The following is a 57,143-nucleotide window of genomic DNA, read 5'->3' as shown; positions in this document are numbered from 1 at the left end:
GGGCGCGCGGCGCGGGCGAGGCGGCGATCAGGAGCGGCATAGACGTGCTGGAGCGTGGTGAGCTGTTCGGGATCTACCCCGAGGGCACCCGCTCGCCCGACGGGCGGCTCTACCGGGGCAAGCCCGGCGGCCTGGCGCGCGTGGCGCTGGCCACGGGTGCGCCGGTCATCCCCGTCGCCATGATCGACACCGAGAAGATCCAGCCGCCGGGGAAGGTCGTCCCGAAGCTGATGCGTCCGGGCATCCGGATCGGCAAGCCGCTGGACTTCGGCCGCTACCAGGGCATGGAGCACGACCGCTTCGTGCTGCGCGCGGTGACCGACGAGGTCATGTACGAGATCATGCAGCTCTCCGGCCAGGAGTACGTCGACATCTACGCCACCGCGGCCAAGCGGCAGATCGCGGAGGCGGCCAAGGCCGAGAAGGAGGCGGAGAAGGCGGCGAAGGCCGCCCTCGCCAAGGCCGACCAGGACCAGGCGGACAAGGACCGGGCGGACAAGGACCGGGCGGACAAGGACCAGGCCGACAAGAACCAGGCCGACAAGGACCGCTCCGAGTCCTAGACACGGGGCGGGTGGTGACACGGGGGCGGGGCAGTGGCGAGGCGTGAGCGCGTGCTGAGGATGTCGGTCGAGCAGCCGCTGTGGCGCGCGCTCATGGGATACCGGGTCCTCACCCTGCTGTACGCGGTCGGCCTGTTCGTCAGCGCCTACGACGAGTTCGCCCGCCCCTGGGTCGCCATCGGCTACTTCGCCGTACTGACCGTGTGGACCTTCGCCACCCTGCCCCGGGTCGCGAACGCCGCCGCCTGCGGCAGGCGGTTCCTCGCCGCGGACCTCACCATCGCGCTGGCCGGCATCCTGCTGACCCGGGTCGCGGACTCGGCCGCGCACATCGAGGCGGGCAGCCCGACACTGCCGTCGATCTGGACCGCCGGCTCGGTGCTGGCCTTCGCCATCAAGGGCGGCTGGCGCTGGGCCGCCTTCGCCTCGACCCTGGTCGCCGTCGCCAACCTGGTGCACCGCGGCTCCCCGACCCGGGACACCGTGCACGCGGTGATCCTGGTCTGGGTCGCCTCCATCGCCATCGGCTACGTCGTCGAGGTCGCCCGCGCCTCCGAGCGCACCCTCGCCCGCGCCCTGGAGATCGAGGCCGCGACCCGCGAACGCGAGCGGCTCGCCCGGGACATCCACGACAGCGTCCTCCAGGTGCTCGCCATGGTGCAGCGGCGCGGCGCCGTCATCGGCGGCGAGGCGGCCGAACTGGGCCGGCTGGCCGGGGAGCAGGAGGTGGCGCTGCGCACGCTGGTCTCCGGCGGCCTGACACCCGTCTCCCGCGCCTCGGAGGACGCGGCCGAGGGCGCGGTCGTCCGGGCCGTGGAGGAGCCGGACGGCGACGGGCCGCTGGACCTGCGCGCGCTGCTCGCCCCGTACGCCGCCTCCCGGGTCAGCCTCGCCGAGCCCGGCGCGCCGGTGGAACTCCCGCCGGCCGCCGCGCGGGAGCTGGCCGCGGCGGTGGGAGCGGCACTGGACAATGTCCGCAGGCACGCGGGCGAGCAGGCACGGGCGTGGATCCTGGTGGAGGACGAGCCGGACGAGGTCGTGGTGACCGTCCGGGACGACGGACCGGGTATCCCCGAGGGCCGGCTCGCGCAGGCCGAGGGGGAGGGGCGGCTCGGGGTCGCCCAGTCCATCCGGGGCCGGCTGCGGGACCTCGGGGGCAGCGCGGAGCTGATCTCGGTCCCCGGCCAGGGCACCGAAGTCGAACTGAAGGTACCGAAGCAGAGGTCCCGGGGGATCCGATGAGCGAGCAGCAGAGCACGCAGATCAAGGTCATGGTGGTCGACGACCACCCGATGTGGCGGGACGCCGTCGCCCGTGACCTCGCCGAGGCCGGGTTCGACGTGGTCGCCACGGCGGGCGACGGCGAGCAGGCGGTGCGCCGGGCCAAGGCCGCGGGGCCCGACGTCCTGGTCCTCGACCTCAACCTGCCCGCCAAGCCCGGCGTCCAGGTCTGCAAGGAACTCGTCGCCCACCACCCCGCGCTGCGCGTCCTGGTGCTGTCCGCGAGCGGGGAGCACGCCGACGTGCTGGAGGCGGTGAAGTCGGGCGCCACCGGCTATCTGCTGAAGTCGGCCTCCACGGAGGAACTGCTGGACGCGGTCCGCCGTACCGCCGTCGGCGACCCGGTGTTCACCCCGGGGCTGGCCGGTCTCGTCCTCGGTGAGTACCGCCGCCTCGCCTCCGAGCCCGCGCCCGCCGACCGGGACGCGGACCGGCCCGGCGCCCCCCAGCTCACCGACCGGGAGACCGAGGTGCTGCGCCTGGTCGCCAAGGGTCTGAGCTACAAGCAGATCGCCGAACGCCTCGTCATCTCCCACCGCACGGTGCAGAACCACGTCCAGAACACCCTCGGCAAGCTGCAACTGCACAACCGGGTGGAGCTCGTCCGTTACGCCATAGAGCGCGGACTGGACGACGCCTAGCGCACGCGGTAGCCCGAACGCCCCACGTTTTCACCGGAATGCCGCACCGACCCATCCCGAAGTGACCTGGATCACTATTAGCGTGGCCTCACCAGGAAACCGCGGCGAAGGGACAATTCCATGCGGGTCGGAGTACTGACCGGAGGCGGCGACTGCCCCGGTCTCAACGCCGTCATCCGGGCCATCGTCCGCAAGGGCGTCCAAGAGTACGGCTACGACTTCACCGGCTTCCGGGACGGCTGGCGCGGTCCGCTCGACGGCGACACCGTACGTCTCGACATCCCCGCCGTACGCGGCATCCTGCCCCGCGGCGGCACCATCCTCGGCTCCTCGCGCACCAACCCCCTCCAGCAGGAGGACGGTATCCGGCGGATCAAGGACAACCTGGCCAAGCAGGAGGTGGGCGCGCTCATCACGATCGGCGGCGAGGACACCCTCGGGGTCGCCGCCCGGCTGTCGGACGAGTACGGCGTGCCCTGCGTCGGCGTCCCCAAGACCATCGACAACGACCTCTCCGCCACCGACTACACCTTCGGCTTCGACACGGCCGTCGGTATCGCCACCGAGGCCATCGACCGGCTGCACACCACCGCCGAGTCCCACATGCGGGTCCTCGTGGTCGAGGTGATGGGCCGCCACGCCGGCTGGATCGCCCTCCACTCCGGTCTCGCGGGCGGCGCCAACGTCATCCTCATCCCCGAGCAGCGCTTCGACATCGAGAAGGTGTGCGCCTGGGTGACCTCCCGCTTCAAGGCCTCCTACGCGCCCATCGTGGTCGTCTCCGAGGGCGCCATGCCGAGGGACGGGGACATGGTCCTCAAGGACGAGTCGCTGGACGCCTTCGGGCACGTCCGGCTCTCCGGGGTCGGCGAGTGGCTCGCCAAGGAGATCGAGAAGCGCACCGGCAAGGAGGCCCGCACGACCGTCCTCGGGCACGTGCAGCGCGGCGGCACCCCGAGCGCCTTCGACCGCTGGCTCGCCACCCGCTTCGGCCTGCACGCCATCGAGGCGGTCCGGGACGGCGACTTCGGCAAGATGGTCGCCCTGCGCGGCACGGACATCGTCCGGGTCCCGATCGGGGAGGCGACGGCACGGCTGAAGACGGTTGACCCCGCCCTGTACGACGAGGTCGGCGTCTTCTTCGGCTGATCCGGCGGCGCCCCGCGTACGGCCGTAGTGTGGCCCGTAGCCGACCGGAACGGGAGCAGTCGTGGAGATTCTCGCCTTCGGGGTCCAGGCCGAGGAGAAGCCCCTGATCGAGCGGGCTTTCGCCGGCCATCACGACGTCCGCTGCCTGGACGTCTTCCTGAGCGAGGACACCGCGCCCATCGCGGCCGGCTACGAGGCCGTCTCCACCAGCGTCAACGCCGACCTCGGCGCCCGCGTCCTGGAGACCCTCGCGGCCGGCGGCACCCGCATGGTCGCCCAGCGGTCCACCGGGTTCAACAACATCGACCTCGCCGTCGCCGAACGGCTCGGCATGACCGTCGCCCGCGTGTCGTACTACTCGCCCTACTCCGTCGCCGAGTTCGCCTGGACCCTCGCCATGGCGGTCAACCGCCGGATCGTACGGGCCTCCACCCGCACCCGGGACTTCGACTTCCGGCTCGACGGCCTGATGGGCCGCGACATGCACGGCCGCACCGCGGGCGTCCTCGGCACCGGGAAGATCGGCGAGGCGTTCGCCCGGATCGCCCACGGCTTCGGCATGCGGCTGCTCGGCTGGGACGTCGCCGAGAACCCCGCCTGCATGGAACTCGGCATGAAGTACGTCTCCAAGGACCAGCTCCTCGCCGAGTCCGACCTGGTCAGCCTGCACGTCCCGCTGATGCCCGAGACGTACCGGCTGATCGACGCGGACGCCCTGAGGGAGATGCGGGACGACGCGATCCTGGTGAACTCCAGCCGCGGCGGCCTGATCGACACCGCGGCCCTGGTCACCGAGTTGCGCGCCGGCCGCTTCACCGGCGTCGGCCTCGACGTCTACGAGGCGGAGGCGGGCCTGTTCTTCCTCGACAAGTCGCTGGAGGCGGTCGAGGACGACACCCTGGCCCGCCTGGTCACCTTCCCGAACGTCCTGGTCACCTCCCACCAGGCGTACTACACCGAGGACGCCGTCGGCCAGATCGTCGACGCCACGGTGCGCAACGTCCGGGACTACGTGGCCGGCCGGCTCTCCGAGAACGTGCTGGTGCCCCGCAACTGAGCCATCAGCTCCCGGACGATCGCGGCGCCGTTCAGCGTCAGCACCGACTCGGGGTGGAACTGCACCCCGGCGAAGCCGGGCCCGCGCAGCGCGTGCACCTCGTGCGTGGCGCCGCGGCCGACCTCGACGCCGTGCGCGGCCAGCTCCCCGGCCGCCTCGTCGTCGCAGCGGGCCACGAAGCTGTTGTAGAAGCCGACGGTCTCCGGCCGCCCGAACAGGTCCACCGTCGTCTGCGCGCCCTGGTACGGCACCTCCTTGCGGACGATCTCCAGACCCAGCTCGGCCGCGATCAGCTCGTGCCCGAGGCAGACCCCGAGGACCCCGTGCCGGTGCTCCCGGATCACCGTCGCGGCCAGCTCCCGCAGGAACCGCATCTTCGCGTCGGCCCGGTCCCCGGGATCGCCCGGACCCGGGCCGAGGACGACCGGGCCCTCGTGGGCGAGGACCGCCTCCCGCAGCCCCGGCTCGTCGTAGCGCCGTACGGTCACCTCCAGGCCGCTCGCCCGCAGGACGTGCGCGAGCATCGCGGTGAAGGTGTCCTCCCCGTCGACCACCAGGGCGTGCCCGGACAGGTCTCCGGACCGCTCCTGCATCCGCAGCCAGAACGGGGCGAGCGAGGCCCGCCGCCCGTCCAGCGCGGCCCGCACCCGGGGATCGTCGGCCAGCCGCGGCCGCACGGCCCCGGCGTCGGCCCGGCCCTCGCGCACACCCAGCGCGGCCAGCACCCCCGCGGCCTTCGCATGGGTCTCGGCGACCTCGCCCGCCGGGTCCGAACCGCGTACGAGCGTCGCGCCGACCGGGACCCGCAGCCGTCCGTCGCGGGAGATGTCGGCGGTGCGGATCAGGATGGGGGAGTCCAGGGTCGGGGCGTCACCCGAGTCCCGGCCGAGCAGGGCCAGCGCGCCTCCGTAGTAGCCGCGCCCGCCGCTCTCGTACCGCTCGATGACCCGGCAGGCGTTCTGCACGGGCGAGCCGGTGACGGTGGCCGCGAACATGGTCTCCCGCAGCACCTCCCGCACATCCAGCGAGGACCGGCCGCGCAGTTCGTACTCGGTGTGCGCGAGGTGCGCCATCTCCTTCAGCCGGGGCCCCACCACGACCCCGCCCATGTCGCCGACGGTGCACATCATCTTCAGCTCCTCGTCGACGACCATCGACAGCTCCTCGATCTCCTTGCCGTCGGCGAGGAAGCCGAGCAGGTGCTCCGGGGTCGGCCCCTCGGCGGGGTAGCGGTAGGTGCCGCTGATCGGGTTCATGACGACCGTGCCGCCGGACATCCGGACGTGCACCTCGGGGCTGGCGCCGACCAGCGTGCGCTCCCCGGTGTCCACCACGAAGGTCCAGTACGCCCCCCGCTCGCCCACCAGCAGCCGCCGGAACAGGGCCAGGGCGTCGGCCCGGGAGAAGCCCGGGATCCGTCCCCCGTAGGTCCGCCGGATCACGAAGTTCGCGCCCTCGCCGCTGCCGATCTCCTCGCGCAGCACCCGCCCGACGGTCCGTGAGTACTCCTCGTCGGACACGTCGAAGGCGCCCTCCTCGACCCGCACCTGGTGCGCCGGGAGCTGCGCCAGGGCCTCGGCGAGCGGGAGGGTGAAGGACTCCTCGGGGACGAGCGCGGTCAGCGGGGTGCCGTCGTCGCGGACGTCGAAGCCGCGCTCGCGGATCTGCCGGAACGGGACGAGCGCCAGGGCCTCGTCGGGCAGGTCGGCGAGGCGGTCGTGGTCGGTGACCTGGCCGACCAGCACCTCGATCAGGTCGTGGTCGTGCCCCGGGGTGCGGCGGCGCAGCAGGGCGAACGGGCGGGGATCGTCGAGCAGGTCCAGCAGCTGCATGGGTCCGTCTTCCTTCTCACTGGAGAGGAACGGGCCCCGGACACACCGAAGGCCGCCCCTCGGGCGGCCTTCGCGAAGTTCTTCGTACGCGCAGTCAGCGGGCCGCCGGATGAGCGGTCCACCACCAGGTCTGGATCGAGTGCGCGAACATGCCAGGCACCCTACCCCAGACGCGGTGTCCGAGTAGTGCGTCGCGTGTCTCAATTGGTGGTCATGGGGCTGGACGCCCGACACGACCCCGTAATGTTGAGGGCGTGACCGTGAACGCTAAGACCAGCGCGAGCGCTGGCAACACCTGGCGAAACCTGCCCGCGGCGCAGCAGCCCGAGTACCCCGACACCGAGGCTCTGCGCGCAGTGATCGCGGACCTCGAGTCGTATCCGCCGCTCGTCTTCGCGGGCGAGTGCGACCAGCTGCGCGCCCGGATGGCGGCCGTCGCCAAGGGAGAGGCGTTCCTCCTCCAGGGCGGCGACTGCGCCGAGGCATTCGACGCGGTGTCCGCCGACCACATCCGCAACAAGCTCAAGACCCTCCTCCAGATGGGCGCCGTGCTGACGTACGCCGCCTCGGTGCCGGTCGTGAAGGTCGGCCGGATCGCCGGCCAGTACTCCAAGCCGCGCTCCAAGCCGACCGAGACCCGCGACGGTGTGACGCTCCCCACCTACCGGGGCGACTCCGTCAACGGCTTCGACTTCACCGAGGAGTCCCGCGTCCCGGACCCCGAGCGGCTGAAGCGGATGTACAACGCCTCCGCCTCCACGCTCAACCTGGTGCGCGCCTTCACCACCGGCGGCTACGCCGACCTGCGCCAGGTGCACGCCTGGAACCAGGACTTCGTGAAGTCCTCGCCCTCCGGCCAGCGCTACGAGCAGCTCGCCCGCGAGATCGACAACGCGCTGAACTTCATGCACGCCTGCGGGGCCGACCCGGAGGAGTTCAAGACGGTCGAGTTCTTCTCCTCGCACGAGGCGCTGCTGCTCGACTACGAGTCCGCGCTCACCCGCGTCGACTCCCGCACCGGCCAGCTCTACGACGTCTCCGGCCACATGGTGTGGATCGGTGAGCGCACCCGGCAGCTGGACCACGCGCACATCGAGTTCGCCTCGAAGATCCGCAACCCGATCGGCATCAAGCTCGGCCCGACCACGACGGCCGAGGAGGCGCTCCAGTACATCGAGCGCCTGGACCCCGACCGCGAGCCGGGCCGGCTGACCTTCATCGTCCGGATGGGCGCCGACAAGGTCCGCGACAAGCTGCCCGAGCTGATCGAGAAGGTCACCGCCTCCGGTGCCACCGTGGCCTGGGTGACCGACCCGATGCACGGCAACACCTTCGAGGCGGCCTCCGGCCACAAGACCCGGCGCTTCGACGACGTGCTCGACGAGGTCAAGGGCTTCTTCGAGGTCCACAAGTCGCTCGGCACCCACCCGGGCGGCATCCATGTCGAGCTGACCGGTGACGATGTCACCGAGTGCGTGGGCGGCGGCGACGAGATCTTCGTCGACGACCTGCACCAGCGCTACGAGACGGCCTGCGACCCCCGCCTGAACCGCAGCCAGTCTCTTGACCTGGCCTTCCTGGTCGCCGAGATGTACAGGGACCAGTAGCCGGTTCGGTTGTTACACAGGAGCACAGTGGGGCGCGGATCACATACGATCCGCGCCCCACTCCACTTTTACGGCTCCTGTGGGCCGGGTAAGGTTAGGTTAGCCTCACCGATCAATCGGGACGGGCACCACGAATTGATCCCGGCGGGAGGTGAACCGCGTGTACGTCTGCAGTTGCTTCGGCATCACCGAGCAGCAGGTGAAGAAGCATGCCGAGGGCGGTGCCTGCACCCCTCGCCAGATAGCCTCGGCCTGCAAGGCGGGCACCGACTGCGGTTCGTGCGTGCGGAGGATCCAGGCACTGCTGGGCCGGGGCGCGTGCCCCCGCCGCGAGCTGGCCGACCAGGGCCGCCCGGTCCTCACCGAGCTGGAGAAGCTCGACGAAGCCGCCTGAGCGTTAGCTCGGCTGCTCGATCTGCTGGGCCAGGTAGAGCGCCTCACCGAGGGACTCGATGAGCTCCAGCTGGGTGTCGAGGTAGTCGATGTGGTGCTCCTCGTCCTCCAGGATCTCCTCGAAGATGTTCGCGGACGTGATGTCGCCCTTGTTGCGCATCACCTCGATGCCGCGCTTGAGGCGGTCGATCGCCTCCACCTCGACCTGGCGGTCCGCCTGGAACATCTCGGTCACCGTCTGGCCGACCCGGACGTGGAAGAGCCGCTGGTAGTTGGGCAGACCGTCCAGCATCAGGATGCGCTCGGTGAGCTTGTCCGCGTGCTTCATCTCGTCGATGGATTCTTCACGCGTGTACTTGGCGAGCTTGGTCCAGCCCTTGTTGTCCTGGATGCGGTAGTGCAGCCAGTACTGGTTGATCGCCGTGAGCTCGCCGGTGAGCTGCTCGTTGAGGAATTCGATGACCTCGGGGTCGCCCTGCATCGCAGAGGCTCCTTCCAGGGGATACGGGAGAACTGGCGGGTTCGGCCGCATCCTTGCACCGGTCTCGAAGATCGTCCAGTAAGTCTCCACTTAGTAAGTTAGTGCATGCTTAGTCCAACTTGTTCCGATATGGGATGCGGCTGGTCAGGTGCACTGCCTCGGGTCTGTCAGGATGGAGGCATGGGTCAGCCGGTTCAGAGCGCATCAGGAGGAGCGGAACAGCCGGAGCTTCCGCCGGGGCAGCGACTCCAGCGCGGCTGGCCGGTCACCCATTACGGACCCGTTCCCAAGTTCCGCCCCGAGCGCTGGGAGTTCAGGGTCTTCGGCGCCACCGCCGACAGCGAGAAGCACTGCTGGAACCACGAGGAGTTCGCGGCCCTGCCGTACACCAGCGTGGTGGCCGATCTGCACTGCGTGACCAAGTTCAGCATGCTCGGCGCCGAGTGGGGCGGGATCCCCGCGCGGACCGTCCTGGAGCTGGCCCCGCCCGCCGAGTCCGTCACCCATGTGATGGTGTGGGCGGAGTACGGCTTCAGCTCCAACCTCCGGCTCGCCGACTTCGCCGCCGAGCGGACCATCTTCGCCACCCACAAGGACGGCGAGCTGCTCACCGCCGAACACGGCTTCCCGCTCCGCCTGGTCGTGCCCCACCTCTACGCCTGGAAGGGCCCCAAGTGGGTCCGGGGCGTGGAGTACATGACCGCCGACCGGCGCGGCTTCTGGGAGGAGCGCGGCTACCACAACATCGGTGACCCCTGGAAGGAACAGCGCTACTCCTACCAGGAGGAGCCGGGCGACGGCCCCGAACTCTGACCTTCCCTAGGGCGTGTTTCGAAAGTCCCGCCTGCCCTGCGACGCCTGGCACGCACGCTCGCCGCGTTGCCGAAACGCCCGAATAGCTCCGCTATTAGGGCGCTCCGGCGCCTTGCGTTCGCACGCACCAGACGCCGCAGGGCCCGCCCTTCGGGCGGACGACGGTACTTTCGAAACACGCCCTAGGCTCTGAGCTTCTTCAGCCGCTCCACGTCCGCGGCATGCCCCTCCTTGCCGCCGGGCGTCTCGATGATCAGCGGTACGCCCTCGGTGGCGGGGTGGTCCATCAGCGCCCGGAACGGATCCTCGCCGATGTGGCCGGCGCCGATGTTCTCGTGCCGGTCCTTGTGCGCGCCGACGACGTCCTTGGAGTCGTTGGCGTGGATCAGCTTCAGCCGGCCCTCGCCCACGGTCCCCACCAGCAGGTCCAGGGTCTGGCGCATGCCGTCCGGGCCGGTCAGGTCGTGTCCGGCGGCGAAGATGTGGCAGGTGTCCAGGCAGACGCCCAGCTTCGGGTGGGCGTCCAGCGCCTCGAAGTACGGTCCGAAGTCCCAGGTGCGCGAGCACAGCGAGGAACCCTGGCCCGCGGTGGACTCCAGCAGCAGGAACGGGTCGTCGTCATGGGTCAGCTCGTCCAGCAGCGGCAGCAGGTACTCCCGTACCTGCTTCAGCGCCACCGAGCGGTCCCGGCCGCCGGTCGCGCTGCCCGTGTGCACGACCACGCCCAGCGCCCCGATCTCCCGCCCGCGCCGCAGGGAGTGCCGCAGCGACTCCACCGACCGCTCGGCGGTCGCCTCGGTGTGCGAGCCGAAGTTGATCAGGTAGGGGGCGTGCACGTAGGCCGGTATCGACTCCTCCGCGCAGGCCGCGCGGAACTCCTCGTCCTGGCGCGGATTGCCGGCCGGGGTGGCCCAGCCGCGCGGATTGGCGACGAAGACCTGGACGGTCTCCGCCTTCAGCTCGCGGGCGTAGGAAAGGCCCACGGAGTTGAGCCCGCCGGCCACCGGGACATGGCCGCCGACGGGGTTGCGCAGCCGTCCGGCGGCCTCGGGCGCCTCGGTCACCGGATCTCGATGGTGATCGTCGAGCCCTTGGGAGCGGTGTCGCCGCCCGCCACGGACTGGTTCTTCACGGTGTCGCCGAACAGCCCGAGCAGTCCGCGGTCCTCGTCGACCTCGAAGCCCGCCGCCTCCAGCGCCGCCTTGGCGTCGTCGACCGAGTCCCCGACCACGTCCGGGACCTCGACCATCTCCGGGCCCTTGGACAGCGTCAGCGTCACCGTGTCACCGGCGACGACCTGGCTGTCGGCCTCCGGGGTCTGCTGGGCGACCGCGCCCTTGTCGACCTCGGAGGAGGTGACCTGCTCCTCGGCGACCCGCACCTTCAGACCCGCCTCGACCAGCTCGGCCCGCGCGTCCTGGAGGCTCTCGCCGGTGACGTCGGGGACGTCCACCGGGCGGCCCTTGCTGACCACCAGCGCGACGGCCGAACCGGAGCGGCGCTCGGTGCCGGCCTCGGGGGTCGTGGAGATCACCGAGCCGCGGGCGACGGAGTCGCTGAACTCCCGGGTCACCATGCCGGGCTCCAGACCCGCCTCGGACAGCTCGTCCTTCGCCTTGTCCAGGCGGTAGCCCTCCAGATCGGGCACGGTCACCACCTGGGGGCCCTTGGAGATCACCAGGTTCACCGCGTCGTTGTGCCGGATCCGGCTGCCGGCCTCGGGGTCGGTACTGATCACCCGGCCCCGCTCGACGGTGTCGCTGAAGGCGCGCTCCACCCCGCCGACCTCCAGGCCGGCCTGCCCCAGCCGGTCCTCGGCCTTCGCCTCCGTCTGCGTCAGCAGGGCGGGGACCCGGGTGAACTGCCCGGAGTTGATGTACCAGACGCCCGCGCCGACCCCGAGGACCAGCAGCACGGCGACCACCAGTGCCAGCGGCCCGCGCCGCCGGGGCCCCGCACCCACCCGGGGCGGGCGCGGCGGCGGGGGCGGGCTCGCCAGTCGGCTGGTGCGGTTGAAGGGGTCCTGCCCGGCGTCCTCGGCGTCCTCGTCCACCGGCAGCGGGCGCGGCACGGTCAGCGAGCGCGGGATCACGCTGGTGCGGTCGTCGGCGTTGTCGTGCTCGGCGGCCAGCGCCTGCGGGGGCAGCGCGTCCAGCTGCTCCTCGCTGAGCGCGGCCCGGGTCCGGCGGGCCTCGGCGAGCAGGGCGACCGCGTCGTACGGGCGGACCTCCGGGGTGCGCGCGGTGGCCGAGGCGACCAGCTCGTCCAGCTCGTAGGCCAGGCCCGGCACGGCGGCCGAGGGCGGCGGGACGTTTTCGTGCAGGTGCTTGTAGAGCACGATCGCGGGGGAGTCCCCGTCGTGCGGCTTCTCGCCGGTGAGCATCTCGTACAGGACGACACCGCAGGCGTACACGTCGACCCGGGCGTCGGCGATGCCGGGCTGGTCGATCTGCTCGGGCGCCAGGTAGGAGACGGTGCCGAGGACGGCTCCGGTGGTGCTGGTGACCGAGTCCACCGAGCGCACCAGCCCGAAGTCGGCGACCTTGACCCGGCCGTCGTCCCCTATGAGGACGTTCTCCGGCTTCATGTCCCGGTGCACGAACCCGGCCCGGTGCGCGGCGCCGAGCGCGGCGAGCACCGGTTCCAGGATGTCCAGGGCGGCCCGCGGCTGGAGCGCCCCGCGCTCGCGCAGCACGTCCCGCAGGGTGCAGCCGGCGATGTACTCCATCGCGAGATACACGTACGACCCGTCGGTGCCCTGGTCGAAGACCTGCACCACGTTCGGGTGGGCGAGGCGCGCGACGGACTTGGCCTCCCGGATGAACCGGTCGACGAACGTGGCGTCGGCCGCGAGTCCGGGGTGCATCACCTTCAGCGCGAGCACCCGGTCGAGCCGGGTGTCCACGGCGCGGTAGACCGTGGCCATCCCACCGACGGCGATCCGCGCCTCTACGCGGTAGCGGCCGTCGAGCACATGCCCGACCAGCGGGTCCTGAAGGGTCGTATCCACGCAGGCGAGTCTACGAGCCGGGACCGACAGGCCCGCCGCTCGGACCGGAACAGGGGCGGTACTGAAGCCGTCCTGTGACGCAACGCACGCCGTCGGTCAGAACGCGGGACGCTCCGGGTCCAGCACAGCCGTCCCGGCCACCGGGGAGGACGCCTCGGCGAAATGGCGGCGCGGGATGCGTCCCGCCCGGTACGCCAGCCGGCCCGCCTCCACCGCGTGCCGCATCGCGTCCGCCATCAGCACCGGCTGCTTCGCGCGCGTGACGGCCGAGGCGAGCATCACACCCGCGCACCCCAGCTCCATCGCGAGCGCCGCGTCCGAGGCCGTGCCGGCCCCCGCGTCCAGGATCACCGGCACGCGCGCGTGCTCCACGATCAGCTGGAAGTTGTGCGGGTTGCGGATGCCGAGCCCGGAACCGATCGGCGAGCCCAGCGGCATGATCGCCGCGCAGCCCACGTCCTCCAGCCTCCGCGCCAGCACCGGGTCGTCGTTGGTGTACGGGAGCACGGTGAAACCGTCGTCCACCAGGGTCTCCGCCGCGTCCAGCAGCTCGATCGGGTCCGGCAGCAGGGTCCGCTCGTCGGCGATGACCTCCAGCTTGACCAGGGAGGTGCCGAGCGCCTCGCGGGCCAGGCGGGCGGTGAGCACGGCCTCGCCGGCGGTGAAGCAGCCCGCCGTGTTCGGCAGGACGCGGATGCCGAGGCGCTCCAGCACCGACAGCACCGAGCCGTGCACCGAGGCGTCCACGCGGCGCATCGCGACCGTCGTCAGTTCGGTGCCGGACGCCGTCAGGGCCCGCTCCAGCACGTCCAGGCTCGGCGCTCCGCCGGTGCCCATGATCAGCCGGGACGAGAAGGCCGTACCGCCGAGGAGGAAGGGATCGTCGGCCATGGGTCAGCCTCCTTGGACGGCGGTGAGGACCTCGACGCGGTCCCCCTCGCTGAGGGACGTCGCGGGCCACTCGGCGCGCGGGACGACGGTCTCGTTGAGCGCGGCGGCCACCCCGGTGGGCGCCGCGGTGAGGGAGCGCACCAGCGTGTCGAGGGCCGTGCCCGGCTCGATCCGCCGCCGCTCCCCGTTGACGGAGATGTTCATACGGGCTGCTCCTGGAGTGCGAACCGGTTCGGGCTGAACGGACGGGCCTCGTCGGTGAGTTCACCGGTGGTCAGGGCGTGCGCGAGTGCGTCGCCGGTGACCGGGGTGAGCAGGACGCCGTTGCGGTAGTGCCCGGTGGCCAGGTGCAGGCCGTCCAGCGCCGTCGGGCCGAGCAGCGGCGCGTTGTCGGGGGTCCCGGGGCGCAGGCCCGCGCGGGTCTCCGTCAGGGGCAGCTCGGTGATGCCCGGCATCAGTTCGTGCGCGTCGCGCAGCAGCTCGTACACGCCGCCCGCGGTCACCGTGGTGTCCCAGCCGAGCTCCTCGCTGGTCGCGCCGACGACCAGTTCGCCGTTCTCGCGGGGCACCAGGTAGACCTGGCTGCCGCGCACCACCGCGCGCACGGTCCGGCTCAGGAACGGCGGGTTCCGCCGGGGCACGGTCAGCCGCAGCACCTGCCCCTTCACGGGCCGCACCGGGGGCATGACCTCCGGGGGGACGCCCGCCAGGCGCCCGCTGAGGCTGCCGGCGGCGAGGACCACCTGCCCCGCGGGAAGCGCCGTCCCGTCCTCGGTCGCGCAGCCCGCGGCCCGGCCGCCCGTGACGGTCAGAGCGGCCGCCCACGCCCGGTGGAAGACCACGCCCGCCCGTTCGCAGGCGGTCACCAGCGCCCGGGCGAGCCGGCGCGGGTCGATCTGGTGGTCGCCGTCCACCCGGAGCCCGCCGCGCACGCCCGGCGCGAGCATCGGCTCCAGACGCCGGCAGTCCCGTCCGGACAGCCACTCGGAGTCGAGCCCCGACTCGGTCTGCAGGGCGTGCAGTTCGCGCAGGTGCGCGCGGTCGTCGGCGTCCAGCGCGACGGCGAGCGTGCCGCACTGCCGGTAGCCGAGGTCCTGGCCGGTGAGGTCGGTCAGTTCGGCGGCGAACTCCGGGTAGCGGCGCGCGGAGGCGAGGTTCAGGCCCAGCAGGGTCTGCTCGCCGTAGTGCAGTTCGGTGACGGCGGCCAGCATGCCGGCCGCCACCCGGGCGGCGCCGCCGCCCGGCTCGGGGTCCACCACGGCCGTGGTGAACCCGCGTTGCGCGGCCCGCCACGCCGTGACCAGGCCGATGATTCCGCCCCCCAGGACGAGGACGTCTGTCGAACGCGTGGGCGACATGGGTGTCCAGCCCCTCCCTTCGCCGGCATGACCCGGATCAGGTTCGTACGGTCGGAGGCCGCCAGCCTCCCTCTCAGCCCGGTGCGTCCGGGCTCCCGCGTGTGCTTTACGTTGGCCACCCTAACCGCTGGTTCCGGTCCTCTGTAAGGGAGCCTCCCGCCATGTCCCGCTCGCTCGACGGCCTCGTCCTCGCCCCCGTCGCCGACCAGGCTCCGGGCCAGGTGGGCACCCGGACCCGGTTCGCCTACCACGAGAAGGGCGGCGAGATCTGGGCCGAGTACGCGGGTGGGGATGTCGTACGCGGGCATCTGGTGGGTACCCGGGAGGGTGACCGGCTGGACTTCCGGTACGTGCAGCTCAAGCGGGACGGCACGACGTCGTCGGGGCACTGCGTGTCGACGGTGGTGGAGCTGCCCGACGGGCGGGTGCGGCTGGAGGAGACCTGGGAGTGGGAGTCCCAGCCGGGGAGCGGGACCAGCGTTGTGGAGCAGGTCACGCGGCACGACGGCTGACTGACAAATTGTCAGTTGTCTATGGTGATCAGGTGAGCGAGCAGACGACGATGTCGCAGCGACGGGTGGTGGTGGTCGGCGCCGGCATGGCCGGGGTGCAGACCGCGGTCGCCCTGCGAGAGCAGGGTTTCACGGGCACGGTGACGCTGATCGGCGCCGAGCCGCACCAGCCCTACGACCGGCCGCCCCTGTCCAAGGCCGTGCTGCTCGGCAAGGCCGAGGGCTCCGCCTTCGACGTGGACTTCGAGGCCCTGGGCATCGAACTGCTCCTGGGCCGCGAGGTGCTGGGCCTGCGCCCGGCCGACCACGAGATCGACACCGAGCAGGGGCCGGTCGCCTACGACGTCCTGGTCGTCGCCACCGGTGCCGAACCGATTCGCCTGCCCGGGGCCGACGGTGTCCCGGGCGTGCATCTGCTGCGCACCCTGGACGACGCCGAGCGGCTGCGGCCGGTCCTCGCCCGGCAGCACGACATCGTGGTCGTCGGCGCGGGCTGGATCGGCGCCGAGTTCGCCACCGCCGCACGCGAGGCCGGCTGCTCGGTCACCGTCGTGGAGGCCGCGGACCGGCCGCTCGCGGGCGCCCTGCCCGCCGAGGTCGCCGCGCCCATGACCGCCTGGTACGCCGACAGCGGAGCCGAGCTGCGCACCGGTGCGCGGGTGGCGCACGTCGAGCCCGGCGAGGTCGTCCTCGACGACGGCACCCGGCTGCCCGCGGGCGCGGTGGTGGTCGGCATCGGCGCCCGACCCGCCACCGGCTGGCTGGCCGGCTCCGGCGTCGAGCTGGGCGAGCACGGCGAGGTGGTGGCCGACGACCGGCTGCGGACCTCGGTGGCGGACGTCTGGGCCGTCGGCGACTGCGCGTCCTTCCCCTCAGGCCGGTACGGCGAGCGCCTCCTGGTGCACCACTGGGACAACGCCCTCCAGGGCCCGCGCACGGTCGCCGCCGACATCATCGGCGAGGCCCCCGTGGCCTACGACCCGGTGCCCTACTTCTGGTCCGAGCAGTTCGGGCGGTTCGTCCAGTACGCCGGTCACCACGCCTCGGCCGACACCGCCGTGTGGCGGGGCGACCCCGTCGGCCCGGCCTGGACGGTCTGCTGGCTGCGCGAGGGCCGGCTGGTCGCCCTGCTGGCGGTGGGGCGGCCCCGGGACCTGGCCCAGGGGCGGCGGCTGATCGAGGCGGGCACCCGCATGGACCCCGGCCTGCTGGTGGACCCGGCGCGGCCCCTGAAGGCGGCCACCGCCTGAGCCCGTGACGGGCGGTCCGGACCGGCCCGGCTTCCTGATGTCAGTGCGGGATGGCAGGCTGGTAACCGTGACCGAGATTGACGCAAAGATCGATGCTCTCGTCCCCGCCTGGCTCACCCTCCCCGACATCGCCGAGCAGTTCGATGTCGAGGTGACGCGTGTGCGGCAGCTGGTCAAGGACGGCCAGCTCATCGCCGTACGCCGTGGTGAGAACCGCGCGCTGCACGTCCCCGCCGCCTTCATCGACGGGGACAAGGTCGTCAAGGGCCTCACCGGCACCCTGACGCTTCTGCGGGACGACGGCTTCACCGACGAAGAGATGCTGGAGTGGCTCTTCACCCCCGACGAGAGCCTGCCCGGCACCCCCGCGCAGGCCCTGAGCGAGAATCGCGGCACGGAGGTGAAGCGCCGCGCCCAGGCGCTCGCCGTCTGAACCGAACGGAACGACCCGGTGTACGGGCCCCGGGGGCCCGCGGCCCGTACACCACCTACACGGGGGGATCACGCATGTCCGACACCGCACGCGCCCGGCTCGCCGACGCCCGGCTCTACCTCTGCACGGACGCCCGCCGGGACCGGGGCGACCTCGCGGCCTTCCTGGACGAGGTCCTCGCGGGCGGTGTCGACATCGTGCAGCTGCGCGACAAGGGCATGGAGGCCGCCGAGGAGCTGGAGCACCTCGCCGTCCTGGCCGACGCCTGCGCGCGCCACGGCAAGCTGCTCGCGGTGAACGACCGCGCGGACGTCGCCCACGCCGCCGGCGCGGCGGTGCTCCACCTGGGCCAGGGCGACCTCCCGGTGCCGGCCGCGCGGGCGATCCTCGGCGACGACGTGCTCGTCGGGCGCTCCACCCACTCCGAGGCCGAGGCCGAGGCGGCGGCCGTGCAGGAGGGCGTCGACTACTTCTGCACCGGACCCTGCTGGCCCACGCCCACCAAGCCCGGCCGGCACGCCCCCGGCCTCGACCTGGTCCGGCACACCGCCGCGCTCGGCACCGACCGGCCCTGGTTCGCCATCGGCGGCATCGACCTGTCCCACCTGGACCAGGTGCTCGATGCCGGCGCCCGGCGCGTGGTGGTCGTGCGCGCGATCACCGAGGCGGACGACCCCGGTGCCGCCGCCGCGGAGTTCGCCAAGCGGCTGCGGGAGGCGTAGACCCACGGCCCGGCGCGGGGCCCGCCGAGGGGCCTCGGTGTCCGAGGGGTGGACGCCCGGGGCCCGTGCAGGGGTCCTGCTGTCCACGGATTGGACAACAAACCGACAATTCGGGGCAAATGTCAGCTGTCCGGTTGGGGGACCGACACGCCCTGGCTAACCTGCCCGTATGGCCCTCGGCACCGCATCCATCAGGTCGGACCACGCTCGTACCGTGCGCGAGATGCTCGCGACCGGGAAGACGACGTACTCCTTCGAGTTCTACGCCCCGAAGACCCCGAAGGGCGAGCGGAACCTGTGGAACGCGCTGCGCCGGGTGGAGGCCGTGGCGCCCGACTTCGTCTCCGTGACCTACGGCGCGGGCGGCACGACCCGGGCGGGCACGGTCAAGGCGACCGAGGCCATCGCCTCGGACAGCACGCTCACCCCGATCGCCCACCTCACGGCCGTCGACCACTCCGTCGCCGACCTGCGCAACATCATCGGCCAGTACGCCGACGCCGGGATCCGCAACATGCTCGCCCTGCGCGGTGACCCGCCCGGCGACCCCATGGGCGACTGGGTGCGGCACCCCCAGGGCCTCACCTACGCCGCCGAACTGGTCGAGCTGATCAAGTCGTCCGGTGACTTCTGCGTGGGCGTCGCGGCCTTCCCGGCGATGCACCCGCGCTCCGCGGACTGGGACGCGGACGTGCGGCACTTCGTCGACAAGTGCCGGGCCGGCGCGGACTACGCCATCACCCAGATGTTCTTCCAGCCCGAGGACTACCTGCGGCTGCGCGACCGGGTCGCGGCCGCCGGCTGCGAGACCCCGATCATCCCCGAGATCATGCCGATCGGCAGTGTGCGGACCCTGGAGCGGATCCCCTCGCTCACCAACGCGGCCTTCCCGGCGGCGCTGAAAGAGCGGATCCTCACAGCCAAAGACGATCCGGCCGCTGTACGCTCCATTGGCATCGAATTCGCCACGGAGTTCTGCGCGCGGTTGCTCGCCGAGGGAGTGCCCGGTCTGCACTTCATCACGCTCAACAACTCCACGGCGACACTGGAGATCTACGAGAACCTGGGCCTGCACCGGACTCCGCAGGCCTAGACCGGCCGCACGGCTGTACGCCACACTGCGTAACGGTCACTGGGAGAGGGGCGTACATGGGCTTGACGGTCCTCTATGTCGCGTTCGGCGTCGTCGCACTGTGGCTGCTGGGCGAGGTGTTGCTGCAGTACAAGGCCCGCCTGCGCTGGCGGCTGCTCGCCTTCGTCGGCTTCATGATCGTTGTGCTCGGGGTGCTGACCTCGTCCGTGATCGTCATAGGTCTCGGCGCGGCCGGCTTCGCGATCGGCCAGACCTACGTCACGATGTCGTTCCGCCGCGGGTTCTCCGCCGGCTGGGCGGTGAACGCTCCGGCGCTCGGCAAGCGCCGTGACGAGGAGGACCGCCAGGAGCCGACGCTGGAGGTCTCCGACCTCGAAGCGGGTGAGGGCGGTTACGCCGACGACGACCGTTACGAGCGCGCGGACGCCGGCTACGGCCGTGACGACTCCTACGACCGCGACGACGTCTTCACGCCCGCGCACCCCGGGCACACCGCGGACCCCTCGGCCGCCGAGACCACCGCGGTCTACGAGCCGCAGCCCATGCCCGAGGACACCGGCTCCTACGGCATCTACGGCACCACTCCCGACCCGTCCTACGCGGGAGCGGCCCAGCCCCAGGACCAGTACGCGGCGGCCGCCCAGGGCGCGGACCAGACCTACGGCTACGACGGCTACACCGGCTACGACCAGCAGCAGTACGGCTACGACACGACCGGCCAGCAGCAGTACGCCGCGTACTCCGACCCGTACATCGGCACCCAGACCTACGACGGCGGCTCCTACGACGCCGGCTACGGCCAGGGCTACGGTCAGCAGGGCTACGGCCAGGACCAGTACGCCGCCGGTGGGTACGGCGGCGAGACCCCGGCCGGCGGTGTGTGGGTCCCGCAGCAGCGCAGCACCGACGACGCCTACGGCGGCGAACTCCCGCCGGAGCAGCAGTACCCGTACCAGGGCGGCCAGGGCCAGCAGGGCGGCGGGTACGACGAACAGCAGTACCGCTTCTGAGCCGTCGCTCGGAGCACCCCCGGGGCCCTGTTCACTGAGAGCCCCGGAAGTCCGGTCCCTCCACGATCAGTCCGGCGACCAGCGCACCCGACATGCCGGCGTGCGCGAGCCCGCCCCCGGGGTGCGACCAGCCGCCGACCGTGAACAGGCCCGGCACGCGCGTGCTGTTGGCCGGGTACAGGAAGGTGCCCTCCGCGGCGGCCAGCGCGGGCGGCGGCACGGCCCCGCCCTCGGCGCCCGTCTCCGCCGCGGTGTGCACCGGCGTACGGACCTCGCGCCACAGCGTCCGCCCGCGCAGCTCCGGGACCGCCCGCTCGGCGGCCTCGGTCATCCGGTCGGCGAAGGCGTCGGCGGCCCCCGGGACGGTCCAGTCGCAGGTGACGCCCGCGGGCACCGTGGCCGTCAGGACCACCGACTCGTGCTCCTCGTCCGGCCGCAGGGCCGGATCGTCGGGGCGGTCCACCCGGACCGTCGGCCGCGCGGGCGGCTCGGCGGTCCCGAACGCGTCCAGTTCGCCGCGCCGGTCCGGGGTGTGCACGACCGTCCGGTGCGCGGCACCGGGCTCCCGGCCGCCGCGCAGCGCGAGACAGACCACGACCCGACCGCCGGCCAGGAACTCCGGCCGGGGCTCGACGTCCGCCTCGTCGTACAGCGCCCGGCCGTGCGTCAGCCCGGCCAGCCGCCAGGGTCCGGTGCCGACCACGAGGTCCGCCTCCGCCACCGTGCCGTCGGCGAGTTCCAGCCCGGCCGCCCGGCCGTCCTTCTCCAGCACCCCGGTCACCTCGGCGCCGAAGTGGAAATCGACCTTCCGGGCCAGGCAGCGCTCGTACACCGCGCGGGCCAGCTCCCGCATCCCGCCCCGGACGTACCAGGTGCCGAAGGCGTGCTCCATGTACGGCAGGACGGCCGCGCCCGCCGGGGCGGTTTCGGGGTCCAGGCCGTACCCGAGGGCGTGGCTCTCCAGCAGGGCGGCCAGCCGGGGGTCGCGCAGCTCCCAGGCGCCGACCTCGGCGAGGGTGCCGGCCCTGCGGGTGCGCAGCAGGCGCTTGTGGGGGACCGCCGGATAGGGCTCCCGCCCGGCCAGCACCTCCCAGTTGGGCCACAGCGGCTCCTCCAGGAGCGGTCTGCGGGCGCGGTCCCAGGCCTCGCGGGCCCGGACCAGGAAGTCGCCCCAGCGCGCACCCGCGCCCGCGCCGAGCGCCTCGTCCAGGGCGGCGACGACACCCGCGCGGGAGGCGTTCGGCAGCGCGGCCGCGGTGCCGTCCGCGAAGAGGTGCCGCGAGGAGGGGTCGACCTGGACCAGCTCGACACAGTCCTCCAGCGGCTCCCTGCCGGTCTTCACGAACAGGTCCCGCCAGACCGCGGGCAGGGTCAGCAGTCCGGGACCGGTGTCGAAGCGGAAGCCGTCCCGCTCCAGCCGGCGCACCGCGCCGCCGTAGGTCTCCGTACGCTCGTACACCGCCACCCGGTGGCCCGCGACGGCCAGCCGGGCGGCCGCCGCCAGTGCGCCCATCCCGGCGCCGATCACCGCAATCCGTGCCATGGCAGGGACTGTATCCGCCGCCACTGACAGTCACCGCGGCGGAGGCGGTCCCGGCGGCCCTTCGTCGACGTGGTGGGCGAGCCGGCGCTCCTCGCGCCGCTGGGCCCGGCGCCGCAGGAACCGCCGGATGCGCGAGGCGAGGAAGAACAGTATGGCGAGCCCGGCCAGCAGCAGGACGCCCGCGATCACCGCGGCTGCCTCGGGGTTGAACATCGCGAAGGTGACGATCCCGGCGACCCCGAGGTCCTCGGCCAGGCTCACCACCACGTTGCTGAAGGGCTCCGGCGAGGTGTTGACCGCCATCCGGGTCCCGGCCTTCACCGCGTGGCTCGCCAGGGCCGAACTCCCGCCGACCAGACCGGCGGTCACGTCCGACAGCGAACCGCTCTGCCCCGCGAGGAGCGCGCCCACCCAGGCTCCGGCGACCGGCCGGATCACGGTGTGCACGGAGTCCCAGGCCGAGTCGACGTACGGGATCTTGTCGGCGACGGCCTCGCACAGGAACAGCACGCCCGCCGCGATCAGCACCTCGGGGCGCTGCAGGGACTCGGGGACCTCGTCGCTCAGCCCGGTCGTGCCGAACACGCCGAGCAGCAGCACCACCGCGTACGCGTTGATGCCGCTGGCCCAGCCGCTGGTGAAGACGAGGGGGAGTACCGACACGGACGCGATCGTAACCAGTGGCGGGGCGGACCGGGTGGGCATCGGCACGCAGGACTGAGTACGCGTACCCAGGCGGTGAGATGAGTACGCGCGCGGATGGGGGCCGACCTGCGTGAACGAGAGAGTGGAGGCACGGAGAAGGGACCGGCTCCGGCACCGGCGACACGGGGCGCCGGAACGGAGCGGCCCCGGACCCGCTCCTTCCGCCGGCCCGGGCGTCGGCGGAGGCGAGGCACGGGGGAACGGCCGCACGGGAGACCGTACGGGGAACGGGGGAGCACGAAGGAAGCGCCGGTGCGTCGGCGGCCCGTTGGGGGACGGGCCGGGACGGACCGGCGCTCTCGTGCGCCGGGGCTCAGCCCCGCCCGCTCACCCGCCCCTGGAGCAGCCGGGACAGCGCCGCGTGCACATCGTCCAGGGACCGCTCGGGCTGGAACGACTGCCAGTCCAGGGCCGCCACCAGGACCATGCCGACCAGCGCGGCCGCCGTCAGCGGGATGTCGATCTCCTCGCTGAACTCGCCGTTCGCCACGCCGTCGCGCAGCACGTCCTCCACCACCGCCACGACGTCCTGCCGGACCACCATCAGCGTCGACTGCCAGGCGCGGTTGGTGCGCCACAGCTCGGCCACGTACAGCTGGGTGAAGGCCGGGTAGGCGGAGATGAAGCCGAGGCCCGCCCGGATCATCGCGTCCAGGGCGTCCACCTTGCTGCCGCCCTCGCGGTCGGTGCGCTCCGCCGCGTCCTTCAGGGAGGCGGTGAGCAGCCCCACGCCGTGTCGCAGCAACTCCTCGAAGAGGACGGACTTGCTCGCGAAGTTGTAGTAGACGGTGCCCTTCGCGACCCCGGCCCGCTCGGCGATCTCGTCCACCGTGGTGGCGGAGAAGCCCTGTTCGGCGATGAGCGTGACGGCGGCCTCGTAGAGCTTCTGCCGGGTGGCCTCACGGCGCGTGCTGCCGCCCGACGCGGCGCTGCTGCTTTCCATGGCCATGATTGTCCCGCGCCCGGTCACAGGGTCAGCTCCGGGTGCAGCCGGTCGAGCGTCCACACCTGCCGGCGGCGCGCCGACAGGGCGGTCAGGGCCAGGGCGCCCGCGGTGAAGGCGACGAGCACCGCGCACGCCTGCCAGACCGGTCCCAGGCCGCCCCCGGTGATGAGCCGGCGCAGCGCCTCCACGACGTAGCTCATCGGCAGGAAGGGGTGCAGCGCGTTGAAGAAGCCGGGGCTGGTCTGCACGGGGTAGGTGCCGCCCGCCGAGGTCAGCTGGAGCATCAGCAGCGCCAGGACGAGGATCCGCCCGGCCGCTCCGAAGCGCGCGTTCAGCCACTGCACGAGGGAGGCGAAGCACGCGGTCACCAGGAAGAGGAAGCCCACCGTCCCGGCCGCGCGGGCCATCTGGAGCCCGACCGCCCAGTGCAGCACCGACATCAGGGCCACCGTCTGGAGCACGCCGATCGCCACCACCGGCAGCCAGCCCGCCAGCGCGATCCGCCAGGCCGGCGCGCCCGCCGCGAGGGCCCGCCGGTTCATCGGCGCGATCAGCATGTACGCCACCATGGCGCCCACCCACAGCGACAGCGGGATGAAGTACGGGGCGAAGCCGGTGCCGTAGTTGGGCGCCTTGTGCAGGTCCTCGGCGACCATCCGCACCGGGTCGGACATCACCTCGGTGCGCTCGTCGCGGTCCCGGCGGTCGTAGTCGGGGATCCGCTCCGCGCCGTCGTGCAGTCCGTCCGAGAGTTCCCCGGAGCCGTCGACGAGCTTGTACAGGCCCGCCTTGAGGTCCTTGGCGCCCGTCTTCAGGTCGCCGACGCCCTCGTCCAGGTCGGTGGCGCCCGTGGAGGCGGTGCCGATCCCGGTGTTCAGCTTCCGAGCCCCGGCGGCGACCTTGCCGGCGCCCTCGTTCAGGTCGTTGATCCGGGTGACGGCGTCGTCGAGGTCCTCGGAGAGGTGGGGCGCCCGGTCGGCGAGGGCCTGGGCCTGCTTCTCCAGGGTGGCCAGGTCCTTGTCCAGCTTCCCCAGGTTGCCCGCCTGCCCGGTGACCAGGTCGCTGACGTCCGCCGCGACCCCGGCCACCACCGCGGCGGCGTCCTCGGCCGTCTTCAGCTCCGCGCAGGCGGCGTCCGGGACGACGGCCTCCTCGCAGCGCGCGCGGTACACGCGGTCGAGGTCGGCGGAGGCCTCGCGGGCGTCCTCGGCGGCGGTCGGCGCGCGCTTCTCCAGGGCGGCGAGGTTCTCGCGGATCGTGCCGGAGGCGTCGGCGACCAGCTGGGCGGTGTCCCCGATCGTCTTCTCGTTCTTCTCCAGGAACGGGCCGACCTTCCCGGCCACCTCGTTGACCTTGTCCGAGAGCTTCCCGGTACCCTCGGCGACCTTCTCGGACCCGTCCTGGAGGTCGCCCGCGCCCTTGTCGAGCTTCTTCAGGCCCTTGGCCAGCTTGCCGCTGCCCGCCTTGGCGTCCTTCAGCCCGTCGGCGAGGTCCCGCGAGCCCTTCTCCGCCTTGCCGATGCCGCTCTCCAGCTTGTCGGCGCCCTCGGCGGCGTCGACGGTCGCGCCGTGGATGTCGGAGAAGGAGATGAAGATCCGGTCCAGGAAGGACCGCGAGGCCTTCGTGGACGCTGCGTCGCGCACCTCGCTGAAGACGGTCCGGGAGATCTGCCCGACGATGTAGTTGTTGGCGTCGTTGGTGCGCACCCGGAGCGCGCCCGTCTCGGGGGAGTCCCCCGAACTGGAGGCGATCCGCGCGCTGAAGTCGGCCGGCATGGTCAGGGACAGGTAGTACCTGCCGTCCTCCACGCCCGCGCGTGCCTCCTCCGCGCTCACCTCGTGCCAGTCGAAGACCTCGCTCTCGCGCAGGCCCTTCACGATGTCGTCGCCCGCCGTGACGTCCTTGCCGTCCGCCCGCGCGCCCCGGTCGTCGTTGACGAGCGCCACGGGGATGCGGTCCAGCCGGCTGTAGGGGTCCCAGAACGACCACAGGTACAGGGCTCCGTACAGCAGCGGCAGCACGAGCAGCGCGACCATCGCGGCGCGCGGCAGCCTCCCCCGCCCGAAGCGCCGGATCTCAAGCGCGGCCAGCCTCGGCGAACGCATCGTCGGCCCCCTCCTTCACGTCGTCGGCGTCCTTCGGGTCGTCCTCGTCCCCGGCCGGCTCGTCGTCCGCGTCCTTCGGGTCGTCCGCGTCCTTCGGGTCGTCCTCGTCCTTCGGGTCGTCCGTGTTCTTCGGGTCGTCCGCGTCCGTGTCCCCGGCCGGCTCGTCGTCCCGGGCGGTGGTCGACACCACCCGCGCGCCCTCCGGCGCCTCGCTGCACACCGCGACCACGGTCGTTCCGGCCTCCGCGATCGAGGCCAGCAGGGCCCAGACCTCGGCCCGCTCGGGGTCGGAGAGCTTGAGGTCGGTGTCGTCGACGCCGAGCAGCCCCGGCTCGCCGATCAGGGCCAGCGCCACCGACAGCCGCAGCGCCTCCACCCGCTCCAGGTCGCGTACGGCGGTCCGGGCGCCCTTGGGCAGGGCGTCCCGGTCGAGTCCGGCGGCGGCCAGCGCCCGCTCGATCCGCTCCCGGGTCCCGGCCACCCGCTCCCCGCGCGGGCGCAGCAGGCCGCGCAGCGGGCCCCCGAAGCGCCGCTGGAGCAGGGCCCGCTCGTGCAGGTGCTCGCCGACGGTGAGGGACGGGTCGAGGTCCGTGACCCCGGGGACGTGGGCGAGGGCGCTGACCCGCCGTGCCGCCGCGAGCCGCTTGGGCAGCGCGGCCCCGCCGACCGTCGCCGAGCCCTCGGTCGGCCTCATCCGGCCGGTGAGCGCGAGCAGCAGACAGGTGCGCCCGGATCCGGACGGTCCCTCCACCGCGATCAGTGCGCCCGGTTCCGCCTCGAAGGAGACCCCGCGGAACGCCCATCCGCGGGGTCCTTCGAGGCCGAGCCCCCGGGCCGTGACGCCGACTCCGGCCACGGCTCCCCATCCCCCTATTTGAACTGACTGGTCAGTGCAAAAACTAACCCGAACTGTCGATCGAAGCAAAAGCCCAGGTCGGAACGGATTGTCAGTGCCATACCGCACGATGGGCACATACGGCACCCGTGCCGTCACACAGACGACAGGAGGTTCGTCATGGCCAGCTACCCCGCAGCCGCCGCCCGCCGGCGCCGCGCCACCGGCCCTGCCCCCTCACTGACCGGACCGGCGAGCGACGTGCACCCCGTGCTCCGCCGGGCCACGGCCCCGCCCGCCGCACTCGACCTGCTCGCCCAGGCCCGCGCCGGACTGGACGAGGCCGCCGTGCTGGAGACGTCGAACGAGCGCTACGCCACCGCCCACCTCGCCGCCCTGCGCACCGCGGCGGCCGTCCTGGCCGCGCGCGGCCGCCCCGAGCCCACCTCCCGGCGCCGGGCCCGGATCAGGAGCGCCTGGGAAGTGCTCCCCGAGATCGCGCCCGAGCTCGCCGAATGGAGCAGCCTGTTCGCCGCCGGGGCCCGCAGGAGGGCCCGCGCCGAGGCGGGCATCCAGGGCGCGGCCAGCCACCGCGACGCCGACGACCTCATACGCGACGTGGCGATGTTCCTCCGTCTGGTCGAGCGGATGCTGGTCCTCCAGCCGGTGCTGCCCCAGCCGCGCCAGGACGGCGACCGAGGGGGCGGGGGAGACGAGGCCGGCCCCGGGGAGCGGGACGGCCCCGGCCGGGACTTCCCCGACGCGGGCTGACACCACCGCGATGACCAGGTCCGGCGCCGGAGGCCATAGGGTGGGACCAGCCTGAAGCCGTCCCGTTCCGGTACTCCGGCCCGGACGGCGCCCGTTCGCTCCGCCCGTGCCAGAGGGCGGTGCCGCGCCGAGGAGTCAACAGCCGTGTCGGACCCGATGCGCCCGCGCGCCTCCCTCCGTACCGCCGTGGTGTGGGAGGTCCTCAAGGACTCCCTGGACCGCCGGGTCAAGAGCACGGGCCGGGAGGCGCTGGACGTGCTCGACGCCGGCGGCGGCAGCGGCAAGTTCGCCGTGCAGGTCGCCCGCCTCGGCCACCGCGTCACCGTCGTCGACCCGAGCCCCAACGCGCTGTTCGCGCTGGAGCGCCGGGCCGCCGAGGCCGAGGTCGCCGACCGCGTCCAGGGCGTCCAGGGCGACGCCCACGGCCTGTTCGACGTGGTGGAGCGCGGCGGCTACGACGCGGTGCTGTGCCACGGCGTCCTGGAGTACGTCGACGACCCGGCCGAGGGCGTCCGCAACGCCGTCGCCGCCCTGCGCCCCGAGGGCGTCCTCAGCCTGCTCGCCGCCGGCCTCGGCGGCGCCGTGCTGGCCCGTGCCCTCGCCGGCCACTTCAAGGAGGCCAAGCAGGCCCTGGAGGACCCGAACGGACGCTGGGGCGCCGGCGACCCCGTCCCGCACCGGTTCACCGCCGAGCAGCTCACCGCGCTCGTCGAGGGAGCGGGCCTGCGGGTCGGTGCCGTGCACGGCGTCCGGGTCTTCGCCGACCTCGTGCCCGGCGTCCTGGTGGACACCGAGCCCGGGGCCCTGGAGGCCCTCCTGAAGCTGGAGGAGGCGGCCGCCGAACTGCCCGCCTTCCACGCCGTGGCCACGCAGCTCCATGTGCTCGGTGAGACGCGGGGGACCTCCGGGGCCTGAGCCACCGGCCGGGGTGCGCCGCTGATCAGGTACTTGACTGCACATGGAGTACGCCACAGGCCCCCCGATCGAGCGCCCGGCGCCGTATGATCGAGGGAGACCGCCCGGCATGACGGGTCGGCCGCTGGGGAATGCAGACTTCAGCGGGCCGGGACGTCCATGGCGGATCCCGGTTGCCAATTGGCGTAGAGGGGCGGGTTTCACGGGGGCGATTCCCTGCCTATCCTGAAGGGACCCCCGGGTCGCCCCGGCGACTGCACGATGAGGAGGACTCCGTGCCGCTCTCGGAGCACGAGCAGCGCATGCTCGAGCAGATGGAGCGAGCGCTGTACGCCGAAGATCCCAAGTTCGCGACAGCGCTTGAGGGAAGCGGGCTGCGCACGTACACCCGTCGCCGGGTGTACCAGGCCGTGGCCGGCTTCCTCGTGGGTATCGCGCTCCTCATGGCTGGAATGGTCGCCAAGCAGGTCTGGCTCAGCGTGGTGGGATTCCTCGTCATGCTGGGCTGCGCGGTACTCGCCGTGACCGGTTGGCGCAAGGCCCCCAAGCCGGGCGAACAGCCCGCCGCGGGCGGTCAGCAGGCCGGTCGTCAGGCTCGTACGAAGCGCTCCATGATGGACCGGATCGAGCAGCGCTGGCAGCGGCGCCGCGACGAGCAGGGTCAGTAGCGCTACCGCCACAGCTCCACACGCATACGTGAGGGGGCGACCACCGTCAGGTGGCCGCCCCCTCACGCACGCCCTCGGCCGCCCGGGCGGCCACCGAGGGCCCCGCGTACGCCGGACACGGTACGCGTGGGGCCCGGGCGGAATCACCCGCCCGGGCTTTAGGGCCTGTTCCAGGTTTCCCGTCTGCCCCGCGACGCCCGGCACGGTTCCCCCACTCTCGGCTTCGCTTGAGCGGGAGGGGCCCCCACCGCCGCACGGCCGAATCATCCGAGTACATCCAGTACGAGGACGATCCGGCCGCACGCCGAGGCACCGCACCGGACGCCGCGGGACCCGCCCTTCGGGCGGACGACGGGAAACCTGGAACAGGCCCTAGTCGTCCACCCGGTCTCAGCCCTGCTGCCGGGACGGCTTGCGCACCGTCGGCCGGGCCGCGGAGAGCCGGGCACCGAGCCCGTTCCACCACGCCGAGGCCGCCCAGACCACACGAACGGTCGAACGCGGCAGGAACATCGCTCGAAGCCGGGTGCCCCGGCTGAGCGAGGCCCGCAGCCCCGCGACCACCTGACGGACGTCCTGGGCGAGCCCGGCCGCCGGGCGCGGCCTCGGCGCGTACAGCACCTGTTCCACGGCATCGGCCACCCGGTGCACCGCGGCCGCTGCCTCCGCGTCGAGATGGCCCAGCCGGACGATCCGGGCCGCCGCCTTGCGCGGGGTCTGCGAGTCGTCCGGCGCGATCCCGAAGTCCCACGCCGTGTCGGTCAGCTCCTGCCAGACCGCCAGGGTGTGCGGCACCGCGTCCTCCTCGCTCCGGCCGTGCGCCCCGAGCCGTACCGCGCGGGTGCGCAGCCGCCACAGCAGCGGAGCCAGCGGGACCAGCAGCGCCGCGAGCCCGGCCAGGGACCAGGCCAGCAGCGTGTACCACTTCGGGCCGTCGCCGTCCGTGGCCAGGGCCGCCTGCGGGGACTCGCTCGCGCACAGCTCCGGGTTGCCCGCCGCGCAGCTCTCGCTCTCCGAGGGTGCGGCGCTCGGCGCCGAGCTCTCCCGCTGGGTCGGCCGCGCCACGTCGGGCAGCGCCTCACCGGACACGTCCGGCTGCGTGTAGGAGGGCACCGAACCCCGGGTCGGCGTCGGCTCGAAGCGGGTCCAGCCGACGCCCTCGAAGTACAGCTCGGGCCAGGCGTGGGCGTCCTTGAGACCCACCGACACCGACTCGTCGCCCTGCGGGGTGCCGGGAGCGAAGCCCACCGCCACCCGGGCCGGTATGCCCAGCGAGCGGGCCATCGCCGCCATCGAGAAGGAGAAGTGGACGCAGAAGCCCTGCTTGTCCCGCAGGAACCGGACGATCGCCGAGGAACCACTGCCGACCTGTACGTCGGTGTCGTACTGGAATCCGCCGGTGACGGCGAAGTAGTCCTGGAGCGCGACCGCCTGCTCGTAGTGGTTGGCCGCGCCCGCGGTGACCTCCCGCGCGGTGGCGGCGACCTCCGCCGGCAGCGACGAGGGCAGCTCGGTGAACTCCCGCTTGATCGCCGCGGACGGTTCCGGGGCGTCGGCCAGCTGGTCGGCGGTCGGCCGCACGTCCAGGCTGTCCACCGTGTACGTCAGGCCCCGGGTGTTCTGGCCGTGGTCGCCGACGAGGGTCATGCCGAGCGGCTCGTAGCGCCAGTTGCCGCCGATGTCCACGGCGCTCGGCGGGTAGGGCATCGGCAGCCAGTCCTGGGCGTACCAGTTCGCCGCCGAGATCCTGGTCCTGACCTCCGTGCGCTTGACGTCCGGGCTCAGACCGATGGGGGTGGGGAACTCGTCCGGCACCGAGGTGATGTTCCGCTTGGACGGCTTCCAGGTGGTGCCGTCGAAGTCGTCCAGCGACACGATCCGCAGATACATGCCGGACAGGTCGTCGGTGGTGGTGCGCAGGGAGAGGACCTGGCGGTCCTCGTCCACGTTCAGGCTGTCGCGCAGCGACACCAGCGGGTTCACCGCGGAGATCGTGCCGCCGCCCCCGGACCCGTTGCCCACCCCGGTGCCGGCGCCGTCCAGCAGACCGCCGTTCATCGCGGGCAGTGCCACCGGCACCACCAGGGCGATGCCCAGCGCGACCGCCCCGATCCGCCGCCCGGTGCGCACCGGCGCCACCGCCCCGGTGCTCTCACCGCCCGGGGCGCGTGGCGCACCGCCGAAGACCCGGCCCCACTGCGAGAGCCGGTCCCGGCCCTCGGCGAGCAGCAGCATCAGATAGCCGGCCGCCGCGGCCAGGAACCACAGCCAGTCCGCGGCGCCGTCGGAGAGCCCCGCGGCCACCGAGTACAGCGCGAGCAGCGGCAGCCCGGCCGGGGCCGCGCTGCGGAAGGTCACCGCGAGGGCGTCCACCGCCAGCCCGATCACCAGCACACCGCCGACCAGCAGCAGCCGGATGCCGTCGGACAGCGGCGCCGGGATGGCGTAGCGCCCGACGTCCTCGGTGCCCGTCCGGAGCAGGTCCCCGAAGTGGATGAAGGCCTCCGGGCCCGGCAGCAGGCCGAACAGCGCCTGCTCACGGGCGAAGACCAGGGTCAGCAGCATCAGGGTGACCAGGGCCTGCGCCGTGACGGTCAGCGCACGGGGCAGGGGAATCCGGCGGGTCGCCATGCCCACGCCGGTCTGGACGGACACCAGGAACACCGTCTGGAAGAGCCAGCTGGGCTGGTCGACCAGGGGCAGCAGCGCGCAGGCCGCCGCCAGGGTCGCCACCGCGGCGCACAGCGCCAGTCGTGCCCGCCCGCTCATGACCGTCCCTCCCCGCCGACGGTCGCCCCGCCGCCCGTCGCGCCGCCGCCCGCCGTGACGACGTCCGAGCGATCACGGTCCGCCCGGCGCCACAGCTCCTCCAGCGAGGCGCCCCGCTCCACGCCGACCGCCGTCCAGCCGGCCTCCCGCAGCATCCGCAGCCGCTCCTCGCTCCGCTCCGGGGCCCCCGCCCCGTCGCCCGCCTCCCGCGCCCAGGTCTCGCTGTCCAGCACGAAGGCGAGGGCGCCCCCACTGCGCCGGCGCATCCGGGCGGCCACCGCGGTCTGCTCCTCGTCGAGATCGCCGAAGAACGCCACCAGCAGCCCCTCGTTGCCGCCCCGCAGCACGTCGTAGGCGCGGGACAGGCCCGTGCCGTCGGAGTGGTCGATCACCGCGAGGGTGTCCATCATCAGTCCGGCCGCTTCCGCCGACCCCTGGCCGGCGCCGGCGAACCCGTCGGAGCCCTCCCCGGGCACCGAGTCGCCGGTGTCGGTCAGCAGCCGCACCGAGAAGCCCCGCTCCAGCATGTGCACCAGCACCGAGGCCGCGCCCGACACCGCCCACTCGAAGGCCGAGTCCGGTCCGGCGCCCTCGAAGGCCGGGCCCCGGGTGTCCAGCAGCACCGTGCAGCGGGCCCGCTGCGGCTGCTCCTCGCGGCGCACCATCAGTTCGCCGTAGCGGGCGGTGGAGCGCCAGTGCACGCGGCGCAGGTCGTCGCCGTGGCGGTAGCCGCGCGGGATCACGTCGTCCTCGCCGGCCAGCGCCACCGAGCGCTGGCGTCCGTCGCCGTACCCCTTGGCCTCGCCGCTCAGCCGGACCGGGGGCAGCGGCTCGACGCGCGGGATCACCGTCAGGGTGTCGTGGCTGGAGAAGGAGCGGGACAGCTCGCACATGCCGAAGGGGTCGCTCAGCCGGAGCTGGAGCGGGCCCAGCGGATAGCGGCCGCGCAGGTCGGAGCGGACCCGGTAGGAGACCTCGCGGCGGCCGCCCGCCTCCACCCGGTCCAGCACGAAGCGGGGGCGCGGGCCGAGCACGTAGGGCACCCGGTCCTGGAGCATCAGCAGGCCGGTGGGCAGCCGCGAGACGTTGTCCATCCGCAGGTGGACCCGGGCCTCGCTGCCCGCGGGCACCCGCCCGGGGCTGAGACGGCGGCTGCCGGCCACCCGGTAGCGGGTGCGGTAGAGCACGGTCGCGCAGACCAGGGGCAGCACCGCGAGCAGCAGTCCGACCCGGAGCAGGTCGCTCTGGCCGAGGACGTACGCGCAGATCGCGGCCGCCACACCGGCCGCCAGGAAGGAGCGTCCCCGGGTGGTCAGACCGGCCAGGGCGGTGCGCAGGCCGCCCGTCTCCCCCCGGTCGGCCTCCGCCTGCCCCGTCCCCCCGGTGCTCATCACAGCCTCCGCGGCGGCTGCTGGGGATATGCCGGGGCGCCGCGGTCCAGGCTGCCCAGGCCGCTCTGCCGGCCCGCCGCGGGCACCGGGGTGCGCTGGAGGATCTCCTGCACGACCTGCTCCGACGTACGGCGGTTGAGCTGGGCCTGGGCGGTGGGCAGCAGCCGGTGGGCCAGGACGGCCACGGCGAGCGCCTGCACGTCGTCCGGCAGGGCGTACTCCCGGCCGCTCAGGGCTGCGGACGCCTTCGCCGCGCGCAGCAGGTGCAGCGTCGCGCGCGGCGAGGCGCCGAGTCTGAGGTCGGGGTGGTTGCGGGTGGCGGCGACCAGGTCCACGGCGTACCGCCGGACCGGTTCGGCCACGTGGACCCCGCGGACGGCGTCCACCAGCTTGACGATGTCGTGCGCGTGGGCGACCGGCTGGAGGTCGTCCAGCGGGTTGACCCCGCCGTGGACGTCCAGCATCTGGAGCTCGGCCTCCGCGCTGGGGTAGCCGATGGAGACGCGGGCCATGAAGCGGTCGCGCTGGGCCTCGGGCAGCGGGTAGGTGCCCTCCATCTCGACCGGGTTCTGGGTGGCCACCACCATGAAGGGGCTCGGCAGCTCGTAGCTCTGCCCGTCGATGGTGACCTGGCGCTCCTCCATGGACTCCAGCAGCGCGGACTGGGTCTTCGGCGAGGCGCGGTTGATCTCGTCGCCGATCACGATCTGGGCGAAGATCGCACCCGGCTTGAACTCGAAGTCCCGGCGCTGCTGGTCCCAGATGGACACACCCGTGATGTCCGAGGGGAGCAGGTCGGGGGTGAACTGGATCCGCCGTACCGAGCAGTCGATCGACCGTGCCAGCGCCTTGGCCAGCATCGTCTTGCCGACGCCGGGGACATCCTCGATCAGAAGATGCCCCTCGGCGAGCAGCACGGTCAGCGAAAGCCGTACGACCTCGGGCTTGCCCTCGATCACACCCTCCACCGAACTGCGGACACGCTCCACAGTGGCGGTCAGATCAGTGAGGCTCGCTCGATCGTCATAGGTCGTCACCCGGCCCTCCTCGGCCCGTTCTTTCCGGGCCGACGCTCTGCGTTGCGGACCGGCCCACCCCGGAATACGGACACCACACGGGAAATGTTCCGTGTGACGCCACACTCGCATTCTTGCTGCCGTTACCGATTCGTGTCACTCGCCTGTGGACAACTGCCTGCGATATGTCAGGTTTTACTGGCTTTTGGGCAGTCCAGAGGGCGAAATCAACAGCGAAACGACAGCTTCGGTGGGAGGTTACGCGGGGTGTTACGCGGGGTCGATCTCGCGCAGCAGACCCGTCTTCACGTCGAAGACAAAGCCCCGTACGTCGTCGGTGCTGACCAGGAACGGCGAGGTCCGCACGCGCTGCATGGACTGCCGTACGTCTTGGTCGACGTCCCGGAAGGACTCCACGGCCCAGGACGGACGCTGCCCGACCTCCATCTCCAGGTCGTGCCGGAACTCCTCGGTGAGGGACTCCAGGCCGCAGCCGGTGTGGTGGATCAGCGCCACGCTGCGGGTGCCGAGGGCGCGCTGGCTGATGGTGAGGGAGCGGATCACGTCGTCGGTGACCACGCCGCCCGCGTTGCGGATGGTGTGGCAGTCGCCCAGCTCCAGGCCGAGCGCCGCGTGCAGGTCGAGACGGGCGTCCATGCAGGCCACCACCGCGACGCGGAGCACGGGACGGGCGTCCATGCCGGGGTCGGTGAACGCGGCGGCGTACTGACCGTTGGCCTCGACGAGACGGTCGGTGACGGTGCCGCCGTCGGCTATGGCGCCTTGGGTACCTGCGGGAACCGATGCAGAAGTCGTCATACCTATGACGGTACTGGTCACCCCCGGTCCCGTCCCGCTGTGAGAGGGGACAAAGAACGCCATTGAGTTCTGTTGTGAGCTAACCCACAAGGGTGGCACGAGTGCCGCTGTAGGAGTGAATTCGCCCGGCCGTGAGCTTCGCTCCGACCCCGGGGCGCGACGCGCAGGCCGGTTGATTGACCGCGAGACAGGGTGGACTAAAGTGACGCGAAGCGGGAGGCGAGCCCCCCTGCTGGACTGAATTCCCCAGGAGAGACGGCCCAGTCGACCGGATCTCCCCACGTGCGCGGCGCGTACGTACGGCTCGGCCTCCTCCCGCTCCCGGCCGGGGATCCGGCGGTGCGTGGTGCTTCCGCCGGACCTGAGAGGGCCCCTTGAGCCAGAGTCGACACGTCCCGGTGATGCTCCAGCGGTGCCTGGACCTGTTGGCCCCCGCCCTCCAGGCCCCCGGAGCGGTCGTCGTCGACTGCACGCTCGGGCTCGGCGGCCACAGCGAGGCCCTCCTCCAGCAGTTCCCCGAGGCCCGGCTCGTCGCCCTGGACCGGGACAAGGAGGCCCTGCGCCTGTCGGGTGAACGGCTCGCCCCCTACGGCGACCGGGCGACCCTGGTGCACGCCGTCTACGACGAGCTGCCCGAGGTGCTGGACCGGCTCGGCATCCCGCGCGTGCAGGGCGTGCTGTTCGACCTCGGGGTCTCCTCCATGCAGCTCGACGAGGCCGACCGGGGCTTCGCCTACGCCCAGGACGCGCCGCTGGACATGCGCATGGACCAGACGACCGGCATCAGCGCCGCCGAGGTCCTCAACACCTACCCCGCGGGCGAACTGGTCCGGATCCTGCGCGCCTACGGCGAGGAGAAGCAGGCCAAGCGGATCGTCTCCGCCGTCGTCCGCGAGCGCGAGAAGGAGCCGTTCGGCAACAGCGCCCGGCTCGTGGAGCTGATCCGGGACGCGCTGCCGCAGGCCGCCAAGCGCACCGGCGGAAACCCGGCCAAGCGCACCTTCCAGGCGCTGCGCATCGAGGTCAACGGCGAGCTGTCCGTGCTGGAGCGGGCGATCCCCGGCGCCGTCGAGGCCCTCGGGGTCGGCGGACGCATCGCCGTGCTGTCGTACCACTCGCTGGAGGACCGGCTGGTCAAGCAGGTGTTCGCGGCCGGCGCCGCCTCCACCGCCCCGCCCGGCCTGCCGGTCGTCCCCGAGCAGTACCAGCCGCGGCTCAAGCTGCTCACCCGCGGTGCCGAACTTCCCACCGAGGAAGAGGTCGCCGAGAACCGGCGGGCGGCACCGGCGCGGCTGCGCGGGGCCGAACGCATCAGGGAGTCCGTCGGATGAGCCAGGTGAGCCGCGCTCACGGGAGGCCCAGTGAGTAGGAAACCCGAACTGAGGGGCCGGGCGGCCCGGCTCGCGCGGCTCTTCCCGGCCGGCCGGGCCCAGGCCGCCCGCACCCCCTTCGTCCTCCTCGTCGTGCTGCTGCTCGGCGGCGGCCTGATCGGGCTGCTGGTGCTGAACTCCGCCCTCAGCGAGGGAGCGTTCCGGCTCGACGACCTCCAGAAGGAGACCAAGAGCCTCACCGACGAGGAACAGGCGCTCCAGCGCGACGTCGACGCCTACGCCGCCCCCGACGCCCTTCAGCGCAGGGCCCGGGAGCTGGGCATGGTGCCCGGCGGCGACCCCGCCTTCCTCGACCCCGACGGCACGGTCAAGGGCGTCCCCTCGCCCGCCCCCGCCGCGGCCCGGCAGACCGGGGTGAAACCGCTGGTCCTGGCCCCCGAGGCGATCACCGCCCCGTCCCCGACCCCCACGACCCCCGGCAGGTGACGGAAGAGTGGCCGACTCAGGCAAGCAACCGCCGCGCCGCCGGGTCCCCGGCCCCGCACGGCCCGACCGCCCCGCGAACCGCCGCACCCCCGGCCCCGGGGCACGACCCGCCCGCCGCCCGGCCCCGCCCCGGCCGGCCGCCCCGCAGGCCCTCCGGCTGGGCAGCCCCCGCCCCCGGCTGCGCATGGTCGGCCTGGCGCTGACGCTGGTCCTGATCGCCTTCACCGTACGGCTGCTCCAGGTGCAGGCCGTCGACGCGAGCACCTACGCGGCGAAGGCCGAGCAGAACCGCTACGTCGGCTACACCCTCGCCGCCGAGCGGGGCGGCATCACCGACCGCAACGGCGTGGCCCTGGCGACCAGCGTGGACGCCTACGACATCACGGCCGACCCCACGATGTTCACCCGCGAGGCGCTGAAGATCCCCGACGGCCCCGAACAGGCCGCCGCCCTGCTCGCCCCGATCCTCGGCGAGGACCAGGCCGTCCTGACCAAGAAGCTCAAGGCCGACGGCCAGTACGTCCTCCTCTCGCGCCGCCAGACCCCGCAGGTCTGGAAGCAGATCAAGGACCTCAGGAGCACCCTCGCCACCCAGTCGGAGACCGACCCGGGCAGCGCCAACGTCCTCGCGGGCGTCTTCTCGGTGGCCAGCAGCCAGCGCGTGTACCCCAACGGCGACCTCGCCGCCGGGATACTGGGCTGGGTCAACTACGACGGCAAGGGCGGCGGCGGCATCGAGAGCCAGCTGGAGGAGGAACTGGCCGGCGAGGACGGCCAGATCCGCTACGCCCAGTCCGGCGGCCGCCAGGTGCCCACCGCGGGCTCCACCGAGACCCCCGCCGTACCCGGCAGCGACGTCGAGCTCACCCTCGACCGCGACATCCAGTGGGCCGCGCAGAACGCCATCAGCGAGCAGGTCGAGGAGTCGAAGGCGGACCGCGGCTACGTGATCGTCCAGGACACCAGGACCGGCGAGATCCTCGCCATGGCCAACTCGCCCGGCTTCGACCCCAACGACCTCTCCGGGGCGGACCCCGCCAGCCTGCACAACTGGAGCCTGGAGGACGCCTACGAGCCCGGCTCCACGGCCAAGGTGATGTCGATGGCCGCCGTACTGGAGGAGGGCGCGGCCACCCCCGACACCCATGTCGTGGTCCCCAACCGGCTGCACCGCGGCGACCGGCTGTTCCGGGACGACATCGACCACCCCACCTGGTACCTCACGCTCAACGGGGTGCTCGCCAAGTCCAGCAACATCGGCACCATCCTGGCCACCGGGCAGCTCGGCAAGACCCAGAAGGAGGCCAACGAGGTCCTCTACTCCTACCTGCGCAAGTTCGGCCTCGGCAGCCACACCGGCCTGGGCTTCCCCGGTGAGACCAAGGGCATCCTCGCCTCGCCGGACCAGTGGTCGACCTCGCAGCAGTACACGATTCCTTTCGGCCAGGGCGTCTCCATCAACGCGATGCAGGCCGCCTCGGTCTACTCGACGATCGCCAACGGCGGAGTCCGCGTCGAACCCACGCTCGTGCGCGGGACCAAGGGAGCCGACGGACGCTTCACCCCCGCCCCGGAGCCCGAGAAGTCAAGGGTCGTCAGCGCGAAGACGGCGAAGACCCTGGCCAAGATGCTGGAGTCGGTCGTCGACGACGAGGAGGGCACCGGAACCAAGGCGCGCATCCCCGGCTACCGGGTCGCGGGCAAGACGGGTACGGCCAACCGCGTGGATCCGGCCACCGGCAAGTACCGCGGCTACACCTCCTCGTTCGCCGGATTCGCCCCCGCCGACCAGCCGCGGGTCACCGTCTACTGCGCCATCCAGAACGCCACCAAGGGCAGCTACTTCGGCGGCCAGATCTGCGGTCCCGTCTACAAGAAGGTCATGGAGTTCGCCCTGAAGACCCTCCAGGTCCCGCCGACCGGTGCCGCGGCCGCCAACCTCCCGGTCACCTTCACGCCCTGATCAAGTACCGAGCAGCCAGGAACCACCTCGTGACAACGATCACCCCGGACCCCGGGAACCACGGAACGCCCGCCGCCTCGCTTCGCTCCGAGGCGGGTGGGCCCGGTACGCTCACCGCCGTGCCACACGCTGATCAGTCCCAAACCACCCAGAAGGGCGCACCCGTGACCTATCCCGGGCCGCCCAGGCCGGTCCAGGTCTCCGCCACACCCCTCGCGGAGCTCGCCGGACAACTGGGGGCCGCGAGCCCGGGTCAGGACGCGGAGGTCACGGGCATCACCCACGACTCCCGCGCCGTCCGCCCCGGCGACCTGTACGCCGCCCTGCCGGGAGCCCGGCTGCACGGAGCCGACTTCGTCACCCAGGCCGCCGGCCTCGGCGCGGTCGCCGTGCTCACCGACCCCACCGGCGCCGAACGCGCCGCCGCCACGGGCCTGCCCGTGCTGGTGGTGGACGATCCGCGCGGGCGGATGGGCGAACTGGCGGCCACGATCTACGGCCACCCCGGCCGGGACCTGCTCCAGATCGGCATCACCGGCACCTCCGGCAAGACCACCACCGCCTACCTGGTCGAGGGCGGTCTGCGGACCGTCCGCTCCACCGGCCTGATCGGCACCGTGGAGATGCGCATCGGCGACGAACGCATCAAGTCCGAACGCACCACCCCCGAGGCCACCGACCTCCAGGCCCTGTTCGCCGTGATGCGCGAGCGCGGGGTCGACGCGGTCGCCATGGAGGTCTCCAGCCACGCGCTGGTCCTCGGCCGGGTCGACGGCTGCGTCTTCGACATCGCCGTGTTCAACAACCTCAGCCCGGAACACATGGAGTTCCACTCCGACATGGAGGACTACTTCCGGGCCAAGGCGCAGCTGTTCACGCCCGAACGCAGCCGGCTCGGGGTCGTCAACCTCGACGACGAGTACGGCCGACGGCTCACCAAGGAGGCCACGGTCCCCGTGGTCACCTTCTCCGCCGAAGGACACCCGGACGCCGACTGGCGCGCCGAGGACGTCCAGGTCGGGCCGATGGACTCGACGTTCACCGCGGTCGGCCCCAAGGGCGAGCGGATCGACGCCCGTTCACCGCTGGCCGGGCCGTTCAACGTGGCCAACACCCTCGCCTCCGTCGTCGCGCTGGCCGTCGCCGGCCTCGACCCGCAGGCCGCCGCCGACGGCATCGCCGCCGTCCCCGGGGTGCCGGGCCGTCTGGAGCGGGTGGACGAGGGCCAGCCCTACCTCGCGGTCGTCGACTACGCCCACAAGACCGACGCCGTCGAGTCGGTGCTGCGCGCCCTGCGCAAGGTCACCGAGGGCAGCCTGCACATCGTGCTCGGCTGCGGCGGCGACCGGGACACCACCAAGCGGGCGCCGATGGGCGCCGCCGCGGCCCGGCTCGCCGACACGGCCGTACTGACCTCCGACAACCCCCGCTCCGAGGACCCCCTCGCGATCCTCGCGGCGATGCTCCAGGGCGCGGCCTCCGTGCCCCAGCACGAGCGCGGCGAGGTCCAGGTCTTCGAGGACCGGGCCGCCGCCATCGCCGCCGCCGTCGCCCGCGCCCGGCCCGGGGACACCGTGCTGGTCGCCGGCAAGGGCCACGAGCAGGGCCAGGACATCGCCGGTGTGGTCCGTCCCTTCGACGACCGCCAGGTGCTTCGCGAAGCTATCCAGAAGACCCAGGGATGAACTTGTGATCGCCCTCTCCCTCGCCGAGATCGCAGCAGTCGTCGGCGGGCAGACGTACGACATACCGGATCCGTCGGTGCGGGTCACCGGACCCGTCGTCCGGGACTCCCGCGAGGTGACGCCGGGCAGCCTGTTCGTCGCCTTCGTCGGCGAGCGGGTCGACGGCCACGACTACGCGGCGGCGGTCGTCGAGGCGGGCGCGGCGGCCGTGCTGGCCTCGCGGCCCGTCGGCGTACCCGCGATCGTCGTGGACGACGTCCAGGCCGCGATCGGCGCCCTCGCCCGGCATGTCGTCGCGGAACTCGGCACGACCCTGGTGGCGCTCACCGGGTCCGCGGGCAAGACCAGCACCAAGGACCTGATCGCCCAGGTGCTGCGGCGCAAGGCGCCGACGGTGTTCACGCCCGGCTCGCTCAACAACGAGATCGGACTGCCGCTCACCGCGCTCAGCGCCACCGAGGAGACGAAGTTCCTCGTGCTGGAGATGGGCGCCCGCGGCATCGGCCACATCCGCTACCTCACCGAACTCACCCCGCCCCGCGTCGGCCTGGTGCTCAACGTCGGCACCGCCCACATCGGCGAGTTCGGCGGCCGCGAGCAGATCGCCCAGGCCAAGGGCGAACTCGTCGAGGCGCTCCCCGAGGACGGCGCCGCGATCCTCAACGCGGACGACCCCCTGGTCCGGGCCATGGCCTCCCGAACGAAGGCGAAGGTGCTCCTTTTCGGAGAGTCCGGCGAAGCGGACGTACGCGCCGAGAACGTGCGACTCACGGACAGCGGACAGCCTTCCTTCATGCTTCACACACCCTCCGGTGCAAGCGAAGTGACCATGCGCCTGTACGGTGAGCACCACGTGTCGAACGCGCTCGCCGCGGCCGCCGTCGCCCACGAGCTGGGCATGTCCGCGGAAGAGATCGCCACCGCACTCTCCGAGGCGGGCTCCCTCTCCCGCTGGCGGATGGAGGTCACCGAGCGCCCGGACGGCGTGACGGTCGTCAACGACGCCTACAACGCGAACCCCGAGTCCATGCGAGCCGCCCTGCGCGCGCTCGTGGCGATGGGCAAGGGGCGTCGTACGTGGGCGGTGCTCGGCAAGATGGCCGAGCTCGGGGACGAGGCGCTCGCCGAGCACGACGCGGTCGGACGGCTCGCCGTCCGGCTCAATGTCGGCAAGCTCGTCGCGGTCGGGGGCAGGGAAGCGTCCTGGCTGCAACTGGGCGCATATAACGAGGGTTCGTGGGGTGAGGAGTCGGTGCACGTGTCCGACGCACAGGCGGCGGTCGACCTGTTGCGCAGCGAGTTGCGCCCGGGGGACGTCGTACTCGTGAAGGCGTCCCGTTCGGTCGGCCTGGAGAGCGTGGCGCAGGCGCTCGTCGAGACCGGTACCGAGGGTGAGGTTGCCGCCCGATGATGAAGCAGATCCTGTTCGCAGGAGTCATTGGTCTCTTCCTCACCCTGATCGGCACCCCGCTGCTGATCAAGCTGCTGGCCAAGAAGGGCTACGGCCAGTACATCCGGGACGACGGCCCCCGCGAGCACGCCAGCAAGCGCGGTACGCCGACGATGGGCGGTATCGCGTTCATCCTGTCCACGGTGGCCGCGTACTTCCTGTCCAAGCTGATCACCACCTGGACGACCGACCTCTCGGCCACCCCGACCTACTCCGGCATCCTGGTGCTGGGCCTGATGGTCGGCATGGGCCTGGTCGGCTTCCTCGACGACTACATCAAGATCGTCAAACGGCGTTCGCTCGGTCTGCGCGCCAAGGCCAAGATGGCGGGCCAGCTGACCGTCGGCATCGCCTTCGCGGTGCTCTCGCTCCAGTTCGCCGACGCCCGCGGCAACACCCCGGCCTCCACCAAGCTGTCGTTCATCACCGACTTCGGCTGGTCCATCGGCCCGGTGCTGTTCGTGGTCTGGGCGCTGTTCATGATCCTCGCCATGTCCAACGGCGTGAACCTGACGGACGGTCTGGACGGCCTCGCCACCGGAGCCTCGGTCCTCGTCTTCGGCGCCTACACCTTCATCGGCGTCTGGCAGTTCCAGGAGTCGTGCGCCAACGCCGGCACCCTCACCAACCCGGGCGCCTGCTACGAGGTCCGCGACCCGCTCGACCTCGCGGTCATCGCCTCCGCGCTGATGGGCTCCTGCCTCGGCTTCCTGTGGTGGAACACGTCGCCCGCCAAGATCTTCATGGGTGACACCGGCTCGCTCGCCCTCGGTGGCGTCCTGACCGGCCTGGCCATCCTCTCCCGCACGGAGCTGCTGGTCGCCATCATGGGCGGTCTGTTCGTCCTGATCACCATGTCGGTGGTCATCCAGGTCGGCTCCTTCCGGCTCACCGGCAAACGCGTCTTCCGCATGGCACCGCTCCAGCACCACTTCGAACTCAAGGGCTGGTCCGAAGTGCTGGTGGTGGTCCGCTTCTGGATCATCCAGGGCATCTGCGTGATCGTCGGCCTCGGTCTCTTCTACGCGGGATGGGCAGCAGACAAGTGACCCACTGGCAGGGCAAGCACGTCACCGTCGCCGGCCTCGGCGTCTCCGGTATCCCCGCGGCCAGGGTGCTGCACGGCCTGGGCGCCCGGGTCACCGTCGTCAACGACGGCGACGACGCCCGCGCCCGCGAACAGGCCGCGGAACTGGAGGCGCTGGGCGTCACCGTGCGGCTCGGGGACGGCGCCACCCTGCCCGAGGGCACCGAACTCGTCGTCACCGCGCCCGGCTGGAAGCCCGACAAGCCGCTGTTCGAGGCGGCCCGCGCGGCCGGCCTGGAGATCTGGGGCGACGTCGAACTGGCCTGGCGGCTGCGCGGTCCCGACGCCGCGCCCTGGCTCGCGGTCACCGGCACCAACGGCAAGACCACCACGGTCCAGATGCTCGCCTCGATCCTGACGGCGGCCGGACTGCGCACCGCGGCCGTCGGCAACATCGGTGTCTCCCTGCTGGACGCGGTCCTCGGCGACGAGCAGTACGACGTCCTCGCCGTCGAACTCTCCAGCTACCAGCTGCACTGGGCGCCCTCGCCGCGCGCCCACTCCGCGGCCGTCCTCAACCTCGCCCCCGACCACCTCGACTGGCACGGCTCCATGGAGGCGTACGCCGCCGACAAGGGCCGTGTCTACGAGGGCAATCGGGTCGCCTGTGTCTACAACGTCGCCGACAAGGCGACCGAGGACCTGGTGCGCGAGGCGGACGTGGAGGAGGGCTGCCGGGCCGTCGGCTTCACCCTCGGCACCCCCGGACCCTCCCAACTCGGCGTCGTCGAGGGCATCCTGGTCGATCGCGCCTTCGTGGAGAACCGGCAGAAGAACGCCCAGGAGCTCGCCGAGGTCTCCGACGTCAACCCGCCGGCCCCGCACAACATCGCCAACGCCCTTGCCGCGGCGGCCCTGGCGCGCGCCTTCGGCGTGCCCGCCCACGCGGTCCGCGACGGCCTGCGCGCCTTCACCCCGGACGCCCACCGCATCGCGCACGTCGCGGACGTGGCCGGGGTCGCGTACGTGGACGACTCCAAGGCCACCAACACCCACGCGGCGGAAGCCTCGTTGGCGGCCTACGGGTCGATCGTGTGGATCGCCGGCGGCCTGGCGAAGGGTGCCACCTTCGACGAGCTGGTCGCCAAGTCGGCCGAGCGGCTGCGCGGGGTCGTCCTCATCGGCGCCGACCGGGCCCTGATCCGCGAAGCCCTCGCGCGACACGCCCCGGAAGTACCCGTGGTGGACCTTGACCGGACCGACACTGGGGCGATGCTCGCGGCTGTCCAGGAGGCCCAGCGGCTCGCGACCGCAGGCGACACCGTGCTGCTGGCCCCGGCCTGTGCCTCGATGGACATGTTCGCCAACTACAACAAGCGCGGTGACGCGTTCGCGGAGGCGGTCCGCGAACTCGGCGCCGACGCCTGACGGCGGGTCCCGGCCACCACGGCAGCGCCTGGGTGCCCCGGGGCTCCAGGAGGACGGGGTGACGCGGATGCGCGGGTTCGGTGGGTGCGTACGAGGAGCCGGTGATGTCCAGTAGCCGTACGCGCCGCGCTCCGGTCCAGCGGGCCGTACGCCGCCCCGCCGCCCCCGGGCCGCGGCGCGAGAACCCCTTCCAGCGGCTCCACACCCGCGCCAGGAAGGCCTGGGACCGGCCGCTGACCGCGTACTACCTGATCCTCGGCGGCAGCCTGCTGATCACCGTGCTGGGTCTGGTGATGGTCTACTCGGCCTCCCAGATCAAGGCGCTCCAGATGTCGCTGCCCGGCTCGTACTTCTTCCGCAAACAGCTGCTGGCCGCAGCCCTCGGCGCCGGACTGCTCTTCGCCGCCTCGCGGATGCCGGTCAAGCTGCACCGCGCGCTCGCCTACCCGATCCTCGCCGGCGCCGTCTTCCTGATGGCGCTGGTGCAGGTGCCGGGGATAGGGATGTCGGTCAACGGCAACCAGAACTGGATCTCCGTCGGCGGCCCCTTCCAGCTCCAGCCCAGCGAGTTCGGCAAGCTGGCGCTGGTGCTGTGGGGCGCGGACCTGCTCGCCCGCAAACAGGACAAGAAGCTGCTGGCCCAGTGGAAGCACATGCTGGTGCCGCTGGTCCCCGTCGCGTTCATGCTGCTCGGCCTGATCATGCTCGGCGGCGACATGGGTACGGCGATCATCCTGACGGCGATCCTGTTCGGCCTGCTCTGGCTCGCGGGAGCGCCGACGCGGCTCTTCGTCGGGGTGCTCTCGGTCGCGGGGCTGATCGGGCTCATGCTCATCAAGACCAGCCCCAACCGCATGGCCCGTCTCCAGTGCATCGGCGCCACCGACCCCGGCCCGGGGGACAGTTGCTGGCAGGCGGTGCACGGCATCTACGCCCTCGCCTCGGGCGGCATCTTCGGCTCCGGGCTCGGCGCCAGTGTGGAGAAATGGGGACAACTGCCCGAAGCCCACACCGACTTCATTTTCGCCGTCACCGGTGAGGAACTGGGCCTGGCGGGGACGCTGTCGGTGCTCGCCCTGTTCGCGGCTCTAGGCTATGCGGGTATCCGCGTGGCCGGACGCACGGACGACCCGTTCGTGAGGTATGCCGCGGGAGGTGTGACCACCTGGGTCACCGCACAGGCGGTGATCAACATCGGTGCGGTGCTCGGTCTGCTGCCGATCGCCGGAGTCCCCCTCCCGCTGTTCTCCTACGGCGGGTCGGCCCTGCTGCCGACCATGTTCGCCATCGGGCTGCTGATCGCGTTCGCGCGCGACGAGCCCGGTGCGCGGGCGGCGCTTTCGCTGCGGCAACCTCGCTTTGGTAGAAAGCGGGGTGCCGGGGGCCCTCGGGGGCCGCGGAGATGGAACACGATGCGACGGCGCGCCTCGGCGGCGCGTCCGTCCGGAGAGCGGTGAATTTCGGTGCATGTCGTACTTGCCGGCGGAGGAACCGCGGGCCACATCGAGCCCGCGCTCGCCCTCGCGGACGCGCTGCGCAGGCAGGACCCGACCGTGGGGATCACGGCCCTGGGCACGGAGCGCGGCCTGGAGACCCAGCTCGTCCCGCAGCGCGGCTACGAACTGGCCCTGATCCCGGCCGTCCCGCTGCCGCGCAAGCCGACCCCCGAGCTGATCACCGTGCCGGGCCGGCTGCGCGGCACGATCAAGGCCGCCGAGCAGATCCTGGAGCGCACCAAGGCGGACGCCGTCGTCGGCTTCGGCGGCTATGTGGCGCTGCCCGGCTATCTCGCCGCCAAGCGCCTCGGTGTGCCGATCGTGATCCACGAGGCCAACGCCCGTCCCGGACTGGCCAACAAGATCGGCTCGCGGTACGCGGCCCGCGTCGCGGTCTCCACCCCGGACAGCAAGCTGCGCGACGCCCGCTACATCGGCATCCCGCTGCGCCGCTCGATCGCCACGCTGGACCGGGCGGCCGTACGCCCCGAGGCGCGCGCCCTGTTCGGGCTCGACCCGAACCTGCCGACCCTGCTGGTCTCCGGCGGCTCCCAGGGTGCCCGGCGGCTGAACGAGGTCGTCCAGCAGGTCGCGCCCTGGCTCCAGCAGGCCGGCATCCAGATCCTGCACGCGGTCGGCCCGAAGAACGAACTGCCGCAGGTGCAGCAGATGCCGGGAATGCCCCCGTACATCCCGGTAAGTTACCTGGACCGGATGGATCTCGCGTACGCCGCGGCCGACATGATGCTCTGCCGCGCGGGCGCGATGACCGTCGCCGAACTCTCCGCCGTCGGACTTCCGGCCGCCTACGTCCCGCTGCCCATCGGCAACGGTGAACAGCGGCTGAACGCCCAGCCGGTGGTGAAGGCCGGCGGCGGCCTGCTGGTCGACGACGCGGAACTCACCCCGGAGTGGGTGCAGCAGAACGTCCTGCCCGTGCTCGCCGACCCGCACCGGCTGTACGAGATGTCCCGCGCCGCCGGTGAGTTCGGCCGCCGGGACGCCGACGAACTGCTCGTCGGCATGGTGTACGAGGCGATCGCCTCGCACCGACGCCAGTAGCGCTTCGGCGAGTGAACCGAAGGGGCGCGCCGATGTCGGGAGATCGAGCGCGCGGAGGCCCGAAGGGCCTGAGCACGGTCGGGCTCCCGACACCGGCTTCTGCGCCCCGGAGGTGAACCGAGCCAGAAATGGAGACAGCGTGGCCGGATCGACTACCGCCGAGCGCGGTGAACGTCAGCGGGAGTCGTCCGGTCCGCCGCCCGCCCGGCGGCTGCGCCAGCCACGACTTCGTACGATCATCATCCTCGTCGTGGCGCTCGCCCTCCTCGGAGCGGGCGGCGTCTGGGCGTTGTACGGCTCGAACTGGCTGCGGGTGGAGCGCGTCTCGGTGTCCGGCACCCGCGTGCTGACCCCCGCGCAGGTCCGGGCGGCGGCCGACGTCCCGCTCGGCTCGCCCCTGGTCTCCGTCGACACCGAGGCCATCGAGTCCCGCCTGAGACGGAAGCTGCCGCGCGTCGACACGGTGGACGTCAGCCGCTCCTGGCCGCACGGCATCGGGCTGAAGGTCACCGAGCGGACCCCGGTCCTGGTGGTGCGAAAGAGCGGGAACTTCATCGAAGTGGACAGGAAGGGCGTCCGGTTCGCGACGGTCTCCACCGCTCCGAAGGGAGTCCCCGCACTCGAACTGGCGACGGCGCCGTCGAGTTCCGCCGCCGCGAGTCTGCGCCGGTTCGGCGAGGACCGCCTGGTGCGCGAGGCGGTCCGGGTCGCCGGCGCCCTCCCGGCCCGCGTCGCGAAGGACACCAGGACCGTCAAGGTCCGTTCCTACGACGCCATCTCGCTGAAGCTGACGGGCGGCCGGACCGTCGACTGGGGCAGCGCCGAGGCGGGCGGGGCGAAGGGTCGCACACTCGTCGCCCTGATGAAAGCCTCGCCGGACGCCCGGCACTTCGACGTCAGCGTTCCCACCGCCCCCGCGTCATCGGCGAGTTGACGCACATCAGCGCAGGCCAGCACCCTGGTTGGGCGCCGCTACGGCTGATCACATAGGGTGAAAAGAAAAACGGGAGGTTCGGCGTGTTCGTTGAACGGGCGCCACTTGTCGACTTAGTGTCCGTTCAGAAGACTTCAAGGAACGGACACACTGGTAACCCTAAACTTCAGCGTTAGGGTTCGGGTCGGCGATACGGACCGTCCCAATTCGGCATCAGTCGACGGACCACGGAGCGACAGCTCTTCGCCGGTCCGGCGACACGTAACTCGAGGCGAGAGGCCTTCGACGTGGCAGCACCGCAGAACTACCTCGCAGTCATCAAAGTCATCGGTGTCGGCGGCGGTGGTGTCAATGCCATCAACCGGATGATCGAGGTCGGTCTCAAGGGTGTCGAGTTCATCGCCATCAACACGGACGCGCAGGCGCTGTTGATGAGCGACGCCGACGTCAAGCTCGATGTCGGTCGTGAACTCACCCGCGGACTCGGCGCCGGAGCCAACCCGGCCGTCGGCCGCAAGGCCGCCGAGGACCACCGCGAGGAGATCGAGGAGGTCCTCAAGGGGGCCGACATGGTCTTCGTGACGGCCGGTGAAGGCGGCGGCACCGGCACCGGCGGCGCGCCCGTCGTCGCCAACATCGCCCGCTCGCTGGGCGCCCTCACCATCGGCGTGGTCACGCGCCCGTTCACCTTCGAGGGACGGCGCCGCGCGAACCAGGCCGAGGACGGCATCGCCGAACTCCGCGAAGAGGTCGACACCCTCATCGTGATCCCCAACGACCGGCTGCTGTCCATCTCGGACCGCCAGGTCTCGGTCCTCGACGCGTTCAAGTCGGCCGACCAGGTCCTGCTCTCCGGTGTCCAGGGCATCACCGACCTCATCACCACGCCGGGTCTGATCAACCTCGACTTCGCCGACGTCAAGTCGGTCATGTCCGAGGCCGGCTCGGCCCTCATGGGCATCGGCTCGGCCCGCGGCGACGACCGCGCGGTGGCCGCGGCCGAGATGGCGATCTCCTCGCCGCTGCTGGAGGCCTCCATCGACGGCGCCCGCGGGGTGCTGCTCTCCATCTCCGGCGGCTCGGACCTCGGCCTGTTCGAGATCAACGAGGCCGCCCAGCTGGTCAGCGAGGCCGCGCACCCCGAGGCCAACATCATCTTCGGCGCGGTCATCGACGACGCCCTCGGCGACGAGGTCCGGGTCACCGTGATCGCGGCCGGCTTCGACGGCGGCCAGCCGCCGGCCAAGCGGGACAACATCCTCGGATCGTCCTCGGCCAAGCGCGAGGAGCCCGCCCCGGCACGGCAGCCCGAGAGCCGTCCGTCCTTCGGCTCGCTCGGCAGCGTCACGCCGAAGGAGGAGCCGGCGCCCGCCCCCGAGCCCGTCGCCGACCTCCCGTCCGCCCCGCCGGTGCCGCCGTCCCGGTCCTACTCGGACAGCGCGGCCGAGGAGCTGGACGTGCCGGACTTCCTGAAGTGATAGGACAGCGCGACACCGCGAGCGGCGCGCACTTCGCCTTCACCGACCGGTGGGGCGGGGTGAGCGCCGTTCCGTACGAGGAGCTCAACCTCGGCGGCGCGGTCGGCGACGACCCCGACGCCGTGCGGACCAACCGGGAACTGGCGGCCAAGTCGCTCGGTCTCGACCCGGGCCGGGTGGTCTGGATGAACCAGGTGCACGGCAACGACGTCGCCGTCGTCGACCGGCCCTGGGGAGAGCGCCCCGTGCCGGAGGTCGACGCGGTCGTCACCGCCGAGCGGGGACTGGCGCTCGCCGTACTCACCGCGGACTGCACCCCCGTACTGCTCGCCGACCCGGTCGCCGGAGTCGTCGCCGCGGCGCACGCGGGGCGGCCCGGCATGATCGCCGGGATCGTCCCGGCCGCGCTCCGCGCCATGACGGAACTGGGCGCCGACCCCTCCCGGATCGTCGCCCGCACCGGACCCGCCGTCTGCGGCCGGTGCTACGAGGTACCCGCCGAGATGCGCGCCGAGGTCGCCGCGCTCGAACCGGCGGCGCACGCCGAGACGAGCTGGGGGACACCCGCGGTCGACGTGACGGCCGGGGTGCACGCGCAGCTCGACCGGTTCGGGGTGCGCGACCGGGAGCAGTCGCCGGTCTGCACCCGCGAGTCGGGGGACCACTTCTCGTACCGCCGCGACCGGACCACGGGCCGGCTCGCGGGCTATGTCTGGCTGGACTGATGGGGCATGACAGAACGTAAGGCCGAACTCGCCGCGAATCTGGCGAAAGTGGAGGAGCGCATCTCCGCCGCGTGCGTGGCCGCGGGCCGCAAGCGCGAGGAGGTCACCCTCATCGTGGTCACCAAGACCTACCCCGCGAGCGATGTGCGGATCCTGGCGGACCTCGGCGTGCGCCATGTCGCCGAGAACAAGGACCAGGACGCGGCACCGAAAGCGGCCGAATGCTCGGATCTGCCCCTTGCTTGGCATTTCGTCGGCCAATTGCAGACCAACAAGGTGCGGTCCGTGGTCGGTTACGCCGATCTCGTCCAGTCCGTCGACCGCGCCAAGCTGGTGACGGCCCTGTCGAAGGAAGCCGTGCGGGCCGGGCGCGAGGTGGGATGTCTGCTCCAGGTCGCCCTCGACGCCGGTGAGCGCGAGCGGGGTGAGCGGGGCGGGGTGGCGCCGGGCGGCATCGAGGAGTTGGCCGGTCTCGTCGACGGCGCTCCGGGACTCCGGCTCGCCGGACTGATGACGGTCGCACCCTTGACCGGGGAGTACGCGGGACGTGAACGGGCGGCGTTCGAGCGGTTGATGGATTTGTCGACCCACCTGCGCAGAGCCCATCCGGCTGCGAACATGGTCTCGGCAGGAATGAGTGCGGACCTCGAACAGGCCGTGGCGGCGGGAGCGACACATGTGCGCGTCGGCACTGCGGTACTCGGAGTCCGCCCGAGGCTCGGGTAACGTCGCCAGGAAGTCGGACCACAGCAGAAAATATGGTCATTGCCGCTGAACAGCGGGTGTAACGACCTCGTGGATCGCAGGCACTTGGCAGTCGTCAGCCGATCCACCACAGAGCGGAGGACTCAGAGCATGGCCGGCGCGATGCGCAAGATGGCGGTCTACCTCGGCCTCGTGGAGGACGATGGGTACGACGGCCGAGGTTTCGACCCCGACGACGACTTCGAACCCGAACTCGATCCCGAGCCCGAGCGGGATCACCGGCCGCACGAGCGGTCCCACCTGTCCCACGGTGCACATCAGTCACAAAGGGACGAATCGGTACGAGTGGTGCAGCCCTCGGCGCCCCGGGAGCCCGTGCCGCACGCCGCTTCGCTCGGCGCGGAATCCGGGCGTCCGGCGCGTATCGCGCCCGTGGCGTCCATCACACAAGAACGCCAGAGCCTGGAGAAGAACGCACCGGTGATCATGCCCAAGGTCGTGTCGGAACGAGAGCCGTACCGGATCACCACGCTTCACCCGCGGACCTACAACGAGGCCCGTACCATCGGGGAACACTTCCGTGAGGGCACCCCGGTGATCATGAATCTGACTGAGATGGATGACACAGACGCGAAGCGACTTGTCGACTTTGCGGCCGGTTTGGTGTTTGGTCTTCACGGCAGCATCGAGCGGGTGACGCAGAAGGTGTTCCTGTTGTCGCCTGCTAACGTCGATGTCACGGCGGAGGACAAGGCCCGTATCGCAGAGGGCGGGTTCTTCAACCAGAGCTGAGACGCACAACCGGTAAAAGCAGTACAAGAGCAACGCAACGCAACAACGCAGTACCGCAGCAGCACGGAAACAGGGGAGAGGGAAGCAAGGGTCATGAGCGTGGTCCTGGATGTCGTCTATATCGCGCTGATGTGCTTCCTCATCGTGCTGATCTTCCGGTTGGTCATGGACTATGTCTTCCAGTTCGCCCGCTCGTGGCAACCCGGCAAGGCGATGGTGGTCGTTCTGGAGGCCACCTACACTGTCACTGATCCACCGCTCAAGCTTCTGCGGCGGTTCATTCCGCCGCTGCGTCTCGGGGGCGTGGCGCTCGACCTGTCCTTCTTCGTACTGATGATCATCGTCTACATCCTGATCTCGATCGTGAGCCGGCTGTGAGCGATGTGAACTACCGTCTTGCCGAATGCCGACGACTACGTTGAGGTGAAGAGATGCCGTTGACCCCCGAGGACGTGCGGAACAAGCAGTTCACGACCGTCCGCCTCCGAGAAGGCTATGACGAGGACGAGGTCGATGCCTTCCTCGATGAGGTCGAAGCCGAGCTGACCCGCCTGCTTCGCGAGAACGAGGACCTGCGCGCCAAACTGGCCGCGGCCACGCGCGCCGCCGCGCAGAACCAGCAGAACATGCGCAAGCCTCCGGAGCAGTCCGACGGCCCGCAGGGCATGCCCCAGCAGGGGATGCCCCCCCAGGGCATGCCTCAGCAGGGAATGCCCCAGCAGGGCATGCCTCAGCAGGGGATGCCGCCGCAGGGCATGCGTGGTCCCGGCGGCCCGGTGCCGGCCGGCATATCGGGCCCGCCGCAGCAGCAGATGGGCGGCCCCATGGGCGGCCCGCCCCAGCTGCCGAGCGGTGCCCCGCAGCTGCCCGCCGGTCCCGGCGGTCAGGGCGGTCCCCAGGGTCCCGGTCCGATGGGCCAGGGTCCCGGTCCCATGGGCCAGCCCGGTATGCCGCAGCAGATGGGCGGTCCGATGGGCGGCCCCATGGGCGGTCCGATGGGCGGCCCCGGTCAGGGCCCCGGTGGCGACAGCGCCGCCCGTGTCCTCTCGCTGGCCCAGCAGACCGCCGACCAGGCGATCGCCGAGGCCCGCTCCGAGGCCAACAAGATCGTGGGCGAGGCGCGTTCGCGTGCCGAGGGCCTGGAGCGGGACGCCCGCGCCAAGGCCGACGCCCTGGAGCGGGACGCGCAGGAGAAGCACCGCGTCGCGATGGGCTCCCTGGAGTCCGCTCGCGCCACGCTGGAGCGCAAGGTCGAGGACCTGCGCGGCTTCGAGCGCGAGTACCGCACGCGTCTGAAGTCCTACCTGGAGTCGCAGCTGCGTCAGCTGGAGACCCAGGCCGACGACTCGCTGGCCCCGCCGCGCACTCCGGCCGCCGCGTCCCTGCCGCCGTCCCCGGCGCCCTCGATGGCCCCGGCCGGTGCGGGTGCCCCGTCCTACGGCGGTCCCCAGGGCATGGGTGGCGGTCCCGCTCCGGCGGCCCCGTCCTACGGCGGTCAGCAGCAGATGTCCCCGGCGATGACCCAGCCGATGGCGCCGGTGCGTCCGCAGGGTCCGTCCCCGATGGGTCAGGCTCCCTCGCCGATGCGTGGGTTCCTGATCGACGAGGACGACAACTGACAGACGGTAGTACGCCGTAGGCGTCGGCAGCGTTCAGGGGCGGGCCCCGGATTTCGATCCGGGGCCCGCCCCTTTTACGCGTGTTGACGGAGTGCGGGGCGGGTGCGGGCGGTGGGACCGGGGGTGGGAGGCGCAGCCCGGCGCCGTCGGGGTGCCTCCCCCAGAGGGGGTACCCCCAGCGCCCACCCGTGCCGCCCCAGCGGCACGACTGCCCGCTGCCGGGGTGCGACGACACGTATGAGGGCCCGGACTCCCCGTCAGGGGGAGGCCGGGCCCTCGTGGGTGTGCTTACGCCTTGCGCAGGCGGAAGGCCAGCGACAGGCCCTCGTCGGTGAACGGGGTCCCGTAGGTGTCGTTCGCCTCACCCTGGGCGAAGTCCGTCGCGAGGACCTCGTCGGCGATCAGTTCGGTGTGCGCGGTCAGCGCCGCCACCGTGGCCGGGTCCGTCGCCGTCCAGCGCAGGGCGATCCGGTCGGCCACGTCCAGACCGCTGTTCTTGCGGGCCTCCTGGATCAGGCGGATCGCGTCACGGGCCAGACCGGCCAGCCGCAGCTCCTCCGTGATCTCCAGGTCCAGGGCGACCGTCGCGCCCGAGTCGGACGCCACCGACCAGCCCTCGCGCGGGGTCTCGGTGATGATGACCTCGTCCGGGGCGAGCGTGATCGTCTCCCCGTCGACCTCGACCGACGCCGTGCCCTCGCGCAGCGCCAGCGACAGCGCGGCCGCGTCGGCGGCGGCGACGGCCTTGGCCACGTCCTGGACGCGCTTGCCGAACCGCTTGCCCAGGGCGCGGAAGTTGGCCTTGGCGGTCGTGTCCACCAGGCTGCCGCCGACCTCGGAGAGCGAGGCCAGCGAGGAGACGTTCAGCTCCTCGGTGATCTGCGCGTGCAGTTCGCGGTCGAGGGTCTCGAAGCCCGAGGCGGCCACGAGCGCGCGGGACAGCGGCTGACGGGTCTTGACCCCCGACTCCGCGCGCGTGGCACGGCCCAGCTCCACCAGCCGGCGGACCAGGACCATCTGCTTCGACAGCTCCGGGTCGATCGCCGCGAGGTCCGCCTCCGGCCACGAGGACAGGTGGACGGACTCCGGGGCGTCCGGGGTGACCGGGACGATCAGGTCCTGCCAGACCCGCTCCGTGATGAACGGGGTCAGCGGGGCCATCAGCTTGGTGACCGTCTCCACGACCTCGTGCAGCGTGCGCAGCGCCGCCTTGTCGCCCTGCCAGAAGCGGCGACGGGAGCGGCGGACGTACCAGTTGGACAGGTCGTCGACGAACGCGGAGAGCAGCTTGCCGGCGCGCTGGGTGTCGTACGTCTCCAGGGACTGCGTCACCTGGTCGGTGAGCGCGTGGAGTTCGGACAGCAGCCAGCGGTCGATCAGCGGGCGGTCGGCCGGGGCCGGATCGGCCGCGGACGGCGCCCAGTTGGACGTACGGGCGTACAGGGCCTGGAAGGCGACCGTGTTCCAGTACGTCAGCAGGGTCTTGCGCACGACCTCCTGGATGGTGCCGTGGCCCACCCGGCGCGCCGCCCACGGCGAACCGCCGGCCGCCATGAACCACCGCACGGCGTCGGCTCCGTGCTGGTCCATCAGCGGGATCGGCTGGAGGATGTTGCCCAGGTGCTTGGACATCTTGCGGCCGTCCTCGGCGAGGATGTGGCCGAGGCAGACCACGTTCTCGTACGAGGACTTGTCGAAGACCAGGGTGCCGACGGCCATCAGGGTGTAGAACCAGCCGCGGGTCTGGTCGATGGCCTCGGAGATGAACTGCGCCGGGTAGCGGGACTCGAACAGTTCCTTGTTCTTGTACGGGTAGCCGTACTGCGCGAACGGCATCGAACCCGAGTCGTACCAGGCGTCGATGACCTCCGGCACGCGGGTGGCCGTCGCGGCGCACTGCGGGCAGTCGAAGGTGACGTCGTCGATGAACGGGCGGTGCGGGTCCAGGTTCGACTGGTCGGTGCCGGTCAGCTCGGTGAGTTCGGCGCGGGAGCCGGCGACCGTGAGGTGGTCGTTCTCGCAGCGCCAGATCGGCAGCGGGGTGCCCCAGTAGCGGTTGCGGGAGAGCGCCCAGTCGATGTTGTTCTGGAGCCAGTCGCCGAAGCGGCCGTGCTTGACCGTCTCCGGGAACCAGTTGGTCTTCTCGTTCTCCTGGAGGAGGCGGTCCTTGACGGCGGTGGTCCGGATGTACCAGGACGGCTGCGCGTAGTAGAGGAGCGCGGTGTGGCAGCGCCAGCAGTGCGGGTAGCTGTGCTCGTACGGGATGTGCCGGAAGAGGAGGCCACGCTGCTGGAGGTCCTCGGTGAGCTTTTCGTCCGCCTTCTTGAAGAAGACGCCGCCGACCAGGGGGACGTCCTCCTCGAAGGTGCCGTCGGGGCGGACGGGGTTGACCACCGGCAGGCCGTAGGCGCGGCAGACCTTGAGGTCGTCCTCACCGAAGGCGGGGGACTGGTGGACCAGACCCGTACCGTCCTCGGTGGTGACGTACTCGGCGTTGACGACATAGTGCGCGGGCTCGGGGAACTCCACCAGCTCGAAGGGGCGCTGGTAGGTCCAGCGTTCCATCTCGGCGCCGGTGAAGGTCTGGCCGGTGGCCTCCCAGCCCTCGCCGAGGGCCTTCTCGACGAGCGGTTCGGCGACGACGAGCTTCTCCTCGCCGTTCGTCGCGACGACGTAGCTGACCTCGGGGTGCGCGGCCACGGCCGTGTTGGAGACGAGGGTCCAGGGGGTCGTCGTCCAGACCAGGAGCGCGGCCTCGCCGGCCAGCGGACCGGAGGTGAGCGGGAAGCGGACGTACACGGACGGGTCGACGACCGTCTCGTAGCCCTGGGCCAGTTCGTGGTCGGACAGGCCGGTGCCGCAGCGCGGGCACCAGGGGGCGACGCGGTGGTCCTGGACCAGCAGGCCCTTGTTGAAGATCTCCTTCAGCGACCACCACACGGACTCGATGTACTCGGGTTCCATCGTGACGTAGGCGTCGTCGAGGTCGACCCAGTAGCCCATGCGGGTCGTGAGGTCCGCGAAGGCGTCGGTGTGGCGCAGGACGGAGTCGCGGCACTTGGCGTTGAACTCGGCGATGCCGTACGCCTCGATGTCCTTCTTGCCGCTGAAGCCGAGCTCCTTCTCCACCGCCAGCTCCACGGGCAGGCCGTGGCAGTCCCAGCCGGCCTTGCGGGCCACGTGGTAGCCGCGCATGGTGCGGAAGCGGGGGAAGACGTCCTTGAAGACGCGGGCCTCGATGTGGTGGGCGCCGGGCATGCCGTTCGCGGTGGGCGGGCCCTCGTAGAAGACCCACTCGGGGCGGCCCTCGGACTGCTCCAGGCTCTTGGTGAAGATCTTCTGCTCGCGCCAGAAGTCGAGCACCGCGTGTTCGAGCGCGGGCAGGTCGACCTGGGCGGGCACCTGGCGGTACGTCGGCTGTGTCATCAGCGGGCTTCCTCCGGCGGACTTGCTGCTTTCCGTCCGGAGGGACGAGAGCTACGTCTTTCGACACGCCGTCTTCGGCGCGCTCCCGCGGTACCACCCTCCTTGGCCCGCCGGTGCGTCCCGCGCGCCGGTGAGCCCCCTCATTGGTGCAGCGATGCCGGGTCTACTGGCCCTCGGTCGGGGCGTTCTTCCGGCGGCTCCGGGGTGATCTTCACGTCGCGCTCGCCCCCGGGCTTCCACCGTCCCCGGGTCGCTCTGGGCTGCGTACGCCGCTACTCGTCCCCATCCAAGCTTTTCGCTCCGCCCAGTGTAAGGCGCCCCGGGCGCGGCGGCCGACCGGTTTTCCGGCGTCCGCTCGGGGGCGCCGGGCGTGGCCTGCGGTGACCCGAATGGTCCGGTACGGGTGTTCGTATTCCGGGACGCCCGGCTTCGCGGATTACCGGCCGGGGAGCTGGGCACAACGGATGCATGTCGGCCACGTGGCGTCCGCGGGGCGGGCGAATCGGGCGGTGCGCCCCGTTGCCGCGGGACTCAAGTCGATTTATCGTCCCAGCACGATTCGCGAGCAAGATCACAATATGTGAAGGGGCCGCGGCCATGGTGGCGAAGAAGACCGCCGTACAGCAGTCGGAGTCCGCCGGCTCCGCGCAAGCCTCCGGCGACGCGGCCAAGGACGTCAGCGGGAAGAAGAGCACGCACGGGACGTCCGCGGGCGGGAGCGCGAAGGGCTCGGTGAGGAAGGCGGCGGCGAAGAAGACGGCCGCCGCGAAGAAGACGGCCCCGGCGAAGAAGTCGTCCCCTGCGGCGAAGAAGACGGCCGCGAAGAAGTCGGCGGCCAAGAAGGCCACGGCCGAGAAGAGCACGGCCGAGAAGAGCACGGCCGAGAAGAGCACGGCCGAGAAGAGCACGGCCGAGAAGAGCACGGCCGAGAAGAGCACGGCCGAGAAGAGCACGGCC

The 57,143-nt window shown here is 71.9% G+C and carries 51 protein-coding genes, 1 pseudogene and 1 riboswitch (1 of these 53 cut by a window edge); of the genes and pseudogenes, 34 read left to right on the top strand and 18 right to left on the bottom strand.

What is annotated here, in order from left to right; all coding sequences use genetic code 11:
- The 5 genes from AB0E07_RS00815 to AB0E07_RS00795 all read left to right on the top strand — a co-directional run.
- Positions 1-563, top strand: the 3' portion of a protein-coding gene (locus AB0E07_RS00815; protein ID WP_362245729.1) for a lysophospholipid acyltransferase family protein. The gene continues 259 nt to the left of window position 1, outside the view; only the last 563 of its 822 coding nucleotides appear in the window; its start codon lies off the left edge, out of view; its stop codon occupies positions 561-563.
- Positions 564-596: 33 nt separating this feature from the next.
- The gene (locus AB0E07_RS00810) at positions 597-1,805 is read left to right on the top strand and encodes a DUF5931 domain-containing protein (RefSeq protein WP_362244913.1); all 1,209 of its coding nucleotides are present in this window, start codon (positions 597-599) and stop codon (positions 1,803-1,805) included.
- Complete coding sequence (locus tag AB0E07_RS00805; protein WP_362244911.1) at positions 1,802-2,485, top strand: response regulator transcription factor; 684 nt, start codon at positions 1,802-1,804, stop codon at positions 2,483-2,485. Before AB0E07_RS00810 ends, AB0E07_RS00805 begins: the two co-directional genes overlap by 4 nt.
- A gap of 120 nt (positions 2,486-2,605) precedes the next feature.
- Positions 2,606-3,634, top strand: a complete 1,029-nt coding sequence (locus AB0E07_RS00800; RefSeq protein WP_362244909.1) for a 6-phosphofructokinase — start codon at positions 2,606-2,608, stop codon at positions 3,632-3,634.
- Between the two features lie 61 nt (positions 3,635-3,695).
- On the top strand, positions 3,696-4,691 hold the full coding sequence (locus tag AB0E07_RS00795; RefSeq protein ID WP_362244907.1) for a 2-hydroxyacid dehydrogenase: 996 nt from the start codon (positions 3,696-3,698) through the stop codon (positions 4,689-4,691).
- On the opposite strand, the gene AB0E07_RS00790 is transcribed toward AB0E07_RS00795, so the two are convergent.
- Together AB0E07_RS00790 and AB0E07_RS00785 are read right to left on the bottom strand one after the other, a co-directional pair.
- Positions 4,643-6,523 (bottom strand): anthranilate synthase family protein, encoded by a 1,881-nt coding sequence (locus tag AB0E07_RS00790; RefSeq protein ID WP_362244905.1) that lies wholly within the window; start codon positions 6,521-6,523, stop codon positions 4,643-4,645. The two genes, AB0E07_RS00795 and AB0E07_RS00790, sit on opposite strands and share 49 nt — an antisense overlap.
- A 94-nt stretch (positions 6,524-6,617) precedes the next feature.
- The gene (locus AB0E07_RS00785) at positions 6,618-6,674 is read right to left on the bottom strand and encodes a trp operon leader peptide (protein WP_078602827.1); all 57 of its coding nucleotides are present in this window, start codon (positions 6,672-6,674) and stop codon (positions 6,618-6,620) included.
- A 103-nt stretch (positions 6,675-6,777) separates the two neighbouring features.
- Between AB0E07_RS00785 and AB0E07_RS00780 the strand changes: the two genes are divergently transcribed.
- Both AB0E07_RS00780 and AB0E07_RS00775 read left to right on the top strand, forming a co-directional pair.
- Positions 6,778-8,130 carry a class II 3-deoxy-7-phosphoheptulonate synthase gene (locus AB0E07_RS00780; protein WP_362244903.1) on the top strand — a complete coding sequence of 451 codons (1,353 nt, stop codon included), beginning with the start codon at positions 6,778-6,780 and terminating at the stop codon, positions 8,128-8,130.
- Positions 8,131-8,281: 151 nt separating this feature from the next.
- Positions 8,282-8,524 (top strand): (2Fe-2S)-binding protein, encoded by a 243-nt coding sequence (locus AB0E07_RS00775; RefSeq protein WP_362244901.1) that lies wholly within the window; start codon positions 8,282-8,284, stop codon positions 8,522-8,524.
- Positions 8,525-8,527: 3 nt separating this feature from the next.
- Here AB0E07_RS00775 and bfr read toward each other — a convergent pair whose 3' ends face one another.
- Positions 8,528-9,004, bottom strand: a complete 477-nt coding sequence (gene bfr / locus AB0E07_RS00770) for a bacterioferritin (protein ID WP_351926666.1) — start codon at positions 9,002-9,004, stop codon at positions 8,528-8,530.
- A 180-nt stretch (positions 9,005-9,184) separates the two neighbouring features.
- Between bfr and AB0E07_RS00765 the strand changes: the two genes are divergently transcribed.
- Complete coding sequence (locus AB0E07_RS00765; protein WP_362244898.1) at positions 9,185-9,817, top strand: sulfite oxidase-like oxidoreductase; 633 nt, start codon at positions 9,185-9,187, stop codon at positions 9,815-9,817.
- A gap of 182 nt (positions 9,818-9,999) precedes the next feature.
- On the opposite strand, the gene AB0E07_RS00760 is transcribed toward AB0E07_RS00765, so the two are convergent.
- From AB0E07_RS00760 to thiO, 5 genes are all read right to left on the bottom strand, one after another.
- Positions 10,000-10,881 carry a deoxyribonuclease IV gene (locus tag AB0E07_RS00760; protein WP_362244896.1) on the bottom strand — a complete coding sequence of 294 codons (882 nt, stop codon included), beginning with the start codon at positions 10,879-10,881 and terminating at the stop codon, positions 10,000-10,002.
- Positions 10,878-12,827, bottom strand: coding sequence for a Stk1 family PASTA domain-containing Ser/Thr kinase (gene pknB, locus AB0E07_RS00755; protein WP_362244894.1), 1,950 nt, complete (start codon positions 12,825-12,827; stop codon positions 10,878-10,880). The genes AB0E07_RS00760 and pknB overlap by 4 nt, the downstream gene beginning before the upstream one ends.
- 96 nt (positions 12,828-12,923) lie before the next feature.
- A complete protein-coding gene (locus AB0E07_RS00750; RefSeq protein ID WP_362244892.1) occupies positions 12,924-13,718 on the bottom strand; it encodes a thiazole synthase in 795 nt (264 codons plus the stop codon).
- Between the two features lie 3 nt (positions 13,719-13,721).
- Positions 13,722-13,922, bottom strand: coding sequence for a sulfur carrier protein ThiS (gene thiS, locus AB0E07_RS00745; RefSeq protein WP_362244890.1), 201 nt, complete (start codon positions 13,920-13,922; stop codon positions 13,722-13,724).
- A complete protein-coding gene (gene thiO / locus AB0E07_RS00740) occupies positions 13,919-15,076 on the bottom strand; it encodes a glycine oxidase ThiO (protein ID WP_362244888.1) in 1,158 nt (385 codons plus the stop codon). The genes thiS and thiO overlap by 4 nt, the downstream gene beginning before the upstream one ends.
- A riboswitch (TPP riboswitch) is annotated at positions 15,074-15,185 on the bottom strand. It overlaps the preceding gene by 3 nt.
- A 52-nt stretch (positions 15,186-15,237) precedes the next feature.
- On the opposite strand from thiO, the gene AB0E07_RS00735 reads away from it, so the two are divergent.
- The 6 genes from AB0E07_RS00735 to AB0E07_RS00710 all read left to right on the top strand — a co-directional run bounded on the left by AB0E07_RS00735 (position 15,238) and on the right by AB0E07_RS00710 (position 20,096).
- Positions 15,238-15,588 carry a hypothetical protein gene (locus tag AB0E07_RS00735; RefSeq protein ID WP_362244886.1) on the top strand — a complete coding sequence of 117 codons (351 nt, stop codon included), beginning with the start codon at positions 15,238-15,240 and terminating at the stop codon, positions 15,586-15,588.
- A 50-nt stretch (positions 15,589-15,638) separates the two neighbouring features.
- Positions 15,639-16,838: an FAD-dependent oxidoreductase gene (locus AB0E07_RS00730; protein ID WP_362245726.1), complete on the top strand. Its 1,200-nt coding sequence runs from the start codon at positions 15,639-15,641 to the stop codon at positions 16,836-16,838.
- Between the two features lie 67 nt (positions 16,839-16,905).
- The gene (locus AB0E07_RS00725) at positions 16,906-17,271 is read left to right on the top strand and encodes an Rv2175c family DNA-binding protein (protein WP_351926684.1); all 366 of its coding nucleotides are present in this window, start codon (positions 16,906-16,908) and stop codon (positions 17,269-17,271) included.
- A gap of 74 nt (positions 17,272-17,345) precedes the next feature.
- A complete protein-coding gene (gene thiE / locus AB0E07_RS00720) occupies positions 17,346-17,993 on the top strand; it encodes a thiamine phosphate synthase (protein ID WP_362244883.1) in 648 nt (215 codons plus the stop codon).
- Between the two features lie 169 nt (positions 17,994-18,162).
- A complete protein-coding gene (metF, locus tag AB0E07_RS00715) occupies positions 18,163-19,086 on the top strand; it encodes a methylenetetrahydrofolate reductase [NAD(P)H] (RefSeq protein ID WP_362244881.1) in 924 nt (307 codons plus the stop codon).
- A 56-nt stretch (positions 19,087-19,142) separates the two neighbouring features.
- Positions 19,143-20,096 carry a hypothetical protein gene (locus AB0E07_RS00710; protein WP_362244879.1) on the top strand — a complete coding sequence of 318 codons (954 nt, stop codon included), beginning with the start codon at positions 19,143-19,145 and terminating at the stop codon, positions 20,094-20,096.
- Between the two features lie 31 nt (positions 20,097-20,127).
- Here AB0E07_RS00710 and AB0E07_RS00705 read toward each other — a convergent pair whose 3' ends face one another.
- The 5 genes from AB0E07_RS00705 to AB0E07_RS00685 all read right to left on the bottom strand — a co-directional run bounded on the left by AB0E07_RS00705 (position 20,128) and on the right by AB0E07_RS00685 (position 26,251).
- Complete coding sequence (locus AB0E07_RS00705; protein WP_362244877.1) at positions 20,128-21,639, bottom strand: NAD(P)/FAD-dependent oxidoreductase; 1,512 nt, start codon at positions 21,637-21,639, stop codon at positions 20,128-20,130.
- Positions 21,640-21,669: 30 nt separating this feature from the next.
- Positions 21,670-22,302: a DUF4126 domain-containing protein gene (locus AB0E07_RS00700; RefSeq protein ID WP_362244875.1), complete on the bottom strand. Its 633-nt coding sequence runs from the start codon at positions 22,300-22,302 to the stop codon at positions 21,670-21,672.
- A gap of 355 nt (positions 22,303-22,657) precedes the next feature.
- Entirely contained in the window at positions 22,658-23,287 is a 630-nt protein-coding gene (locus AB0E07_RS00695; RefSeq protein WP_362244873.1) for a TetR/AcrR family transcriptional regulator, read from the bottom strand.
- Positions 23,288-23,310: 23 nt separating this feature from the next.
- Positions 23,311-25,395: a YhgE/Pip domain-containing protein gene (locus AB0E07_RS00690; RefSeq protein WP_362244871.1), complete on the bottom strand. Its 2,085-nt coding sequence runs from the start codon at positions 25,393-25,395 to the stop codon at positions 23,311-23,313.
- On the bottom strand, positions 25,367-26,251 hold the full coding sequence (locus AB0E07_RS00685) for an ATP-binding cassette domain-containing protein (RefSeq protein ID WP_362244869.1): 885 nt from the start codon (positions 26,249-26,251) through the stop codon (positions 25,367-25,369). The genes AB0E07_RS00690 and AB0E07_RS00685 overlap by 29 nt, the downstream gene beginning before the upstream one ends.
- Before the next feature lie 159 nt (positions 26,252-26,410).
- Here AB0E07_RS00685 and AB0E07_RS00680 point away from each other — a divergent pair, with 159 nt between their 5' ends.
- The 3 genes from AB0E07_RS00680 (at position 26,411) to AB0E07_RS00670 (ending at position 28,584) form a co-directional block, all read left to right on the top strand.
- The gene (locus AB0E07_RS00680) at positions 26,411-27,001 is read left to right on the top strand and encodes an SAV_6107 family HEPN domain-containing protein (RefSeq protein WP_362244867.1); all 591 of its coding nucleotides are present in this window, start codon (positions 26,411-26,413) and stop codon (positions 26,999-27,001) included.
- 144 nt (positions 27,002-27,145) lie between these two features.
- The gene (locus AB0E07_RS00675; RefSeq protein ID WP_362244865.1) at positions 27,146-27,916 is read left to right on the top strand and encodes a methyltransferase; all 771 of its coding nucleotides are present in this window, start codon (positions 27,146-27,148) and stop codon (positions 27,914-27,916) included.
- A 275-nt stretch (positions 27,917-28,191) separates the two neighbouring features.
- A complete protein-coding gene (locus AB0E07_RS00670) occupies positions 28,192-28,584 on the top strand; it encodes a DUF3040 domain-containing protein (RefSeq protein WP_362244863.1) in 393 nt (130 codons plus the stop codon).
- Between the two features lie 390 nt (positions 28,585-28,974).
- Here AB0E07_RS00670 and AB0E07_RS00665 read toward each other — a convergent pair whose 3' ends face one another.
- From AB0E07_RS00665 to AB0E07_RS00650, 4 genes are all read right to left on the bottom strand, one after another.
- On the bottom strand, positions 28,975-31,353 hold the full coding sequence (locus AB0E07_RS00665; RefSeq protein ID WP_362244861.1) for a DUF3488 and transglutaminase-like domain-containing protein: 2,379 nt from the start codon (positions 31,351-31,353) through the stop codon (positions 28,975-28,977).
- Positions 31,350-32,744: a DUF58 domain-containing protein gene (locus AB0E07_RS00660; RefSeq protein WP_362244859.1), complete on the bottom strand. Its 1,395-nt coding sequence runs from the start codon at positions 32,742-32,744 to the stop codon at positions 31,350-31,352. Before AB0E07_RS00660 ends, AB0E07_RS00665 begins: the two co-directional genes overlap by 4 nt.
- The gene (locus AB0E07_RS00655; protein WP_362244857.1) at positions 32,744-33,781 is read right to left on the bottom strand and encodes a MoxR family ATPase; all 1,038 of its coding nucleotides are present in this window, start codon (positions 33,779-33,781) and stop codon (positions 32,744-32,746) included. The genes AB0E07_RS00660 and AB0E07_RS00655 overlap by 1 nt, the downstream gene beginning before the upstream one ends.
- 249 nt (positions 33,782-34,030) lie before the next feature.
- Complete coding sequence (locus tag AB0E07_RS00650; protein WP_362244855.1) at positions 34,031-34,579, bottom strand: carbonic anhydrase; 549 nt, start codon at positions 34,577-34,579, stop codon at positions 34,031-34,033.
- A 374-nt stretch (positions 34,580-34,953) separates the two neighbouring features.
- Between AB0E07_RS00650 and rsmH the strand changes: the two genes are divergently transcribed.
- From rsmH to AB0E07_RS00570, 16 genes are all read left to right on the top strand, one after another.
- Entirely contained in the window at positions 34,954-35,910 is a 957-nt protein-coding gene (gene rsmH / locus AB0E07_RS00645) for a 16S rRNA (cytosine(1402)-N(4))-methyltransferase RsmH (protein ID WP_362244853.1), read from the top strand.
- A gap of 30 nt (positions 35,911-35,940) precedes the next feature.
- On the top strand, positions 35,941-36,396 hold the full coding sequence (locus AB0E07_RS00640; protein WP_362244851.1) for a hypothetical protein: 456 nt from the start codon (positions 35,941-35,943) through the stop codon (positions 36,394-36,396).
- A 7-nt stretch (positions 36,397-36,403) separates the two neighbouring features.
- A complete protein-coding gene (locus AB0E07_RS00635) occupies positions 36,404-38,359 on the top strand; it encodes a penicillin-binding protein 2 (protein WP_362244849.1) in 1,956 nt (651 codons plus the stop codon).
- A 164-nt stretch (positions 38,360-38,523) separates the two neighbouring features.
- The gene (locus tag AB0E07_RS00630) at positions 38,524-40,044 is read left to right on the top strand and encodes a UDP-N-acetylmuramoyl-L-alanyl-D-glutamate--2,6-diaminopimelate ligase (RefSeq protein WP_362245724.1); all 1,521 of its coding nucleotides are present in this window, start codon (positions 38,524-38,526) and stop codon (positions 40,042-40,044) included.
- Between the two features lie 4 nt (positions 40,045-40,048).
- Positions 40,049-41,455, top strand: a complete 1,407-nt coding sequence (gene murF / locus AB0E07_RS00625) for a UDP-N-acetylmuramoyl-tripeptide--D-alanyl-D-alanine ligase (protein WP_362244847.1) — start codon at positions 40,049-40,051, stop codon at positions 41,453-41,455.
- Complete coding sequence (mraY, locus tag AB0E07_RS00620; protein WP_362245722.1) at positions 41,455-42,543, top strand: phospho-N-acetylmuramoyl-pentapeptide-transferase; 1,089 nt, start codon at positions 41,455-41,457, stop codon at positions 42,541-42,543. Before murF ends, mraY begins: the two co-directional genes overlap by 1 nt.
- On the top strand, positions 42,525-43,949 hold the full coding sequence (murD, locus tag AB0E07_RS00615; protein ID WP_362244845.1) for a UDP-N-acetylmuramoyl-L-alanine--D-glutamate ligase: 1,425 nt from the start codon (positions 42,525-42,527) through the stop codon (positions 43,947-43,949). The genes mraY and murD overlap by 19 nt, the downstream gene beginning before the upstream one ends.
- 104 nt (positions 43,950-44,053) lie before the next feature.
- Complete coding sequence (gene ftsW / locus AB0E07_RS00610) at positions 44,054-45,406, top strand: putative lipid II flippase FtsW (RefSeq protein WP_362244843.1); 1,353 nt, start codon at positions 44,054-44,056, stop codon at positions 45,404-45,406.
- Positions 45,407-45,412: 6 nt separating this feature from the next.
- Positions 45,413-46,507: an undecaprenyldiphospho-muramoylpentapeptide beta-N-acetylglucosaminyltransferase gene (gene murG / locus AB0E07_RS00605; RefSeq protein ID WP_362244841.1), complete on the top strand. Its 1,095-nt coding sequence runs from the start codon at positions 45,413-45,415 to the stop codon at positions 46,505-46,507.
- Positions 46,508-46,646: 139 nt separating this feature from the next.
- Positions 46,647-47,441: an FtsQ-type POTRA domain-containing protein gene (locus AB0E07_RS00600; RefSeq protein ID WP_362244839.1), complete on the top strand. Its 795-nt coding sequence runs from the start codon at positions 46,647-46,649 to the stop codon at positions 47,439-47,441.
- Positions 47,442-47,728: 287 nt separating this feature from the next.
- Entirely contained in the window at positions 47,729-48,919 is a 1,191-nt protein-coding gene (ftsZ, locus tag AB0E07_RS00595; RefSeq protein WP_362244837.1) for a cell division protein FtsZ, read from the top strand.
- Positions 48,916-49,644, top strand: a complete 729-nt coding sequence (pgeF, locus tag AB0E07_RS00590; RefSeq protein WP_362244835.1) for a peptidoglycan editing factor PgeF — start codon at positions 48,916-48,918, stop codon at positions 49,642-49,644. The genes ftsZ and pgeF overlap by 4 nt, the downstream gene beginning before the upstream one ends.
- A gap of 6 nt (positions 49,645-49,650) precedes the next feature.
- Positions 49,651-50,370 (top strand): YggS family pyridoxal phosphate-dependent enzyme, encoded by a 720-nt coding sequence (locus AB0E07_RS00585; RefSeq protein ID WP_362244833.1) that lies wholly within the window; start codon positions 49,651-49,653, stop codon positions 50,368-50,370.
- 129 nt (positions 50,371-50,499) lie between these two features.
- Complete coding sequence (gene sepF, locus AB0E07_RS00580; RefSeq protein WP_362244831.1) at positions 50,500-51,141, top strand: cell division protein SepF; 642 nt, start codon at positions 50,500-50,502, stop codon at positions 51,139-51,141.
- Positions 51,142-51,234: 93 nt separating this feature from the next.
- Entirely contained in the window at positions 51,235-51,519 is a 285-nt protein-coding gene (locus AB0E07_RS00575; protein ID WP_007448661.1) for a YggT family protein, read from the top strand.
- 53 nt (positions 51,520-51,572) lie between these two features.
- Positions 51,573-52,760 (top strand): DivIVA domain-containing protein, encoded by a 1,188-nt coding sequence (locus AB0E07_RS00570; RefSeq protein WP_362244829.1) that lies wholly within the window; start codon positions 51,573-51,575, stop codon positions 52,758-52,760.
- A 288-nt stretch (positions 52,761-53,048) separates the two neighbouring features.
- On the opposite strand, the gene ileS is transcribed toward AB0E07_RS00570, so the two are convergent.
- Positions 53,049-56,186 (bottom strand): isoleucine--tRNA ligase, encoded by a 3,138-nt coding sequence (gene ileS, locus AB0E07_RS00565; RefSeq protein WP_362244827.1) that lies wholly within the window; start codon positions 56,184-56,186, stop codon positions 53,049-53,051.
- Positions 56,187-56,783: 597 nt separating this feature from the next.
- On the opposite strand from ileS, the pseudogene AB0E07_RS00560 reads away from it, so the two are divergent.
- Positions 56,784-57,143 (top strand): annotated as a pseudogene (locus AB0E07_RS00560) (DNA-binding protein); the annotation flags it as partial.

Source organism: Streptomyces sp. NPDC048002 (genome assembly GCF_040653275.1).
GTDB lineage: Bacteria > Actinomycetota > Actinomycetes > Streptomycetales > Streptomycetaceae > Streptomyces.
This window is presented reverse-complemented; position numbering and strand designations above follow the sequence as displayed.

What these genes read in the sequence shown, in the direction of transcription:
- AB0E07_RS00805 (WP_362244911.1), top strand. Translation starts at nt 1,802, where the DNA reads ATGAGCGAGCAGCAGAGCACGCAGATCAAGGTCATGGTGGTCGACGAC.
- AB0E07_RS00800 (WP_362244909.1), top strand. Translation starts at nt 2,606, where the DNA reads ATGCGGGTCGGAGTACTGACCGGAGGCGGCGACTGCCCCGGTCTCAAC.
- AB0E07_RS00790 (WP_362244905.1), bottom strand. Translation starts at nt 6,523, where the DNA reads ATGCAGCTGCTGGACCTGCTCGACGATCCCCGCCCGTTCGCCCTGCTG.
- bfr (WP_351926666.1), bottom strand. Translation starts at nt 9,004, where the DNA reads ATGCAGGGCGACCCCGAGGTCATCGAATTCCTCAACGAGCAGCTCACC.
- AB0E07_RS00765 (WP_362244898.1), top strand. Translation starts at nt 9,185, where the DNA reads ATGGGTCAGCCGGTTCAGAGCGCATCAGGAGGAGCGGAACAGCCGGAG.
- AB0E07_RS00750 (WP_362244892.1), bottom strand. Translation starts at nt 13,718, where the DNA reads ATGGCCGACGATCCCTTCCTCCTCGGCGGTACGGCCTTCTCGTCCCGG.
- thiS (WP_362244890.1), bottom strand. Translation starts at nt 13,922, where the DNA reads ATGAACATCTCCGTCAACGGGGAGCGGCGGCGGATCGAGCCGGGCACG.
- thiO (WP_362244888.1), bottom strand. Translation starts at nt 15,076, where the DNA reads ATGTCGCCCACGCGTTCGACAGACGTCCTCGTCCTGGGGGGCGGAATC.
- AB0E07_RS00735 (WP_362244886.1), top strand. Translation starts at nt 15,238, where the DNA reads ATGTCCCGCTCGCTCGACGGCCTCGTCCTCGCCCCCGTCGCCGACCAG.
- AB0E07_RS00730 (WP_362245726.1), top strand. Translation starts at nt 15,639, where the DNA reads ATGTCGCAGCGACGGGTGGTGGTGGTCGGCGCCGGCATGGCCGGGGTG.
- thiE (WP_362244883.1), top strand. Translation starts at nt 17,346, where the DNA reads ATGTCCGACACCGCACGCGCCCGGCTCGCCGACGCCCGGCTCTACCTC.
- metF (WP_362244881.1), top strand. Translation starts at nt 18,163, where the DNA reads ATGGCCCTCGGCACCGCATCCATCAGGTCGGACCACGCTCGTACCGTG.
- AB0E07_RS00710 (WP_362244879.1), top strand. Translation starts at nt 19,143, where the DNA reads ATGGGCTTGACGGTCCTCTATGTCGCGTTCGGCGTCGTCGCACTGTGG.
- AB0E07_RS00705 (WP_362244877.1), bottom strand. Translation starts at nt 21,639, where the DNA reads ATGGCACGGATTGCGGTGATCGGCGCCGGGATGGGCGCACTGGCGGCG.
- AB0E07_RS00695 (WP_362244873.1), bottom strand. Translation starts at nt 23,287, where the DNA reads ATGGAAAGCAGCAGCGCCGCGTCGGGCGGCAGCACGCGCCGTGAGGCC.
- AB0E07_RS00690 (WP_362244871.1), bottom strand. Translation starts at nt 25,395, where the DNA reads ATGCGTTCGCCGAGGCTGGCCGCGCTTGAGATCCGGCGCTTCGGGCGG.
- AB0E07_RS00680 (WP_362244867.1), top strand. Translation starts at nt 26,411, where the DNA reads ATGGCCAGCTACCCCGCAGCCGCCGCCCGCCGGCGCCGCGCCACCGGC.
- AB0E07_RS00665 (WP_362244861.1), bottom strand. Translation starts at nt 31,353, where the DNA reads ATGAGCGGGCGGGCACGACTGGCGCTGTGCGCCGCGGTGGCGACCCTG.
- AB0E07_RS00660 (WP_362244859.1), bottom strand. Translation starts at nt 32,744, where the DNA reads ATGAGCACCGGGGGGACGGGGCAGGCGGAGGCCGACCGGGGGGAGACG.
- AB0E07_RS00650 (WP_362244855.1), bottom strand. Translation starts at nt 34,579, where the DNA reads ATGACGACTTCTGCATCGGTTCCCGCAGGTACCCAAGGCGCCATAGCC.
- mraY (WP_362245722.1), top strand. Translation starts at nt 41,455, where the DNA reads ATGAAGCAGATCCTGTTCGCAGGAGTCATTGGTCTCTTCCTCACCCTG.
- murD (WP_362244845.1), top strand. Translation starts at nt 42,525, where the DNA reads ATGGGCAGCAGACAAGTGACCCACTGGCAGGGCAAGCACGTCACCGTC.
- ftsW (WP_362244843.1), top strand. Translation starts at nt 44,054, where the DNA reads ATGTCCAGTAGCCGTACGCGCCGCGCTCCGGTCCAGCGGGCCGTACGC.
- AB0E07_RS00585 (WP_362244833.1), top strand. Translation starts at nt 49,651, where the DNA reads ATGACAGAACGTAAGGCCGAACTCGCCGCGAATCTGGCGAAAGTGGAG.
- sepF (WP_362244831.1), top strand. Translation starts at nt 50,500, where the DNA reads ATGGCCGGCGCGATGCGCAAGATGGCGGTCTACCTCGGCCTCGTGGAG.
- AB0E07_RS00575 (WP_007448661.1), top strand. Translation starts at nt 51,235, where the DNA reads ATGAGCGTGGTCCTGGATGTCGTCTATATCGCGCTGATGTGCTTCCTC.
- AB0E07_RS00570 (WP_362244829.1), top strand. Translation starts at nt 51,573, where the DNA reads ATGCCGTTGACCCCCGAGGACGTGCGGAACAAGCAGTTCACGACCGTC.
- ileS (WP_362244827.1), bottom strand. Translation starts at nt 56,186, where the DNA reads ATGACACAGCCGACGTACCGCCAGGTGCCCGCCCAGGTCGACCTGCCC.